This is a genomic window from Frateuria sp. Soil773 (genome assembly GCF_001428405.1).
Lineage (GTDB): Bacteria > Pseudomonadota > Gammaproteobacteria > Xanthomonadales > Rhodanobacteraceae > LMSL01.
Window position 1 is genome coordinate 327,590 of record NZ_LMSL01000041.1, and the last position, 56,179, is coordinate 383,768.

Below are 56,179 nucleotides of genomic sequence, written 5' to 3' on the forward strand. Positions count from 1 at the left end.
CCGGCCTTCGCCGGGATGACGCACCTAGGTGACGATCTAGGTCTTTCGAAATCTCGGCTCTACGTCGAGGCCGGCCCTGCCGACCATCCCACAACGCCGTCATTCCAGCGAAAGCTGGAATCCAGCGCCTTCGCACGTCGCAGCCTGAAGNNTCGGCTTTCGCCGGGATGACGGGGCGAGGGAGAGCCCAAACTCACGCAACCCCAGCCCGAACGATCACAGCCAAGCCCCCAAAAAGAACGCACAGCCCCTCAGGGCTGCGCAGTACTCTCGGCAGGCGGCGGTGGCGGCAGCAGTTGCCCGGTGCCGTCGTCCTCGTCGCCGTAGATCGCCACGTGCGGCACGCCGTCGGCACCGATCCAGCCGCGGAACATGCCGTCGGTGTTGAACGGCATCGCCAGGTTGCCCTTGTCGTCCAGCGCGATGGCGCCGCCGTTGCCGCCCATCGCCGGGATTTCCTGGTTGATCACCTCGGCGGCGGCGCGCTGCAGCGGCACGCGCATCTGGGTAACCCGCATGCAGATCTCGTGCGCGGCCACGGTGCGCATGTAGAACTCGCCCCAGCCGGTGCCCGACACCGCGCAGCCGGAATTGGCGTAGGTGCCGGCGCCGATGATCGGCGAATCGCCGATGCGGCCCCAGCGCTTGTCGGTCATGCCGCCGGTGGACGTGCCCGCGGCCAGGTGGCCCTGCGCATCCAGCGCCACCGCGCCGACCGTGCCGAAGTGCTTGGCCGTCTCGACGTCCGCATGGGGCCGGTTCGCGGCGTCTTCCTTGAGCGCCCGCTGCAACTGCTGCCAGCGCTCCTCGGTGCGGAAATAGGAAGGATCGACCAGGGTGATGCCCTGCTCCTTGGCGAACGCCTCGGCGCCGTCGCCGGCAAGCATCACGTGCGGCGAATGCTCCATCACCGCCTGCGCCAGCAGGATCGGGTTCTTCACCCGGCGCACGCCGGCGACCGAGCCGGCACGCAGGGTGTAGCCGTCCATGATCGCCGCATCCAGCTCGTTCTTGCCCTCGTGGGTGAACACCGCGCCCTTGCCGGCATTGAAGTGCGGGTCGTCCTCCAGCACGGTGATCGCCGCGGCCACCGCCTCGGTGGCCGGCTTGCCGTCCTTGAGCCGGGCGTAGCCGTCCTTCAGCGCCAGGGCCAGCGCGGCGCGGATGTCCTTCTCCTTCGCCGCGCTCATCTCGCGCTTGATAACGCCCGCGCCGGCGTGGATCACCAGCACGGGCGTGGCGGCGTGGCTCATGGCGGCGGCTCCGGACACGGCGAAGACAACCAGCAGGCGGCGCAACATCACGACGATCTCTCCCCGGGCAACGGGGCGAGTATACCCAGGCCGCCGCGGTCACTTGGGCATGAAGCGCACCTTCGAGCCTTCGAGCGTCCATTTCACGCCGGCAAGGCTTGCCACCTGCTGCAATGCCGTGCCGGCCGGCATGCCGTTGAAAGACAGCGTGACGGCGGCATCGCCGAGCGCATCGGGATTGACCAGGGTCCAGCCTGCCTTCGCGGCTATCGACTCCGCCGCGGCGCGCGCCGTGCCGTTCGTGACGCGCTCGCTGACCTTGACAGGCGAGGCTCCGGCGATCGTGCGCGCCGGGCAGCCGGCCTGCGGCGTGACGTCGATCGCATACGAGCCTTCGGCGGCCGCGTGCAGGGCCTGCCCGAGCGCGCCGTGCAGCCGTTCGCGCACGAGCCGCGGAGGCGTGCCGGCGCCGGTCACGGCCAGATCGACGCTTACCTGGCCGTCGGCCGCGGGCTTGGCGGTGGCTTCCACCTTTAGGGCATCCACGATCGCCGTCGCAGCCTTGCCCGGCGCCATGCACAGCGCGAGGGCCGCCGCTTCGGAATGCTTGCCGTGGCTGTCGTTCTTCGTCAGCTCGATCTGCATGTCCAACTGGTATTCCGCGCCCGGAACCGGCGGGGCCGCGCGCTTTCCCTGAGGGGCGCTGGCGGCGTAGACCGAACCGCCCACCACGAGGGCGAGGGCAAGGCCGGCGATGGCTCCGGCATGACGACGGCGACGGTCCGGTGCAGGTGCTTTCAGCATGGCGATACGCTCCGTGAGTGGATGGCGGGGAGACCACGTGCATCCCATCGGCAGCGCCAGTGCCGCCGACGGGGTCTTCAACATCGCTGTGGCATAGCTGCGCCGCCGTGCGCCGTGCTGGCGCAGCACGGCGGCGTCGCAGGCCAGTTCCTGGTCGTGGCGCAACGCGGCCAGCGCCCACCACGCCAGCGGATGGAACCAGAACAGCGCGGCGGCGATGCGCGCGCACAGGCACCACCAGCCATCGCCGCGACGCGCATGCATGGTCTCGTGGGCAAGGATCAGGGCGCGTTCGGCCTCGTCGTAGCGGCGGTCGAAATCGGCCGGCAGCACGATGCGCGGCCGCCACGCGCCGACCAGGGCCGGACCGACGTCCATGCCGGCGGCGCGCAACACCGGCAGGCGCGGCGACGCCCCGCGAACCACCGCAGCGCCCCGCAACCGGGCGCGGTAGCGCGATTGCGCGAGCACGGCCTGCAGCAGGCTCAAGGCGATGCCGGCGAGCCACGCCACGACGATGCCTGCACGCCAGTCGATCGCGCTCGCCTGCACGGCTGACGCAGGCAACGCGCTAGCGACCGAGGCGACGGCGATCACCATTGACGGCAACGCAGCGGCCGGCGCATCCGCATGCGGCAACTGACTCGCCAGCATCGCCAGCGCCGGCAGCAACCACAACCGGAACGCGGCCTCGGCCCCGAACAGCCTGCGGCACGGCCTGCGCAATGCGGCCACGACCAGCACCGCCACGCTGAAGGCCAGCAGCAACAGCCAGCCGCGGCCGATCCAGTCGATGCCGGCCCAGTCAGTGCCGTTCATCGTCCAGCTCCCTGAGCAACTGGCGCAGCTCGGCGATGTCCTTCTTCGACAATTTGCGCTGCTCGGAGAAGTGCGCCACCAGGGGCGCCACGCGGCCGCCGAACAGGCGGTCGAGCAGGCCCTTGCTCTCCTGCTGTACGTACTGACCGCGACTGAGCAACGGCGTGTACAGGTAGCGGCGGCCGTCGCGCTCGGCGTGCACGGCCTTCTTGCGCAGCAGCCGGTTGAGCAGGGATTTCACCGTGCCCTCCTGCCACTGTTGCGCCGGGCCGACCTCGGCCAGGATCTCCTCGGCCGTGCGCGGCGCACCGCGCCACAACACCTCCATCACCACCGCTTCGGCTTCGCTGATCGCCATGCTGCCACCGTTTACGTACGTAATTGAAAATTATGTTCACATGCGTAAACGATGGAGTCAAGCCACGACGGCGACGCCGCTCGGGCGACGCCGCCCGGCCTCAGAACTGGACCTGCGCCCTCAGCTCCACCACGTCCGGATCGACCCGCAGCCCGCGTCGCTCGCTATGCGCGCGCACGTAGTTGGCCTGCAGCTTGAGGTAGCGGTTGAGGTACCAGTTGGCGCCGAGGGTCCAGTCGCGCTGGCGCCCGCCGGATACCGGGCCGTCGTCGAGGTCGAGCTCGCTGTAGCGCAGCGCCAGTTCGAGCGCGCCGTAGCGTCCCTTCGGCTTCACGTCGCCGACGTTGCCCCCGGCATACGCGCGCGATTCGCCGGTGGCGACCCAACTGGCGAAGACGTAGCCGCCGGAGGCGTCGAAGTCGGGCCGGCCCTGGGTCCGGGCGACCCTGGCCTCGAGGTATTCGCCCTGCACCGACCACGGGCCGTCGATCCACACGCCTTCCAGGCCGCGCCGCTCGACACGCCTGGCCGGGGCGAGCGTGCCCGAGTCGATCAGGCGGTCGGCCAGTCCTGCCTCTGGCCGCGCGCGCAGGCGCGTGCCGGGCGGCGTGTGGATGCCGCGGCCGTCGGTGCTGCCGGCGGGCCACTCGCGCGATGCCGATACGCCGAGGTGCAGCACGTTGCCGGCCCGGTTCAGCGGCACCCAGGCAAACCGCGCGGCCAGCATGCGGCCGTCGTTGTCGCCGTTGAGGTCGCCGCCGCGGTAGTAGCCCGCGTTGGCGAGCCAATGCCCGCGCTGGATCGCCCAGTCGATGCCGATGCGCCGGCCGGCGTAGATCGCCTGGACCGGCAGCGCGGTTTCCAGGAAGGTGGTGGAACCGGTACCGGTGTTGCCCTCGAAGCCCACCGGCGTCTTGCCGAAGCCCAGGCGCAGGGCCCCGGCGTCGCGGCCGAACCAGGCCTTGCTCTGCATGCGGAGGTAGACGTCCAGCCACGCCCTGGCCTGGAAGTCGTAGGCGGCGACGGCATCGTAGACGCCCGGTTTTTTCAGGTAGGCGCCGAGTTCCTTGCGGCGGTTGGTCCGGGCGTCCTCCAGCCGGCCGCGGTCGTTCGAGAAGCGGTCGAGGTCGTACTGGTACTTGAGCGACAGGCCCAGGTCGGTGCCGTCGCCGAATACGTGGTGGGTCGGCCAGTTGTCTGCGAAGGCGTAGGGCTTGCCTTCGGTGGCGCCGGCAAGCCGGGCGGCAAGGAGGAGCGCGAGGCTCGCGAGCAGGGTCGGCTTTCTCATGTCGGCTTTCTCATGGAGCGGATTGCTCCGCACGGGTGGCTGGGGATGCGCCGCCGACAGATCGGCCTGGCGGCGGAAAGCTGTAGGTCGATGCCGCGGCGGCGACAAAGCGCCGCGGCCCGGCGGCCGTTTCCGGTCGCCGGCGACGTACTCGATCAAGGCCGGATGCGGCCGCTAGCCGTGGCGGCGACAGCTCCACGACCAGCGCCCGCCGGCGACGGTGTCGCCGGTGCGGTCGTCGAGCGGGAAGATCGCCGCGCTGCGCGGCGCCACCCGGAGCACGGCACCGGGCTGCAACCCGCACCGCGCCAGTTCCTCGGCGGCGATGTCCGCCTCCAGCACCTGCGCCAGCGCATCCACGGCAAGCTCCAGGTGCGCGATGCCGCCGGCCGGATAGACGTGCCGCAGACGCGCCGTCCAGCCCGGCGCGGTCTCCGGCACGTCCAGCGCAAGCTGCTCGGGCCGCACGTAGGCGACCGCGCGCGCAGGCACGCCCTGCCAGGGATCGTCGCCGGGCGTCCAGCCGCCGGCATCCAGCCGGCCCTGCACGCGCCGCAGCGGCAGGTGGTTGGCCTTGCCGATGAACTTGCATACGAACGGCGTGGCCGGCTTCTGGTAGATCGCCTCGGGCGTGCCGATCTGCTCGATCCGGCCCTGGTTCATCACCGCGACGCGGTCGGCCAGTTCCAGCGCCTCCTCCTGGTCGTGAGTGACGAACACCGTGGTCAGCCCCAGCTCCTCGTGCAGCTCGCGCAGCCAGCGGCGCAGGCCCACGCGCACCTGCGCGTCCAGCGCGCCGAAGGGCTCGTCCAGCAGCAGCAGGCCGGGCTCCACCGCCAGCGCGCGGGCCAGCGCCACGCGCTGGCGCTGGCCGCCGGAGAGCTGCGCCGGATAGCGCCGGCCGAGGCCCTGCAACTGCACCCGCTCCAGCAACCGCTGCACGCGCGCGTCGATCTCGGCCGGCGACGGCCGCTGGCGCCGCGGCCGCACGCGCAGCCCGAACGCGACGTTCTCCGCCACGTTGAGGTGGCGGAACAGCGCGTAGTGCTGGAACACCAGGCCGACGCCGCGCTCGCGCGCGCCCATCGCGAGGAAATCCTCGCCGTCACGCGACACGCTGCCGCTGTCGGGATGATCCAGCCCGGCCAGGATGCGCAGCAGGGTGGTCTTGCCGGAGCCGGACGGCCCCAGCAAGGCGAGGAACTCGCCGGGCGCGATGCGCAGGCTGACCTCGTGCAGCGCGGCGAAGCCGGTGAAATGACGGCTGAGGCGGGAAAGTTCGAGCGCCATGCCGCCGTCCTAGTGCCCGCCGCGCGCGCGTCCGGCGATCTCGCCGCCGTAGCGCCATTCCAGCAGCGACTTCACCGCCAGGGTGAGCAACGCCAGCAAGGCCAGCAGCGAGGCCACCGCGAACGCACCGGCGAAATCGTATTCGTTGTAGCGCATCTCCACCTCCAGCGGCATCGTGGTGGTCAATCCGCGGATATGCCCGGACACCACCGACACCGCGCCGAATTCACCCATGGCGCGGGCATTGCACAACAGCACGCCGTACAGCAGCGCCCAGCGGATGTTCGGCAGGGTGACCCGCGCGAACATCTGCCAGCCGCTCGCGCCGAGCACGCGCGCGGCCTGTTCCTCCTCGCTGCCCTGCGCCTGCATCAGCGGGATCAGTTCGCGCGCCACGAACGGCAGCGTCACGAACACCGTCGCCAGCACCAGCCCGGGCACCGCGAAGACCAGGCGCACCCCGTGCGCGTCCAGCCACGGCCCGAACCAGCCCTGCGCCCCGAACAGCAACACGTAGACCAGACCGGCGACCACCGGCGACACCGAGAACGGCAGGTCGATGAACGCGCCCAGCAGCGCCTTGCCGCGGAACTCGAAGCGCGCCATCAGCCACGCCGCGGCCACCCCGAACACCAGGTTGAGCGGCACCGCGATCGCCGCCACCAGCAGGGTCAGCCGGATCGCCGCCAGCGTCTCGGGCTGGCGGATGCTGGCCAGGTAGGCAGTCACGCCGGCGCGCAGCGCCTCGACGAAGACGACCGCCAGCGGCAGCAGCAGGAACAGCGCCATGAAACCCACCGCCGCCAGCACCAGCGCGCCGCGCCGCAGCCGCAGCGGAAGGTCCGGCCGGCGCGCGCTCATCGCGCCGGCTCCGCCCAGCGATGGCTCCAGCGCTGCAGCAGGGTGACCGCCAGCAGCAGCGCGAACGAGGCCAGCAGCATCGCCGTACCGAGCGCGGCGGCACCGGCATAGTCGAACTGTTCGAGCTTTTGCACGATCAGCAGCGGCGCGATCTCGGAATAGGACGGCAGGTTGCCGGCGATGAAGATCACCGAGCCGTACTCGCCCACCGCGCGCGCCAGCGCCAGCGCGAAGCCGGTCAGCAGGGTCGGCAGCAGCAGCGGCAGGATCACCCGCACGAACACCTGCCGGCGCCGCGCGCCCAGGCTCTCGGCGGCCTCCTCCACGTCGCGTTCCAGCGATTCGAGCACCGGCTGCAAGGTACGCACCACGAACGGAAAGCCCACGAACACCATCGCCAGCAGCACGCCCAGCGGCGTGTATGCCACCTTGATCCCGAACGTGCCGAGCCAGCCGCCGAGCCAGCCATTGGGCGCATACAGCGTGGTCAGCGCAATGCCGGCCACGGCGGTCGGCAGCGCGAACGGCAGGTCGATCAGCGCATCGAACAGCCGCCGGCCCGGAAAGCGGTAGCGCACCAGCACCCACGCCACCAGCAGCCCGGCCAGGGCGTTGACCGACGCCGCCAGCAGCGCGCCGCCGAAGCTCAGCTTCAGCGCGGCCAGCGTGCGCGGCGCCGCCAGCAACCGCCACAGCTCGGCGGCGCCGAGGCCGGACGCCTTCCAGGCCAGCGCCGCCAGCGGCAGCAGCACGACCAGCCCCAGGTAGGCCAGCGTGTAGCCCAGACCGAGGCCGAAGCCCGGCAGGATCCGGCGGCGCATGCGGCTCAACTGCCCGGGCCGATCTGGTCGAAGATGGCGCCGTCGGCGAAGAACTTCGCCTGCGCCTGGCGCCAGCCGCCGAACACCTCGTCGATGGTGAAGGTGGCCACCTTGGGGAACTGCGCGGCGGACCGCTGCACCGCCTCGGCCGAGCGCGGCCGGTAGAAGCGCTTCGCCACGATCGCCTGCCCCTCGGGCGAGTAGAGGAACTTCAGGTAGGCCTCGGCGACCGCGCGGGTGCCGTGCTTGTCGGCGTTGCGGTCGACCACCGCCACCGGCGGCTCGGCCAGGATGCTCAGCGACGGCGCCACGATCTCGAAGCTGTCCTTGCCCAGCTCCTGCTGCGCCAGCAGCGCCTCGTTCTCCCACGCCAGCAGCACGTCGCCGACGCCGCGCTGCACGAAGGTGTTGGTGGCCCCGCGCGCGCCGGTATCCAGCACCGGCACGTGCCTGAACAGCTCGTGCACGTAGGCGCGCGCCTTGGCCTCGTCGCCGCCGGGCCGCTTCAGCGCATAGCCCCACGCCGCCAGGAAGTTCCAGCGCGCGCCGCCGGAGGTCTTCGGGTTCGGCGTGATCACCTGCACGCCGGGGCGGATCAGGTCGGGCCAGTCGCGGATGCCCTTCGGGTTGCCCTTGCGCACCAGGAACACGATGGTGGAGGTGTACGGCGAGGCGTGCTGCGGCAGCCTTTGCTGCCAGTCCTTCGGCAGGTAGCCGCGGTCGGCGATCGCGTCGATGTCCCAGGCCAGCGCCAGGGTGACCACGTCGGCCGGCAGCCCGTCCGTCACCGATCGCGCCTGCTTGCCGGAGCCGCCGTGCGACATCTCGATGGTCACGTCGTCGCCGTGCTGCGCCTTCCATTGCGCGGCGAAGGCCTTGTTGACGTCGCGGTACAGCTCGCGCGTGGGGTCGTAGGACACGTTGAGCAGGGTGACGTCTTTCGCGGCCGCGGCCGTGGCCGCCAGCGCGGCGGCGAGTGCGAACAGCACCGGGTACTTTTTCATCGTGGCCTCCGCCAGGGGTTTGCCGGGGAGGGCCAGACTAGGCGGTGGCCGGCGCCCTGCGAACTTGCCAAATCGCATAACGATATGAACCCCGGGATGCCCGCCACAGGCATCTCCGGGGCCGCCTGCACGTCCGGTCCGGGGCCGGGGCGGCCGATCCGTCGTATCCTTGTCCGCTGACTCCCCCTGAGGAAGGCATGCGATGGACAAGGTGTACGCAAGCGCGGGCGCGGCCCTGGACGGACTGCTGTTCGACGACATGACGATCGCCGCGGGCGGCTTCGGCCTGTGCGGCATTCCGGAAAACCTGATCGGCGCCCTGCTGGAAGCGGGCACCAAGGGGCTGACCATCGTCGGCAACAATGCCGGCGTGGACGATTTCGGCATGGGCCCGCTGCTCAAGACCCACCAAGTCAAGCGCGTGTACGCCTCCTACGTGGGCGAGAACAAGGAATTCGAGCGCCAGGTGCTGTCCGGCGAGCTGGAGCTGCACCTGACCCCGCAGGGCACCCTGGCCGAGAAGCTGCGCGCCGGCGGCGCCGGCATCCCCGGCTTCTACACCCGCACCGCGTTCGGCACCAAGCTGGCCGAGGGCAAGGAAACCAAGGTGTTCGACGGCAAGGAATACGTGCTGGAGGAGGCGATCACCGCCGACCTCTCCATCGTGAAGGCGTGGAAGGGCGACCGCCTCGGCAACCTTGTGTTCCGCGAGACCGCGCGCAACTTCAACCCGATGATCGCCACCTGCGGCAAGACGTGCGTGGCCGAGGTGGAGGAACTGGTCGAGGTGGGCGCGCTGGACCCGGACAACATCCACGTGCCGGGCATCTACGTCGACCGCATCATCCAGGGCACGAAGTACGAGAAGCGCATCGAGTTCCGCACCGTCGCCGGCGCCAACACCGGCAAGGAAAGCCCGATCCGCACCGCGATGGCGAAGCGCGCGGCGAAGGAACTGCGCGACGGCTTCTACGTCAACCTGGGCATCGGCATTCCCACCCTGGTCGCCAACTTCATTCCCGACGGCATGGACGTGATCCTGCAGTCGGAGAACGGTCTGCTCGGCATCGGCCCGTTCCCGACCGAGGACCGGATCGACCCGGACCTCATCAACGCCGGCAAGCAGACCATCACCACCCTGCCCGGCTCCAGCTTCTTCTCCAGCGCCGAGTCGTTCGCGATGATCCGCGGCGGCCACATCGATCTGTCGATCCTGGGCGGCCTGGAGGTCTCCGCGCACGGCGACCTCGCCAACTGGATGGTGCCCGGCAAGATGGTCAAGGGCCCCGGCGGCGCGATGGACCTGGTCAGCGGCGTCAAGCGCGTGGTGGTGCTGATGGAGCACTGCGCGAAGGACGGCTCGCCCAAGATCAAGGACCAGTGCGACCTGCCGCTCACCGGCAAGCAGGTGGTGGATCTCATCATCACCGACCTGTGCGTGTTCGAGGTGGAGAAGGGCAAGGGCCTCACCCTGATCGAACTGCACGAGGGCGTGGCGCTGGACGACGTGAAGGCGAAGACCGGCTGCGCGTTCGCGGTCGCCCCGGCATTGCAGGCCGGCTGATCCACCGAGGCGCCCGACGCACCCGCGACTCCGCCCCGGGCCGGCGCAGTCGCGGGTTCCCGCCGCCTACGCCGGCAGCGGCTCCGGGAAGCGGACCTTCGCGACGCGCTCGCCGCCCTCCCCGGCCGGCAGCTCCAGCGGCCATGCGAAGCGCTCGCTGATGCGCTGCGCAATCGCCAGCTCGAAGCCGGGGTGCTGCTCGGCCAGCGCGGTGCTTGCTGCGGCCTGGTTCGCCACGGTCACCATGCCGGGCAGCACGGTGATTACCACGCGCCCTCCCTCGGCCTGCTGGCAGGCGTTGCGGATGAGCTGCCAGCACAGCACCGCGAACACCCGCGGCGGCGCATGCAGGGCGAACCGCGCCGACTCGTCCAGCCACAGCTCCACCGGCCGCCCGTCCAGCACCTGGCGCACCTCGTCGATGAGGCTGTGCAGCAGGTCGTTGACCACGAAATGCTCTTCCGTGCCGGTCCGCTCGCTCTCCCTCGCCAGGATCAGCAGCGCCTCCACCACGGCCTCCATCTCGCGCGCGGCGCGCTTGATCCGCTGCACCGAGCGGTTGCCGAAATCGCTCAGCGCGGTCTCGTCGCCCAGCATGTCGGTGGACATCTTGATCACCGTGAGCGGGCTGCGCAGTTCGTGGCTGGCGTCGCGGGTGAAGTTGCGCTCGCGCAGGTTGTAGTCGGCGATCCGCGTGGCGAAGCCGTGCAGCCCGCGCGCCAGCGCGGCGACGTCGGCGTCGGTGCGCCGCGACAGCCGCTCCGGCTGCAGCGAGTCCAGGTCCGGACGCTGCTCGTTCCAGCGCTTGAGCACCCCCGCCAGCGTGCTCACCGGGCGCCATTCGCGCCGCGCGGCGAGCCAGGCCAGCACGCTGATGATCGCGATCAGCGCCAGCACGGCACCGAGCGGCGCCACGTCGTAGATGCCCATCAGCACGGCGATCGCCACCGCCAGCAACTGCAGGCCGAAGATCAGCGCGAGCCGGCGCTGGAAGGCGCCGGCCCGGAACGTGGTCGTTGATGGCGACTTGGCCCTGGTATCCATGATGCCTCGGGTTGACCGGCAACCTGCCCCTTCAGGCCGGCTGGGTAGCAGTCGCCACCTCCGCATCGAGGTCGGCAAGCCGGTAGCCGGCCGAATGGATGGTATGCAGCAGGGCGCGTTCGAACGGCTTGTCGATCACCCGGCGCAGGTTGTACAGGTGCGAGCGCAAGGTGTCGGAATCGGGCAGCGTGTCGCCCCAGATCTCCCGCTCGATGTCGCGCCGGCTGACCACGCGCGGCGATTCGCGCATCAGGATCGCCAGCAGCTTCAGCCCTATCGGCGACACGGTCAGCTCCTGGCCGCCGCGGGTCAGCCGCAGCGTGGCGGTGTCCAGCGTCATGTCGCCCACGGTAAGCACCTCGGACGAAACCTGGCGGCGGTCGCGGCGGATCAGCGCGCGCAGGCGGGCCTCCAGCTCGCGCACCTCGAACGGCTTGACCAGGTAGTCGTCGGCGCCGGCCTCCAGCCCCACCAGCTTGTCGTCGAGCGTGTCGCGGGCGGTCAGCATCAGCACCGGGGTGGACTTCTTCGCGTCCTTGCGCAGCTTGCGGCACACGTCCAGGCCGTCCATGCCCGGCAGCATCAGGTCCAGCACCACCACGTCGTAGCTGTTGGACACCGCCAGGTGCAGGCCGCTGACGCCGTCGGCGGCGTAGTCCACCGAATAGCCGCGGCGCTCGAGGAACTCGCCCACCATCTCGGCGATCTGGCGGTTGTCCTCCACCAGCAGGATCAGGCCGGCCTGTTCGTCGCGAAGGCTCATGGTGACGCTCCCGAAAGTGATTTCACATACGTGAAAAGGTAACGGCCGCACGGGTGACCGGTTCGTGAAATCGGCCACCCCGGTTCAGACGAGGTTGGGATGCGCCCGGAACGCCCGGGGCGGCAACGCCTGCGGGTGCCCGGCCCGGCCTCAGCGCAGCAGGGGATGCAACGCGGCCCACACCGTGTCGAGCACCGCCGGCTCGCCGGCCGCGTTCGGATGCAGTCCGTCGTCCTGCATCCGCGACGGGTCCAGCGCGACGCCCTGGAGCAGGAACGGCACCAGCGCCGTGCGCTTTTCGCGCGCCAGCTCGGCATAGACCGCACGCAGGCCGTCGCGGTACTGCGGGCCGTAGTTCACCGGCAGCTCGATGCCCAGCAGCAGCACCCTGGCCCCGGCCTTCTGCGCCGCATCGACCATCGCGCCGAGGTTGTCCCGCAGCGCCGGCAGTGGCAGGCCGCGCAGGCCGTCGTTCGCACCCAGTTCCAGCACCACGACGGCGGGCCGGTATTTCGCCAGCAGCCCCGGCAGCCGGTTGCGCCCGCTCAGCGAGGTTTCGCCGCTGATGCTGGCATTGATCGCGCGCCAGCCCGGCTCCATCTCGGCAAGACGTACTTCCAGCAGATGCACCCAACCCTGCCCGGCCGCAATGTTGTGCGCGGCGGACAGCGAATCGCCCAGCACCAGCACCGTCTTCGGCGTGGCCGCATGGGCCGGGCCGGAGCCGCACGGCAGGACCAGCGGCAAGAACAATGCAGCCATGACCAACGCAAGGAAACGACGCATGAGCGATCCATCCCGTCCTCTTCTCGAAGCCCGCGATGTTAGCAAGTCGGTGCGAGGCCCCGAGGGCCGGCTGGACATCCTCGACGGCGTCGGCCTGGCGGTCGGGGCCGGCGAAAGCTTCGCCATCGTCGGTGCCTCCGGTTCGGGCAAGACCACCCTGCTCGGCCTGCTGGCCGGCCTGGACACGCCCAGCGCCGGCAGCATCCGGCTCGACGGCCACGCGCTGGAGCAAATGGACGAGGAAGCGCGCGCCGACGTGCGCCGGCGGCTGGTCGGCTTCGTGTTCCAGTCGTTCCACCTGCTGCCGGCCCTGACCGCCGAGGAGAACGTGATGCTGCCGCTGGAGCTGGAAGGCCGCAGCGACGCCCGCGCAAGGGCGCGCGCGGCGCTGGAGGCGGTCGGGCTGAGCGCGCGGCGGCGGCACTACCCGGCGCAACTGTCTGGCGGCGAGCAGCAGCGGGTGGCGATCGCCCGCGCCTTCGTGCATGGGCCGCGCCTGCTGTTCGCCGACGAGCCCACCGGCAACCTCGACCAGCGCACCGGCCACCACGTCGCCGACCTGCTGTTCGGGCTGAACCACGACCACCGCACCACCCTGGTGCTGGTCACCCACGATCCGCACCTGGCGGCGCGCTGCACGCGGCGGGTCGAGCTGGAACAGGGCCGCGTACTGACGGGCGCCGCGGCATGAGGCTGTTCCTGCTGGCCCTGCGCAGCCTGCGCCGCGAGTGGCGCCTGCCGGAACTGCGCACCCTGGCCGCCTCGCTGGTGCTGGCGGTGGTCGCGCTCGGCGTGGTGGCTACCCTGGCGACGCGGATCGAGCGCGGCATGCTGGCCGGCGCCGCCGAGCTGATCGGCGGCGACCTGGGCGTGTCCTCGCCACAGGCGCTGCCGGCGGCGTTCGCCGCGCAGGCGGCGCGGCACCGGCTGGCGCTCAGCCGCGGCGCGAGCTTCCCCAGCGTCGCCTTCAGCCACGGCCAGAGCCAGTTGCTCGACGTGCAGGCCAGCGACGCGGCCTACCCGCTGCGCGGCACGCTGGAACTGCGCGGCGCGAACGGCAACGCCTACAACGGCCATGCGCCGGCCAGCGGCAGCGTCTACCTCGACCATCGCGCGCTGGTCGCGCTGGGCCTGAAGGTGGGCGACCGCGTGCAACTGGGCGGGCGCGACCTGGCCGTCGCCGCCGAACTGCTGCGCCAGCCCGACGGCGGCGAGCTGTTCGCGCTGGCGCCGCGCGCGATCATGGCCCTGGCCGACGCCGAGCAGGCCGGCCTGCTCGGCGTCGGCAGCCGCGCGCGGCACCGTCTGCTGGCCGCGGGCGCGCCGGACGCGGTGCGCGGCTGGCGCACCTGGCTGGAATCGGCGGCGCTGCCGCAGGGCGCGCAGTTGATTACCCCGGAACAGACCCAGGAACGCATGCGCAGCGCGTTCGACCGCGCCAGCGCGTTCCTGCGCCTCACCGCCCTGCTGTCCGCCCTGCTCGCCGGCGTGGCGATCGCACTCGCCGCGCAGCGCTATGCCCGGCGCAAGGCGAACGAGGTGGCCTTGCTGCGCGCCCTGGGCACCCCGCGCCGGCGCGTGCTCGGCCTGCTGCTGGGCACGCTCGGCGCGCTCGCGCTGCCGGCCGCCGCGCTCGGCCTGCTGCTCGCGCTGGCATTGGCGCAGGGCGCCTGGCTGTTCGCCAGCGGGCTGTTCGCCGGCACGCCGACCACGCTGCCGCTGGGGCCCGCCTTCGCGGCCGCGGCGATGGGCATCGCGGTGCTCGCCGGCTTCGCGCTGCCGCCGCTGGCGCGGCTGGCCGAGGTGCCGCCGGTGGCGGTGTTCCGCGAAAGCATGACGCGGCGGGTGCGCCGCTTCGATGCGCTGTACCTGGTCCCGGCACTGGTCGCGCTGGCCCTGATCGCCAGCCAGAGCGGCTCGGCCAGGCTGGCCGGCATCCTCGCGGCCAGCCTGGCCGGCGTCGCCGCAGTGGCCGCCCTGCTCGCCGCCGCGCTGCTGTGGCTGGCCCGGCGGATCGCGCCCGGGGCGCATCCGGCGCTGCGGCTGGGCCTCGCCGCGCTGGCGCGGCGGCGCGGCACCAGCCTGGTCCAGGCCACCGCGCTGAGCCTGGGCCTGGTGGCGCTGCTGTTGCTGGCGGTCGTCGCGCCGGCCCTGCTCGAAGGCTGGCGCCGCGAACTGCCGGCCGACACGCCGAACTGGTTCGTGCTCAACCTGCAGGACGACCAGCGCGCCGGCTTCGAGCAGACGCTGGCGCGGATCGGCGGCGGCCAGCTCAACATGCTGCCGCTGGCGGTGGGCAAGCTCACCGCGATCAACGGCACACCGATCGACCGGCTCCATTTCGCCGACGAGCGCGCCAAGGACTGGGCCGACCGGCAACTGCGCCTGTCGTGGGCCGATGCGCTGCCGCCGGCCAACCAGGTGGTCGCCGGCCGCTGGGCCGGGCCGCGGCCGGCGCAGGCGGAGGTATCGATCGACACCATGTGGCGCGACATGTTCGCGCTGAAGGTCGGCGACACGATGCGCTTCGACGTCGGCGAAGGCACCCTCGAGGCGAAGGTCGGCAGCATCCGCAAGGTCGACTGGAACTCGTTCCGGGTCAATTTCTTCCTGCTGCTCGATCCGGCCCACGCCGGCGAGCTGCCGCACACCTGGATCGCCAGCTTCTACCTGCCGCGCGGCCACGCCGCGGCGCTGGCGCAGTTGTCGCGCGACTTCGGCAACCTCAGCCTGATCGACGTCGATTCGCTGCTCGACCGCGTACGCGAGATCGTCGACCGGGTCAGCCTGGCGGTGCGCTGGGTGCTCGGCTTCAGCCTGATCGCCGGCGCGCTGGTGCTGGCCGCGTCGCTGGCCGCCAGCGCCGCCGAACGCCGTCACGAGGCCGCCCTGCTGCGCACCCTCGGCGCGCGGCGCAACCAGTTGCGCGCGGCGGCGGCCTGCGAGTTCGCCCTGCTCGGCCTGATCGCCGGCCTCACCGCCGCGCTCGGCGCTGCCGGCACCGGCTGGTGGATGGGCCGCGCGGTGTTCCGCATCGACGGCTTCGTGCCGCCGCTGTGGCCGCTGGCGTTGGCCGCGTTCGGCGCCGCCCTCGTGGTGATGCTGCTGGGGCTGGCCGGCACGCGCAAGGTGACGCGCACTTCGCCGATGCGCCTGCTGCGGGAGGGCTGAGCCAGGCTATTCCGGGCCGCCTCCTGGGGATCCCCCCGACGCGGCCACCCGCTGCTGGCCGCGCCCCTGATGCCGTGCGTGCCGTTGCGGGCGACCCGCCTCGGCAACCCGGTGTGCCCGGCGAAATGCCCGACTGATAAAGTGACGCGCCGCCTGCGCGACCACGGCGAAGGCGGCAACGTCACCGCGCGGCGCGCGCCATCCCCCACTTACCGGCAGGGCACTTCCATGTACACCCTCTACTACTCTCCCGGCACCGCCAGCATGGTGGTTCACCTGGCCCTGCTGGAAACCGGCGCGCCGCACGAGCTGAAGCTGGTCGACATCGACGCGCAGGCGCAGCGCGATCCCGCCTACCTCGCGCTCAACCCGCGCGGTGTGGTGCCGACGCTGGTGGTCGACGGGAAGCCGTACGCGGAATCGGCGGCCCTGCTGATGCTGCTGGCCGAGCGCCATCCCGAGGCGAAGCTGGCGCCGCCGCCGGGCACGCCCGGGCGGGCGGCGTGGCTGCAGTGGATCGTCTACCTGAGCAATACGCTGATGTCGACCTACCGGCTGTGGTTCTACCCGTCGGAACTCGGCGGCGAACGGCACACGCCGGAGGTACGCGCTGCGCTACGGCACAAGATCGAGGCGGTGTGGGAACTGCTGGACGCGCACCTGGCCGCCCACGGCCCCTACCTGCTCGGCGCCGAGTTCTCCGGCGCCGACCTGCTGCTGACCATGCTGATGCGCTGGTCGCGCAACATGCCGCGCCCGGCCACCGAATGGCCTGCGCTGCGGCAACTGGCCGACCTGGTGCGTGCGCGGCCGAGCTGGAAGCGCCTGTACGAGGTCGAGGGCCTGGGCGAGTGGTGAGCCGTGGCGTTCCGGTCAAGCGTCCATGTTCCCCGCCCCCTGCACCAACACCGTCATTCCTGCGAACGCAGGAGGCGCTTTATCAACAGCCGAAGGGCTGGTCATCCAGCGACTTCAAGCCGACGAAACCCAAAGCGCTGGATCCCGGTTCTCGCCGGGATGACGGGGCGACGCCGGCCTTTGCTGCGATGACGTAACAAAAGCCTGTCGGATGATGGACGAAGACCACCCATGCGAGATTTCCCGTGCTGAATGAGCCCACCCACACGCGCCTCCGCTGGCGGGCAAGGCTGCAGGCCGAGTGGCTGCTGGTGCTGTTCGCGCTGCTGGCGATCGCGCTGGCGCTGTTCGATCCGCAGCCGCTGGCGAGCTACCGGCGCTGGCTGCAATTGCCCACGCTGGCCGGCCTGCTCGGGCTGCTGGTCACGATCCAGGGCATCCGCGACAGCGGGCTGGTGCAGCATGCGGCCGGCGCCCTGGTGGCGCGGATGCACTCGCTGCGCGGCCTGGGCCTGTTGCTGGTCGGCATGACCGCGCTGCTGTCGATGGTGCTGACCAACGACGTCAGCCTGTTCCTGGTCGTGCCGCTGACGGTGGCGATCGGCGGCATGTCGAACCTGCCGGTGGCGCGCATGGCGGTGCTGGAGGCGCTGGCGGTGAACGCCGGCTCCACCCTGAGCCCGATCGGCAATCCGCAGAACCTGCTGCTGTGGCAGCACGCGCAGTTGCCGTTCCTGCATTTCGCGGCGGCGATGCTGCCGGTGGCGGCGGTGATGTTCGCGATGGTCGCCGCGCTGACCTGGCTGTGGCTGCCGCGGGACCGCATCGCGCTGAGCGCGGACAGGATCGACGGCCACGCCGTGTCGAACGCGCAGGCGCTGCTGTCGACGCTCGCGCTGGTGGCGATGGTGCTGATGATGGAGCACGGCCACGCGCTGCTCGGCGCGGGCCTGTTGCTGCTGCCGTTCGCATTGCTGGACCGGCGCCTGCTGGCGCGCATCGACTGGCTGCTGCTCGCCACGTTCGCGGCGATCTTCCTCGGCCTCGGCCATCTCGCCGAGTTGCCGTGGGTGAGCCATGCGCTGGGCCGGCTCGATTTCGGCCAGCCGCTGACCCTCTATCTCGCCGGCATCGCCGCCTCGCAACTGATCAGCAACGTGCCGGCCACGGTGCTGCTGCTGGACCGCGCCCCGGACGCCATCGCGCTGGCGGTGGCGGTCAACGTGGGCGGCTTCGGCCTCGCCATCGGTTCGCTGGCGAACCTGATCGCGCTGCGCCTGGCGCGGCAGCCGCACGGCCTGCGGCTGCTGCACCGGGTGTCGATCCCGTTCCTGCTGGCGTGCGCGCCCCTGGCCTACCTGGCGTGGCGCTGGACGGCGGCGTAGGGAAGTTTCGCCCGGCGCCCTCCGCGGGCGCCGGGCGCATCGCGATCAATCGTCGTCGCGCGGCACGCTGACCTTGCCCTTGACGCCGTTGTAGCTGACGTCGCCGCTGCCCTTCGCGCCCAGGTGGAAGTCGCCGCCGACGTCGTTCACGGTGAGGTCGCCGGAACCGATCGTGTCGGCATGCACGCTGCCGCCGACGTCGTTCAGGTCGACGTCGCCCGAGCCGATGCTGCCGACCCGGGCATCGCCCCGGATGCCGCGCGCCTTGAGATCGCCCGAGCCGACCGAGCCCACCTCCAGGCTGCCCAGGTCGTTCGCCTCCACGTCGCCGGAACCCACGCTGGTGCTGAACCTGCCGGCGATGCCCCGCACGTGCAGGTCGCCCGAGCCGACGTGGCTTTCCAGGGCGGCGACGCCCGTCACGTTCGCATCGCCCGATCCCACCTCGACGCTCACCGGCAGGTTCGCCGGCAGGCTCGCGTTGACGTCCAGGTCGGCATGCATGCTGCCGAACAGGCTGAAGCTGAAATGGCGGTTGCCGCCGAGCGTGATCACCAGCCGGTCGCCCTCGCGCTGCTGGGTCACGGTCAGGCTGTCCAGCACCTCCTGGCTGGAGGCGCAGGCGCGGCCGGTCAGCTCCAGGCCGCGCGCGCCGTTGCTGCCGGTCACGTGCAGGTCGTAGCCGTTCACCTCGAACTGCACGCTGCGGACGCCGGCCAGGTCGGCCTTGAGATTGCGCGGCGCCTCGTACCTGCAGTTGTCGCCGGCGTAGGCGGCCAGCGGCGCGAGCAGCACGAGCAGGGCGGTGATTCGACGCATGGGATGCACTCCGAAGCTGAATGGACACACCTATGATGCAGGCAGAAGGCGGAGCGTTGCACGCCGATCCGTCAACCGGGCCGGGGAGGCCGCGTTTCCTCCCCTACATCAACCCGGAGTGCATCCATGCAACGCAAAACCCTGCTCGCTTCCGCTCTGGCCCTGCTGGTCGCCGGCTCGGCCTCCTTCGCCATCGCCCAGGACGCCAAGGCGCCGCCCCCCGCCGCCCCGGCCACCGCCGCGGGCCTGCATGCCAAGGCGATGCGCGCGCACCATGGCGCCGAACGCTGGCACGACATGCGTGGCCGGCGCATGCACGGCGGCTCCGGCGCCATCGCCGACCTGCGCGAACTCGAACGCCTGTACCTGATCTCCGGCCGCAGCAAGGACCTGCCGGCGCTGTACAACGACGTGCTCGGCAAATCGCAGGACCCTGGGCTGCGCAACTACGCCTATCGCCACCTCGCCCGCGCCCAGGCGCGGCCGACCAACGTGGACCAGGCGATCGCCACGCTGCGCAAGAGCCTGGACGAGAACCTGGCGAACGAGGCGAAGCGGCGCGCCGAGTTCGAGAAGATGCGCGCGCAGTGGCAGCAGCGCCGCGCCGGCGCGGCCCCGGCCGCGGCTCCCGCCGGCAACTGATCCGGCACGCCGATGCGCCGGGCGATCGCCCGGCATGGAACGCGCAACGGGGGCGGAGCCGAGGCTCCGCCCTCTTTCACTTGGCGTCTTCGGCCTGCTTGGCGCGCTGCCAGAGCCGCTCCTGCTCGTCCAGGCCGCGCTCGGCCAGCGGTCGTCGCTCGTCCGCCGCCAGCCGCTCCATGTGGCGGAACCGCCGCTCGAACTTTTCGTTGGCGTGACGCAGCGCGCGCGAGAAATCCACGCCGGCGTGGCGCGCCAGGTTCACCATCACGAACAGCACGTCGCCGATCTCGTCCTGCAACCGCGCCGGATCGGCGCCTGCGGCGAACTCCGCGCGCACCTCGTCGACTTCCTCGGCCAGCTTGTCCAGCACCGGGCCGGCATCGGGCCAGTCGAAGCCCACCGTCGCCGCGCGCTGCTGCAGCTTCTGCGCGCGCTTCCATTCGGGCAGGCCGCGCGAGACGCCCGCCAGCGCGCTGTCGTCGCGTGGCCCGCCCTTGGCGGCCCGCTCGGCCGCCTTGATGTCTTCCCACGCCTGCTTCTGCGCGTCTGCGTCGGCGTAGCGCACATCGCCGAACACGTGCGGATGCCGGCGCAGCATCTTGTCGCTGATCGCATGGGCGACATCGGCGAACCCGAAGTGCCCGGCCTCCTGCGCCATCCGCGCATGGAACACCACCTGCAGCAGCAGGTCGCCCAGCTCGTCGCGCAGGTCGGCGAAATCGCCGCGGTCGATCGCGTCGGCGACCTCGTACGCCTCCTCGATGGTGTACGGCGCGATCGAGGCGAAATCCTGCTGCACGTCCCACGGGCAGCCGCGCTCGGGATCGCGCAGGCGCGCCATGATGGCGAGCAGGTCGTCGAGGGTGTGGCGGTCTATGGTCATGCGTCAGGAGTGAGTGGAGAGGAGCAAGGAGTGAGAGAAAGCCTGCAAGCTCGTCGGGCTTTACTCACTTCTCATTTCTCGCTCCTCGCTTCACTGGCCCGCAGCCTGGCCGCCCAGTCGATGCCGGTATCGCCCACGGCGATGAATTCCGGGTTGAGCAGCGATTCGCCGCGGTTGTAGCGGAACGGCCGGCCATGCAGGTCGAGCACCGCGCCGCCGGCCTGCTCCAGCACGCACTGGGCGGCGGCGGTGTCCCATTCGCTGGTGGGGCCGCGGCGCAGGTAGACGTCCGCGTCGCCGCGCGCGATCAGGCAGAACTTCAGCGACGATCCCAGCGGCTGCTGCCGGTAGTCGTCGCCGATCAGCCGTTGCAGCAGCGCCTCGCCGGCGCCGCCGTGCGAGCGGCTGCCGGCGACCATCGGCGGCGATGCCTGCCGGCGCGTATGCAGCCGACGCCAGCCGCCGTCGGCGCGTTCCTGCAGCCAGGCGCCCTCGTCTTGCGCGGCGACGTACAGCTCGCCGGTGACCGGCGCCAGCACGACGCCGGCCACCGTGCGATGGTCATCGATCAGCGCGATGTTGACGGTGAACTCGCCGTTGCGCTTGACGAACTCGCGGGTGCCGTCGAGCGGATCGACCAGCCAGTAGCGCGGCCACTGCCGGCGTTCTTCCCACGACGCCGCGCGCGCTTCCTCGGAAACCACCGGCAGGCGCGGATCGAGCTGCGCCAGGCCGGCCACGATCACCTTCTGCGCGGCAAGGTCGGCGGCGGTGACCGGCGAGCGGTCGTCCTTGTGCTCGACCACGAAATCCTCGCGGTACACCGCGAGGATCGCCTCGCCGGCGTCGCGCGCGATCCGTCCCAGCTGCCGCAGCAGGGCCGATGCCGGCGCCGCGTTCATGCCCGGCGGAACCGGCCGGCCAAGTATTCGCGCGCCATGAACAGCGCCGCGATGGAGCGTCCCTCGGTGACGTCGTCGCGGGCCACCAGGGTATGCAGGTCGGCCATCTTCCAGGGCACCACCTCCAGTTCCTCCGGCTCGTCGCCCGGCAGCCGCTCGGGATAGAGATCCTGCGCCAGCACGATGTGCGCCATGTGGGTCATGTACGAGGGCGACAGCGACAGGTTGTGCAGGATGGTCAGCTTGTTTGCGCCGTAGCCAACCTCTTCCTTCAGCTCGCGGTCCGCGCCCTGCTCGGCGGTTTCGTCCTGGTCCAGCCGGCCCTTCGGCAGGCTCAGCTCGTAGCGGCCGACGCCGGCGCCGTACTCGCGCACCAGCAGCACGGTGTCGTCGTCGAGCATCGGCACGATGATCACCGCGCCCAGGCCGCTGGCCTTCAGCCGCTCGTAGGTGCGCCGCTCGCCGTTGGAAAACTCCAGGTCGAGCTGCTCGGCGCGGAGGAAATGGCTCTGTTCGAGCTCGCGGGTGGCGTGGATGGTCGGAGGCTTGCGCATCCGGCCATTCTAGCGCGCCCGGACCGCCTCCAGCCGCGCCAGCGCCTGCGCGTGGATCGCCGGCGTGCCGGCCAGCACGCTGCGCGTCTCCAGCGTGAGCGGCGCGCCCTCCAGGTCGGTGAACACGCCGCCGGCCTCGCGCACGATCACCGCCAGCGCGGCGATGTCGAGGATGTTCACGTCCGACTCGATCACCAGGTCCAGCGAGCCGCGCGCCAGCAGGTGGTAATGGCAGAAGTCGCCGTAGCCGCGGATCCGGTTGCTGTCGCGGATCATCGCGCCGAGCGCGTCCCAGCGCGCGTCGGCGGTGAGCGACTTGACGTTGCCGGTGGAGATCGACGCCTCGGCCATGTCCGCGACCGGCACGCGCTTCTCCACCGGGCGGCCGTTGAGCCAGGCGCCGCCGCCCTGCCAGGCCCACATCGTCTCGCCGTAGACCGGCGCGCTGGACACGCCCAGCACCAGCTCGCCGCGGTGCATCAGCGCGATCTGGGTGGAGAAGAACGGCGAGCGCCGCACGAAACTCTTGGTGCCGTCGAGCGGATCGACCAGCCACAGCCATTCGCCGCGCTCGCCGTCGATGCCGAATTCCTCGCCGTGGATCGCCACCTCCGGCAGGGCCGCGCGCAGCACCTGGCGGATCGCGATCTCGGCTTCGCGGTCGGCGACCGTCACCGGGGTGGCGTCGCTCTTCAGCTCCACCGCGACGCCGCGTTGCCAGTAGTGACGGATCACCTCACCGGCGGCCGAGGCCGCCTCGCGCGCGGCGCCCAGTGCCTGGGACAGCGACGGCTCGCTCATGGCCGCGCCGTCCCGGCCGGCAGCGCCAGGCCGCCCTGCCGGCGCAGGTACAGGCTGCCGTCGGCAGCCGGCTGCCCCAGCGTGGCCAGCCAGCGGCGCAGCGCGGGATCGCCGCCGCGCGGGCGCAGGGTGGCGTCGAGGCGCCAGCCGAGCGGGCTCGCTTCCAGCCGCCCCTCCAGGGCGAGCGGCCCGTGACCGTCGTCGTGCATCTGCGTGCGGATCAAGCCGTCGTCCCCCTCTGCCTCGAATTGCAGGTTGCCCAGCGCAACCTCGCCATTGTGCGTGCGCAGGCCCGCATCCCGCCACTGCGCCTGCGCCCGCAGTTGCAGCGGCCAGCCCCCCTGCGTCAGCGCCTCGGGCGCCTGCACGGCGAGCACGCCCTGCGGCTGGCCCAGCGACAGGGCCTGCGGCGGCGCCAGTTCGGCCAGGTCCGCGCGCACCCGCACGTCGCGCCATGCCAGGCGGTCGGCGGCAGGCCGCCGCAGTTCGCCGCCGAAATCCAGCGATGGCCCGTCCAGGTCAAGCCGCAGGCGCATGTCGCCCAGCAGGGCGCGGCGCGAGAGCCGCCAGCGCAGGCTGCCGTAGGCGCGCCCGTCGGCACCCAGCACCTGCCCGGCGCGGCCGTCCCACACGCTGCCATGCACCTGCTCCAGGCGGATGCCGTGCAGGCGCGGCCCGATCCACGCCACCGCCCAGCGGGCCGGCAGGAACCACGCCAGCAAGCCCGACGCCAGCAGCACCACGGCCGCTCCAACCGCCCAACGACGCCAACCGCGCAAGTCTTCGCCTCCTCGTGTGCCGGACGCACGGGCTTGAGTGTGCCCGATGCAGCGCCGATCATAGCCGGATGACTTTCCCCGACCGCAGCAATGCCGCGCTCGCCGCGCGCGATCTTCGCCACCTGTGGCACCCCTGTACCCAGATGCACGACCACGGCCGCGCCGGCCAGGGCGACGTGCCGATGCTGCCGATCGTGCGCGGCGAGGGCGCCTGGCTGGTCGATGCCGACGGGCGGCGCTACCTCGACGGCATCAGCTCGTGGTGGACCAACCTGTTCGGCCATGCCAACCCGCGCATCGCCGCCGCGCTGGCCGACCAGGCACGGCGGCTGGAGCACGTGATCTTCGCCGGCTTCACCCACGAGCCGGCGATCGAGCTGGCCGAGACGCTGGTACGCATCGCGCCGGCCGGGCTGGAGCGCGTGTTCCTCGCCGACAACGGCTCGGCGGCGGTCGAGGTGGCGCTGAAGATGAGCTTCCACTACTGGCTCAATCGGGGCCACGGCGAGAAGACCCGCTTCATCGCACTCACCGGCAGCTACCACGGCGAGACGCTGGGCGCGCTGTCGGTGAGCGACGTGGCGCTGTACCGCAAGACCTACGCGCCGCTGCTGCTGACGCCGTTCCTCGCGCCCTCGCCGGACGCGTACGAGGGCGAGCCGGGCGAATCGCCGGCGCAGGTCGCCGCGCGCCGGCTGGGCGACCTGCGCGCGCTGCTGGAACGCCACGCGCACGAGACCTGCGCGGTGATCGTGGAGCCGCTGGTGCAATGCGCCGGCGGCATGCGCATGCATCACCCGGACTACCTCGCCGGCCTGCGCGCGCTGTGCGACGAGTTCGACGTGCACTTCATCGCCGACGAGATCGCGGTGGGCTTCGGCCGCACCGGCACCATGTTCGCCTGCGAGAGCGCGCGCGTCGCGCCGGATTTCATGTGCCTGTCCAAGGGGCTCACCGGCGGCACCCTGCCGCTGTCGGCGGTGCTCACCACCGAGCGGGTCTACGAGGCGTTCTACGCCGAGTACGACGCCGGCAAGGCCTTCCTGCACTCGCACAGCTACACCGGCAACCCGCTGGCCTGCCGGGTGGCGCTGGAGACGCTGGCGATCTTCCGCGACGAGCCCGTGCTGGAACGCAACCGCGCGCTGGCCGCGCACCTGGCGCGGCGGCTCGCTCCGCTGCGCGACCATCCGCACGTGGCCGACGTGCGCCAGACCGGCATGATCGCGGCGGTCGAACTGGTGGCGGACAAGGCGACCCGCCGCCCGTTCCCGTCCGGCGAGCGCCGCGGCCTGCGCGTCTACCTGCACGGCCTCGAACACGGCGCCCTGCTGCGCCCGCTCGGCAACGTGATCTATTTCATGCCGCCCTACGTGGTCACCGCCGACGAACTGGACCAACTGGTCGACACCGCGATCCGCGGCATCGAACTCGCCGTGCGCTAGCAAGGCCCGGCAGGCGGGCGACGCGCTATGCTGAGCCCTTGGCCTTTCCCGTCTCCCGCCCATGCGCACGATCCGTATCCACGTCGACCAGCCCCTGGCCATCGATGCCGAAGCCGTCCTGTCGCCCCAGGCGAGCGAGCACGTGGCGCGCGTGCTGCGGCTGGCCGCCGGCGATCCGGTGACCCTGTTCAACGGCGACGGCCGCGACTACCCGGCGACGATCGGCGCCGTGGGCAAGCGCGAGGTGGTCGTGCGGGTGCGGGCGGCCGAGGTGCTGGCCAACGAATCGCCGCTGCCGCTGACCCTGGCGCAGGGCGTCGCCCGCGGCGAGAAGATGGACCTGATCGTGCAGAAGGCGACCGAGCTGGGCGTGCGCAAGATCGTGCCGCTGCTCACCGAGCGCTCGGAAGTGAAGCTCGACCACGCGCGGTCTGAAAAGCGGCTGGCACACTGGCGTGCAGTAGCGGCGAGCGCCTGCGAGCAGAGCGGCCGCGCGCGGCTGCCCGAAATCCTTCCCGCGCAGCCGCTCCGGCACTGGCTCGACGCGCTGGAGGAAGACGGTGCGCTGCGCCTCGCCCTGTTGCCCGAAGGCGACCGCTCGGCACGCACGCTCGCGCCCGGATCGGCCGGCGCGCTGCTGGTGGTGGGGCCGGAGGGCGGGCTGGGCGAACGCGATGTCGAGGCATTGCAACGGGCCGGCTTCGGCGGGCTGCGCCTGGGGCCGCGCATCCTGCGCACCGAAACCGCCGGGCTGGCCGCCCTCGCCGCGTTGCAGGCGCTGCACGGCGATTTCTGAAAGCTTTTTTTCAGATGCCGCCCATTGGCGCCGGGAGCTCGCGCAAATCCGAGTACCCGTTCACGACCTGCCTGTCGATTCAACCGCCTCGCCGTCATTCCTGCGGGGCGCTTTTCAACAGTCGCAGGGCTGGTCATGCAGGAGGTGCTTTTCAACAGCCGAAGAGCCGGCCATCCATTGACTTGATGCTCCAAAGCCCAAAGGCACTGGATCCCAGCTTGACCGACCCTTCGGCCGTCGAGAGCCGCTGGGACGACGGTTCATGTGGGGATGGCTGGAGATCGTGGGCAGGCTCCAGGGAAGCATGCGAATATGGACGTCCATCCATGATCGAGCAATGGCATCCGCAAGCGGGCAGGCAGACCCGCCCTGAGGATCGCTCTCGATAAAGCCACTAGGAGGCCGCACGCGATGCCGCGCCTGCGCCCTGATGCCGTGCCTGCGCTCCGGCGACAGCCGACCCATGCAAGGCTTCGACGACCGCATGGCGATCGTTCGAGGACCGCAGCTTGGCCGGGCGCCCAAAGAACGGGCGCACGGCGCAGGGTCCCGGAACAGCTCAGCCGGCGAGCGCGAGCAGCTCGGTCAGTTGTTCCTCGATGCCTTCCAGGTCCGGGATCACCGCCACGTCGTCGCGCACCAGCACCTGCGCGCGCACGCCCGGCGGCAGCGGCGTGCCGTCGTGGGTGGGGATGATCAGCTCGGCGTTGAGCGTGGTCAGGCGCGGGAAGCCCTGGGTGACCACGGCGATGAAGGGCAGCTTCGGATTGCCGCCCAGCGCCTTGAGCACCGCCACGCGCATGCTCAGTTCGGCGTCGCCTTCCTCGGCGCCGGCCAGCCGGGTGAACGACAGCAGCGGCACCCGCCAGCCGCGCCAGGCGATGCGGCCCAGCAGCCATTCGGGCGCGTCCTCGACCGGCTCGGCCGTGGGCAGGGTGATCACCTCGGCCACGGTGGCGTTCGGCAGCAGCAGGCGCAGCTGGCCCACCGGCACCAGCACGCAGCGGATTTCACGCGGCAGCGGTTGTTCGCTCATCGCTGGCTTTCCTTCGAGAATTGCTCGACCAGGCGCGCCGCCAGCTCACGCGGCGTGCCGGCGTAATGCGACAGCCGCTCGGCCATCACCCCGCTGACCATGTCGGCGAAATGCTCGCCCGACGAAGCCTCCACCCATACCTGGCCGCCGCGGTCGTGGATCGCCTGGCAGCCGGCGACCGCATCGGTGGACTGGCCGGCGAACACGATCGCCAGCGCGTCGCGGCCGAAAGCGCCGGCCGCCATGGTGAAACTGGCGTCGATCGAAGGTTGCTGGGGCGAGCCGGCGTCGGCCGGCTGCAGTTCGATCTTGCCGTCGCGCAGCAGCCGCACCTGGTGGTCGGACGGCACCACCAGCACCTCGCCGGCGCGCGCGCGCATGCCCTTTTCCGCCAGCCGCACCGGCAAGGCGCAATGCGCCGCCAGGTGCTCCGCCAGCGGCCCGGCCGGACGGCCGGCAAGATGCTGGGTGTGCAGCAGGGTCAGCTCCAGCCCGGCCGGCAGGCCGGACAGGAATTCGCATACCGACGCCGTGCTTTCGGTGGTCGCGCCCAGCATCACGACGCGGCCCAGCACGCTGTGGAATTCGTCCAGCAGCATTTCGTTGGGCTCGTAGTGGCGCGGCGCGATCGCCTCCTCGATGGAAACCAGTTCGAGGGTGAGGCCCGGCGTGATCGGCGAATCGCCCTGGCCCTCTTCCACCGGCGCGAGATAGTCGGCGGCGCTCAGCTTCTCGATGCCGAACTCGCGCGGATGCGCGCGCCCGGCCGGCTCTTGCTCTTGCTCCATCACCGCATCGTCGTCCAGCAGCGACCAGTTGTCCGGCGCGCTGACCGCCGCCGCCGCCGTCGGCACCGCATCGGCCAGCATGGCCGGAGCGACTTCGCCGAACGCCTGTTCGTCGTCGGGCACCAGTGCCAGCCCGTCGAACGCCAGTGGCGGCAGCCCGGCCTCGGCGGCCGGTGCCGGCTCCGCGTCGTCCAGCCAAGGCTCGTCGCTCGCCCCGGCTTCGGCATGCCCGCCGAAGTCGCCGTCGTGCAGGGCCTCGCCGTCGCCCGCGGCGTAGTTGAGACCCGTGCCGAATTCGTTCTCGTCCGTCACCGCGTCGCCGTCGGCGAGCAGGGCTTCCAGCTCGGCCGCCAGGGTCTCCGAGGCGGCCGCGGTCCGCTCGTGGTGGACCGCATCGCCGGACGTCGCCGTCAGGTCGTCGACGACGTCCGCAGGCGCCGACGGCTCGTCGTCCGCCACCGCGGCCTCGGCCACGGCTTCCTCAGCCGTTTCGTGCATCGCTTCGGCGGGCTCCGGCATCGCCGCCGGAGCCGCGGTCTCGACTTCGCGCGCACCGGCCGGGCGCGGCGGATCGGCGTCGCCGACCGCCAGCACCTTCATCGCCAGGTGCCGCGCCCAGCGGGCGCGATCCCAGCCGTCCAGCGAACGGCTGGCCTGGGCATCGTTGAACACCACGCGCGGCCGGTCGCCCTCGATCGCCTCGTACAGGCGGTCGAGCGCGGCGTCGTCGTCATCGTCCAGGTTCACCACCAGCACGTCGGCGCCGGCCTCCAGCAGGCACTGGCGGCTCAGGCTCGCCAGCCCTCCTTCGTGCACGATGCGCGCGCCGCGCTCCGCCAGCGCCGCCCGCAATTGCTCGCCCAGCACGCCGTCGTCGAACAGCAGCGCCACCGCCGTTGCCGTTTCAGCCATTGGCAAGCTCCATGGCGCGCTGCTCGAGCACCTCGCCGATCTGCGCGAGCAGCTCGGCTTCCTGGTACGGCTTGCCGAGGTAGCGCTCGACGCCGATGTCCAGCGCGCGCTGGCGATGCTTCTCGCCGGTGCGCGAGGTGATCATGATGATCGGCACGCCGCGCAGGCGCGGGTCGGCCTTCATGTGGGTGGCCAGCTCGTAGCCGTCCATGCGCGGCATCTCGATGTCGAGCAGCATCAGGTCCGGCACGCGCTCGTGCAGCTTCTCGATCGCGTCGACGCCGTCCTTCGCCGTGCTGACCTCGTACTCGTGGCGTTCCAGCACGCGGCCGGTGACCTTGCGCATGGTGATCGAATCGTCGACCACCATCACCAGCGGCCGCACCCGCGTCTCCTCGACCACCGGCGCCTGCACCGCGCTGAGGCCCTCGAGCAGGCGCTGCTCGCGGCGCGCGATGCCGTGGCGCACCAGCGGCGCCAGGTCGAGAATGATCAGCACCGAGCCGTCGCCCATGATCGTCGCGCCGAGCAGGCCCGGCACCGAGCTGATCTGCGGGCCGACCGACTTGACCACGATCTCGCGCGAACCGAGCACCGCATCGATGCGGATCGCCGCGCGCAGGTCGCCGGCGCGGGTCAGCAGCAGCGGCTGCTGCTCGCCCTCGGCCGGCAGGCCCGGCGGCAGTCCCAGCAGCTCGGTGAGCACGTGGATGCCGTACTGCTCGTTGCCGTAGGTGAACGTGGGCTCGTCCTCGGCCAGGCGGGCCGACAGCTCGTCCGGGCTGATCCGCGCCACGCCCTGCACCGAGGTCATCGGGATCGCGAAGGTCGCCTCGCCGATGCGCACCAGGATCGCCTGGGTCACCGCCAGGGTGAACGGCAGGCGCAGCACGAAGGTGGTGCCCTGGCCCTGCTGCGATTCGATCGCCAGCGAGCCGCCGAGCTGCTTGATCTCGTTCGCCACCACGTCCATGCCCACGCCGCGGCCGGCCAACTGGGTCACCGTGCTGGCGGTGGAGAAGCCCGGCTGGGTGATCAGCGCGAGCAACTGGTCGTCGCTGGGCCGCGCGTCGCCGCGCAGCAGGCCGCGCTCGACCGCGCGCTGGCGGATCGCCTCGCGGTCCAGGCCGCGGCCGTCGTCGCTGACCCGCACCACCACCTCGGTCGCCTCGCGGGCGACCCGGATGCGCACTGCGCCTTCCTCCGGCTTGCCGGCGCGGCGGCGCTCCTCGGGCGACTCGATGCCGTGCGCGATGGCGTTGCGCAGCATGTGCTCGAACGGCGCCTTGATGCGGTCGAGCAGGTTGCGGTCCATTTCGCCGTGCGCGCCTTCCACGAACAGTTGCGCGCTCTTGCCCTGTTCCTGCGCGGCCTGGCGCAGGGTGCGGCGCAGGTTCGGCACCATCGTGTCGAACGGCAGCATGCGCGTGCGCAGCAGGCCCTCCTGCAGCTCCGAGCTGACCCGCGACTGCTGGATCAGCAGCGTCTCGGCCTGGCGGGTCAGTTCGTCCAGCATGCCCTGGATCGACACCAGGTCGGACACCGACTCGGCCAGCGCGCGCGAGTACTGCTGAAGCTGCGAGAAGCGGTCCAGCTCCAGCGGATCGAACGCCGACATGCCGCCTTCGCGGTGCTCGCGCTGGAAGCGCGCGATGATCTGTGCCTCGGTCTCGATCTCCAGCATGCGCAACTGGCTGCGCAGGCGCGCCACGGTCTGTTCCAGCTCGACCAGGTTGAAGCGGTAGCCGGCGACCTGCTGCTCCAGGCGCGAGCGGTAGATCGCCACCTCGCCGGCATGGTTCACCAGGCTGTCGAGCAGTTCGGCGCGGACGCGGATCTGTTCCTGCGGCGCGCGCGCCTCGTCCTGCGTCTCCGGCAGGAGCTCGGGCAGCTCGGCGCCGGGCGCCGCGAGCGCGGCAGGCCGCGCCGGCTCGTCCGGCAGCGGCACGGCGGCTTCGTCGCGCTCGGCCAGCGCCTCCTGGCCCGCCATGGCCAGCAGGCGGTCGATCAGCGCCTGCGGGTAGGCGATGCCGCGGCCCTGCACGACGTGCTGCACCAGCGCGTGGAGCTGGTCGAAACCGGCCTCCAGCGCCGCGATCAACTGGCTGGCATCGTGGCCGACCGGCTTTTCCAGCAAGGTCTCGATCGCGTGCGCCAGGTCGCCCACCGGCACCAGGCCGGCGATGCGCGCGCCGCCCTTGAGGGTGTGCAGGTCGCGCTGCAGGTTCGCCACGTGGCTCGGCTCGGCCGGTTCGGCGCGCCATTGCGCGAGCACGCCGTCGGCGTGGTCGAGGATCTCGCGCGCTTCCTCGGTGAACACTTCGAGCAGGTCGGGATCGATCTGGCCCAGCCAGGTCTGCTGCGTTCCGGCGGCATCGGATTCGTCCGCCGCGGCGCTGGCGGGCGCCACCTCGGCCGCAGGGCCGGCTTCCGCCACCGCCTCGTCCTCGCCCGACGCTTCGGGCACGACGGAGGCGTCGGACGCCTCGTACGTTTCCAGCGACGGCTCGTCGGCGGCCGGTTCTTCGACGATCGACTCGTCGGCGACCGGCTCGGCGACAACCGGCTCGTCGGCCACTGGCTCGTCGGCCACTGGCTCGTCCAGCGCAGGCGCGCTTCCGGCGCGGTCGCCTTCGGCCTGGAGGTCCACGGCATGTCCGTCGTGCGCCCACGCGGACGTATCGGCGTCGGCCTCGACCGGCGGCTCATCGTGCCGCGCCGGGAATTCGTCCCCGGCAGCCAGGATCGCAGGCTCCTGCGGCTCTTCGGCCCGGTCTTCGGCCGGCGCTTCTTCGGCGGGTTCCGCGACCGGCGCCGCGTCCGTCGCTTCTTCCATTCCGCCGACAGGATCTTCGGCGATGGCGAGGCCATCGTCCTGAGTCTCCGGCGCCCCGTCTTTCGTCGCCTCGGCGGCGGATTCCGCCGCCGGCAGGTCAAACGCATCCAGCGCGGCCATCAATTCGGCAGCCAGTTCGTCGTGGCCGTCCTCGTCGGCGGCCGGCGCCTGCGCCGCGGGCGCTTCGCCCAGCACATCGTGCAGGCTGGCATCGAGCGAGGCCGCCATGGCCGCCTCGTCCGGGTCCTCGTGGGAAAGCGGCGCGGCCGCGGCGTCGGCGTCCTGGTCGTCGGCATGCGGCTCGAACACCACGTGCGCCACCTTCGGCTCCGGCTGGCTGTCGCGCAGCTCGGCCAGGCGCGCGATCAGCGCGTCGATCTCCGGCAGTTGCGGGTCGGCGGCGTCGAACTGGGCCATGACGTGGTCGACCACGTCGGCCGACTGGCCGAGCAGGCGCACGCCTTCGGCCGACAGTGGCTCGCCGGCGGCGCGCAGGCGCTTGAGCAGGCTTTCCAGCGGCGACAGCAATTGGGTCAGCAGCGCGATGTCGACCATCGCGATCGCGCCGTGCAGCGTGTGCACCGCGCGCAGCAGGCCGTCGTCCACGGCCAGCTCGCCCTCGCTGCGGTTGATCGCGGCGCGGATCGTCTGCAGGTACTGCGCCACTTCGCTGCGCAGGATTTCCAGCAACACCGGATCGACCGGCGGCATCACCGGCATCCCGATCGCCTCGATGGCGGCCGCCGGTTCGTGCGCGGCCCCCTCGGCCGCGGAAAGATCGGTGTGCGTCGCCGCCGGCACCGCCTCGGCGGCCGCCTCCAGGCGCGGCACGCGCCGGCGCACCACGCGCCGCACGGTCTGCGTCGCGGCGGCGGCGAAATCCTCGACCCGGGCCGGCTGGCCCGCGGACAGGCGTTCGGCCGCCTGCATGATCGCCGCCAGCGGCGCGCCCGGCACGCCCTCGCCCTTCAGGGCGGCGAGCAGATGCGGCAGCGCTTCGATGGCGTGCCGCACCACCGCCTGCACGTCTTCGCCCGGCTGGATGCTCGCATCCAGCACGCGGTTGAGCATGTCCTCGACCTTCCACGCGAACTCGCCCAGCACGCTCGCCCCGACCAGCCGGCCCGAGCCCTTGAGCGTGTGGAACGAGCGGCGCACCGGCACCAGCGCGGAGACCTGCTCCGGATCGGCCAGCCATGCCCGCTCGGCATTGCGCAGGTTGTCGATCTCCTCCTGCATCTCTTCCAGGAAGATCTCGCGGATGTCGTCGTCGATGCCGTCGGCGCCCAACTGGAAGCCGGCCCCAGTGGCCAGCGCGTCGGCCGCCGGCGCCTGCTCCTCGATCTCTTCCTCGATCTCGATCCAGTCGCCGTCGTCGCCGGCCGCCTCGGTTTCCGGCGCCACGCGCGGTTCCGTCTCGACCAGCCGCAGGCCGCCCACGTCGTGCGGCGGTACCGCGGTCGCTTCGCTGGCGCCGATGAAGAGGCTGGAAAGGTCGTCGCCCTCGACCAGGCTGACCGGCTCGGAAAGATCCGGCTGGGCGACCTGCTCGAGGCCCGGCACGACCGGCAGGTCGGCCAGCGCCACGTCTTCGCGGTCGACGATCGGCCGCGCTTCCGGCAGCGGCCAGTAGCCGAGCGAGCCGAGGCTGTGCTCGGCGACGTCGAGGATGTGTTCCAGCCCGCCCCGGTGCTCGCGGGCGGCCTCCAGGTAGTACTCCAGCGCGGCCAGGGCGTCGGCCAGGTGGTCCATCTGCGCGGTGCCGGGCACGCGGCGGTCGGCCAGCAGTTCGTTGCCGACGAAGCGGCCGATGCCTTCGGCCAGTTCGGAAGGCCGCTGCGCCGAGAGCATGCGCATGGCGCCGGCGACCTCGTCCATCAGCGCGGGCACCGCCTTGAGCTGCGCGTGCTGCCAGCCGGATTCGACGAAGGCGACGATCGCCTCCTTGACCTGGCCGGTGTTGGCGATCGCCTCCTGCATCAGGGTGGCGAGGATGTGCCGGGCCTCGCTGCGCGGCAGCGCCGGCGCGGCCTCGGACACGGAGTTCTCCTCCGCGCCCAGGCTTTCGATGTGGTCGTCCAGCGAGGCTTCGACGTAGAGCAGCGCGCCGGCCACGTCGAGCAGGGTTTCCTCTTCCGGCGCGCGCATGCGGTTGGCGATCTCGTCGAGCACGCGGCGCTGCTCGGTGACTACGCGGCGCGGCACGGCCAGCGCCAGCATGCCCAGGGTGTCGCCGACGCGCTCCAGCACCTCGCCTTGGGCGGCGAGCTGGGCCGGGTCGCCGTCGTGCTGGCGCAGGAACAGGTCCAGCGCTTCCTTCACGCGCAGCAGGTCTTCCTTCAGCGCGCGCGCGACCGAGTCGAGCAGGGCGCGGTTGTGCCCCGACATCGAGCCGCGCGCATGCTCCAGCTCGCCGGCGTCCGGCAGCAGGCTGTCTAGGCGGTAGGTCTGCCGCAGCAGCGCCATCTGCGGGCTGGACTGCCGCGCCTGAGCGACGATGAAGAGCAGCTTGCGCGCCAGTTCGTCGGCGTCGCCGCCGCGCAGGCTCGCCTCGCCCTGCTCGATCAACTGGCGGATGTTGCGGTCGACCTTGCCGACCAGTTGGCGCACCTCGCCGGCATGGCTTTTCAGCACGCCCTGTTCGAGCCCTTCAAGCACGCCCGCGGTGATCCACCACAGGCGGCGTCCCGGCACGCTGCTGCAGCGCGCGGCGATCGCCAGCAGGGTCTGGCGCATGCCGCCGAGCTGCTGGGCGGCGTTCTGGCCGCGGAACCATGCCAGCAACTGCTGCTGGAAGCGCAGGCGCAGGTCGGCGATCTCGCCGCGGTGCGCGGCGGCCTCCGCATCGTCGCGGGCGCCCGGCACCTGCGCGGGCAGCGCCGTCTCGAGGTTGGGATTGAACAGCGCCGATTCGGTCAGCGCCTGCTGGTTGCGGCTGGCGCGCAGCTCGTTGAGCAGCGGCAGCAGCACCACCGGCACGTCGCGGTGGCCGCCGGAAAGCCGCTCGAGGTAGTCGGGCAACTGCATGAGGCCGCGCATCAGCGCGGCGTAGGCGTCCTCGCGGTTGTGCACGTGGTCTTCGAGCAGCGAGATGGCGAGCGTCTCCATCTCCTCGGCGACCATCGCGGCGCCGTACAGCTCGACCATGCGCAGGGTGCCCTGCACCAGGTGCAGGCTGTCCGCGCAGGAACGCATGACGTCCCGGTTGCCCGGGTTGTCGACGTAGGACTCCAGCGCCTCGCGAGCGAGCGACAGGGTCTCGTCCAGCTCGGGCTTGACCCACTGCAGCGTGGTGAAATCGATATGGTCTTGAAGTCTCATGCGCCCCTCTCAGCGGTTGCGCCATTGCGCATCGCGCAACCGTCGAGGTTGCCCCCTGTCGAATAAAGCCGTTGTCAACCCGGCAGCTTGAAGTGCGCCACCGAGCGCCGCAGATCGCTCGCCAACTGGGCCAGGTAGCCGATCGAGTCGGCCGTCTGGCTCGCGCCCTGCGAGGTTTGCGAGGTGATTTCCTGGATCGCGTTCATCGACTGCGAGATGTCGGTCGCCGCCGCGGACTGCTGGCGCGCCGCGGTGGAGATGTTCTGAATCAGCGCCGACAGGTCGTGCGACACGCGCTCGATGTCGCCCAGCGCGCTGCCGGCGTCTTCCGCCAGGCGCGCGCCGGCGACCACCTCGGCGGTGGTCTGCTCCATCGAGTTCACCGCCTCGTTGGTATCGGACTGAATCGTCTGCACCAGCGTCTCGATTCGCTTCGTTGCGCTGGCGGAGCGTTCCGCCAGGCGCTGCACTTCGTCCGCCACCACCGCGAAACCGCGGCCCGCCTCGCCGGCCGAGGCCGCCTGGATGGCCGCGTTCAGCGCCAGGATGTTGGTCTGCTCGGCGATGTCGTTGATCAGTTCCACGATCGAGCCGATCTCCTGCGAGGATTCGCCCAGCCGCTTGATGCGCTTGGAGGTTTCCTGGATCTGGTCGCGAATCGAGTCCATGCCGGAGATTGTCTCGCGCACCACCTCGGCGCCGCGCGAAGCGATCTTCACCGAGCGCTCGGCCACGTCGGCCGATTCGGCGGAGTCCTTCGACACGTTGTCCATCGAGCTGGCGATCTGGTTGATCGCCGAGGTCGCGGTGCTGATCCGCTGCGCCTGGTGCTGCGCCGCGTCGGCCAGGTGGCGCGCGGTGGTCTGGGTTTCCTGCGCCGAGGACGACACCTGCTCGGAGGTCTCGTTGATCGTGGTCACCAGGGTGCGCAGCTCGTCGATGGCGTAGTTCACCGAGTCGGCGATCGCGCCGGTGATGTCCTCCGACACGGTGGTCTTCACCGTGAGGTCGCCTTCGGCCAGCGAGCCCATCTCGTCCAGCAGGCGCATGATCGCCTCCTGGTTGCGCTGGTTCAGCTCGGTGGAATCCTGGAAGCGCTTGCGCTGGTCGCGCACCAGGGTGACCACCAGCAGCAGCGCGAAGGCCACCGCGCCGATCGCGCCGAGCACGCCCCACCACACGTTCGGGAACAGCCGGCGGTACGGCAGCTTGCCGATCTGGTCGGACAGCTCGTTGGCGCGCAGCAGCACGTTCTGCGAATCGAGCGATGCCTGGTTGCCGGCACGCTTCACATCGGCGATGTTGCCCGCGGCGGAAACCAGCTTGGCCAGCGGATCGGACAATTCGGCCCAGTTGCCGCCCATGTCGGTGAGGATCTTGCGCGCGTTGGCGTCGCCCATCGCCTTCACGCCGGAGGCGCTGTCGCCCTCGGTGAGGCCCTTGAGCACGGTGCCGTACAACTGGGCGTCGCGCGACAGGCCGTCGGCCGCGGACTGGGCGCTGTCGCCGCCCTGCAGCACCTCCTGCACGCGGCGGATGATGCGGTCGGCCAGCAGCATCTGGCGCGACGAGCCGAGCATCTGCTCGGCGCTGCCGTTGCGCTGCTGCAGGATGTTCACCACCTGCTCCATGCTGGAGTTCAGCAGCGGCATCTGGCGCGAGATGGTCGCGGCGCGCTGCGACGAATCGAGCACCACCGCCTTGTTCGACAGGATCTTGCGGATGTCCGCGTCGAGCTGGCTCCAGGCGTTGTTCAGCGCGGTCACCGCGCGGCCGGCCGGCGTGGCGTCGTTGTCGCCGTAGGCCTGCATGCCGCTCTTGGGATCGCCCTTGATCAGCCGCTGCACCGCCGAGTTGATCGCGTTGTGCGTGCTTTCCAGTTCCTTGAAGGAATCGACGTTGCCGTCGGCGGACTCCAGCGCGTATTTCGCCGTCTGCTGCGACAGCACCTGGATCTGCGTGGTCAGCGCGTTCGCCTGGCGGTCCTCGCCGTTCTTCTGGTTGAGAAGGAAGAAATCCAGTGCCGCGAAGCCGATCGCAATCAGCAGCAGGACAATGAGGCCGGTATAGCCCCTTTCCTTGCCGACGCCCCCTGTAGTGCTCATCGTTACACCTCGTCCGTCATCCGTCTTGCATCAGCCTGCCGCGCAGCATGGCGCCGCTCGGCCCCGGGGTCTGCGCCCCTTTTGGGTCCCGGCCGCACGCGGCGCCGGCCCCCGCCCCTTCGATTCCTGCGTACGTCAGGCCGCGGCCTGGCGAAAATCCGGCGCCCTCACCAGCCGGCCCATGCTGAACACGGCCAGGCGCTGTTCGCCCACCCGCTCGTCGGCGAAACGCACCAGCCGCGGGTCGTCCTCGGCCTCGGCCTCGCGGCGCTGCTCGGCGTCCACCGTGCGCTGGCCGAACACCTCGTCCACCAGCAGGGCCACGTTGCCTCCGCCCTGCCGCACGATCAGCAGGCGGCTGCGCTCGGAATGCGGCGTGCGCTCGCCGAACAGGAACCGCGCCAGGTCGACCACCGGCACCAGGTTGCCGCGCACGTTGGCCACGCCGAGCAGCCACGGCTGGGTGCCGGGCACCGGCGTCAGCGCCGGCACGGCGAGCAGCTCGTTGATCTCGTCGATGCCGCTGACGAACAGCCGCGAACCGGCGCGGTAGCCGATGCCGCGCCACAGTCCCGGCGCCTCCATCCGCTCCTGCGCCTCGGAGGCGTGGGCGAGCGACAGGCGCTCGTAGCGCGCGAGGATTTCGAACGGGGTGAGATTGGCGGTCGCGCTCATGCCGCGCTCGGCAGCAGGTCGTTGATGCAGGCGAGCAGTTCCTTCTCGTTCACCGGCTTGGTGATGAACGCCTTGGCGCCCTGGCGCAGCCCCCAAACGCGGTCGGTCTCCATCGACTTGGTGGTGATCATCACGATAGGCACGCCGGCGGTGGCCGGGTCGCGGGTCAGCGTGCGGGTCGCCTGGAAGCCGTTCATGCCGGGCATGATGACGTCCATGATGACCAGCGCCGGCAGGTCGGCGCGCACGCGCTCGATGCCCTCCTCGGCGGTGCTCACCGCGCTGACCTGATGACCCGCGCGCTCCAGCAGCGTGGTGAACACGCGCACGTCGGTCGGCGAATCGTCGATGATGAGAATGTTGGCCACAGGTCCCCCTTCAGACGCTGCAGTCACTGGTATCAAACCGTGCTGACATGGCGATGGATGGCACCGAGCAGTTCGTCGCGCGTGAACGGCTTGGTCAAGTACTGCTCTGCGCCGACGATGCGGCCGCGAGCCTTGTCGAACAGCCCGTCCTTGGAGCTGAGCATGATCACCGGCGTACCGCGGAACTGCGGATTGTTCTTGATCAGCGCGCAGGTCTGATAGCCGTCGAGACGGGGCATCATGATGTCGACGAAGATGATGGCCGGCTTCTGGTCGGAGATCTTGGCCAGGGCCTCGAAGCCATCCACGGCGGTAAGCACGTCGCAGCCTTCCTTTTTCAGCAAGGTCTCCGCCGTGCGACGGATGGTCTTGGAGTCATCGATGACCATGACTTTCAGACCGGACAAGCCGTTAGCACTCACGTTCAAGTTCACTCACCCCCCTGTGGCCCGCCCCGGCTCAGGTAAAACACCTGGGGCGCCGATACGGGATCGCCTGCCCGGTGTGCATGAAAAGAATCCCGCAAAGTCGTGTAACCGGCGCCCGCTCTTCGGCTTGCGCCCGAGCGTTGCTGTTTACCGCCTGGCCTGCGGGACGTCAAGCCGGATCGTCGGTCCGGCCGTCGCGCGCGGCGACGCCCGCCATGATACGCGGTGCACCGGTCCGCCATTGTGACGGCGCAGGCGGTGCCGGCACCGGCGGCCCGGGCTTGCCGTGCCGGTATCGCTCGGCGAACATCGGCGGCCCCGGTTTCCCTTCCGGTCGCCCGCCGCCGCAGCGACCGCAGCCCGCCCACTGGAGAACGCAATGGCCCTTTCGATCGCCGTGCTGATGGACCCCATCGGCGCCATCAAGATCGCCAAGGACACCAGCTTCGCGATGCTGCTGGAGGCCCAGCGCCGGGGCCATCGCCTGCACTACATGGAACAGGGCGACCTGGCCCTGCGCGACGGCGCCCCCTACGCCCGCCTGGCGCCGCTGGCCGTGCGCGAGGACGCCGCCGGCTGGTTCAGCCTCGGCGAGCGGCAGTGGCGGGACCTGCGCGAAATCGACGTGGTGCTGATGCGCAAGGACCCGCCGGTCGACGCGCAGTTCATCTACGACACCATGGTGCTGGAGGCCGCCCAGCGCGGCGGCGCCCGGGTGGTCAACGACCCGCGCTCGCTGCGCGACTGCAACGAGAAGCTGTTCGCCCTGCAGTTTCCCCAGTGCATCGCGCCGACCCTGGTGGCGCGCGATGCCGGCGAGCTGCGCCGCTTCGTCGCCGAGCACGGCGAGGCCGTGCTCAAGCCGCTGGACGGCATGGGCGGGCGCGGCATCTTCAAGGTCAGGGCCGGCGACGGCAACCTCAACTCCATGCTGGAAACCCTGCTGGCCGGCGGCCCGCACGGCGAGGGACGGCAGTTCGCCATCGCGCAGAAGTTCATCCCGCAGATCAGCGCCGGCGACAAGCGCATCCTGCTGATCGACGGCGAGCCGGTGCCCTACGCGCTGGCGCGCATCCCGCAGGGCGACGAGTTCCGCGGCAACCTGGCCGCCGGCGGGCGCGGCGAGGGCGTGCCGCTGGGCGAGCGCGACCGCTGGATCGCCGCTCAGGTGGCGCCGGAACTGCGCCGGCGCGGCCTGCGCTTCGTCGGCCTGGACGTGATCGGCGACTACCTGACCGAGATCAACATCACATCGCCGACCTGCGTGCGCGAGCTGGACGCCCAGTTCGGGCTTAATATCGCCGGCCAGCTGTTCGATGCGATCGAGAACCCGGGATGATCAGGCCGGCTCCACACGGGCGGCATGATGCCCGGAAGGCCCGCGGGGCCTGTCGCGTGGCGCCGGGAAAGCTGGCCGCCTTCCCACGCCGCGCGGCGCACCCTGCGGGCCTTCCGGGCATCGCCTCCTTTTTCGAATTCAATGCGCTGAGGCCGGCACTGTCTGCCCGCGTGGAACCAACCAGAGCATCCCTAGCGTGAATGCCGCCATCCGCCGTACCGGCAGCCCCGATCCGATCGGGGCGACCCTGCTGTTCTCGCTGCTGCTGCATGGCGTGCTGGTGCTGGGCATCACCTTCCATTTCGTGAAGTCCGCCCCCGGCCTGCCGACCCTGGACGTGACCCTGGTCGACGTCGCCAACCGCGAGGCGCCGGACAAGGCCGACTTCCTAGCCCAGGCGAACAACCAGGGCGGCGGCGAAAGCGAAAAGGCCGCGCGGCCCTCGCAGATGTTCTCCGGCCCCCTGCCCAAGCCCAATCCCGGCACCGCCCCGGCGCCGGTCGAGGCCGCCGTGCCGCAGCCGCAGCAGGCCACCGACGCGCGCATGGTCACCACCAGCGGCCACGCCGATTTCGCGGTCGCCAGCGACACTGCCCGCCGCGCGCAGGACGCCCAGGACCTGCCCACCGCCGACGAACTGCGCCGGCGCCAGGAAATGGCGCAGCTGGCCGCCGAGCTGCGCGACCGCACCGAGGCCTACGCCAAGCGGCCGAAAAAGAAGTTCATCTCGGCCAATACCAAGGAATACGTCTACGCCGCCTACATGCGCGGCTGGGTCGACCGGGTCGAGCGCATCGGCAACCTCAACTACCCCGACGAGGCGCGCCGCCGCGAGCTGCACGGCGAGCTGGAACTGACCGTGACGCTCGGCCGCGACGGCAGCGTCAGGGCGATCGACGTCACCCGCAGCTCCGGCCAGCCGCTGCTGGACAAGGCCGCCGAGCGGATCGTGCGGCTGGCCGCGCCGTTCCCGCCGATCCCCACCGCCGGGCACGTGGACGAACTGCACATCACGCGCACCTGGCAGTTCCTGCCCGGCAACGTCCTGCGCAACCGCTGAACCGGCCCGGCCCGGCAACGGCAGGCTAGCGGCGGCTTCACGGGCGCCGCGGTAAAACGGGCGCACCGCCGGTCCATTGCTACAATGCCCGCATGAGCGCCACCCAGCCGCAGACCCTCGCCGGACATTTCCTGATCGCCATGCCCAGCCTGGCCGAGCCGCCGTTCGCGCGCGGCGTGGCGTTCGTGTGCCAGCACGACGAGGACGGCGCGGTGGGGTTGCTGGTCAACCGGCTCTCCGAATACCGCCTGGGCGACGTGCTCGCGCAGATGAAGCTGAACTGCAGCGACCAGGAAGTGATCGACCAGCCGGTGCTGATCGGCGGCCCGGTGCAGCAGGAGCGCGGCTTCGTGCTGCACCGCGAGCATGGCCGCTGGGAGTCGAGCTACCGCATCAACGGCGAGTGGTCGGTGACCACCTCGCGCGACATCCTGGTCGCCATGGCGGCCGGCGATGGGCCGCGGCAGGCGCTGATGGCGCTGGGCTACGCCGGCTGGAGCGCCGGCCAGCTCGAACAGGAGCTGATGGACAATAGCTGGCTCACCGTCGAGGCCAGCGACCGGGTGATGTTCCATACCCCGCTGGAGGAACGCTGGAGCGCCGCGGCCGGCCTGGTCGGCGTCGATCCCCTGCAGTTGCCCGGTTACGCAGGCCACGCGTGAGCCTGCCGCGCGCCGCCTCCGCCATGCCCGCATGAGCTGCGCCTTCGGCTTCGACTACGGCAGCCGGCTGATCGGCGTCGCCGTGGGCAACGCGATCACCGCCAGCGCGCGCGCGCTGGCCGCGCTGCCGGTGCGCGACGGCCGGCCGGACTGGCCGCAACTGGACGCCCTGCGCTCGCAATGGCTGCCGGACACCCTGGTGGTCGGCCTGCCGCTGACCCTGGAGGGCGCCGAGCAGCCGGCCAGCCGCGGCGCGCGCCGGTTCGCCGCGCAACTGCGCGAACGCTACGCCCTGCCGGTGCTGCTGGTGGACGAGCGGCACAGCTCGCAGGAAGCCGCGCAGCGCTTCGCCGGCGCGCGCGCGCAGGGCCTGCGCAAGCGCCGCGACGCCGCCGCCATCGACGCGGAAGCCGCCGCCGTGATCCTGGAACGCTGGCTGGCCGACCCTTCCGGCGCGCTCCCCGCCGGCCCCGGCTGACCCCGCGCCCGCTGCCCGCCCCCTTTACCGCCTGCCCGAAACCGCCGCCATGACCTCTCGCCTGCGCCACCTGACCACGCTCGAACACCTGCCGCGCGAATGCATCGAGCGCCTGCTCGACCGCGCCATCGCCATGCGCGACGCCTGCGCGCACGGCACGCGCAAGCTCGACCTGCTGCGCGGCCGCACCGTGCTGAACCTGTTCTTCGAGCCCTCCACGCGCACGCGCACCTCGTTCGAGCTGGCCGCGCGCCGCCTCGGCGCGGACGTGGTCAACTTCGACATCGGCTTTTCCTCCACCAGCAAGGGCGAGGAGCTGTACGACACCCTGCACACGCTCGAAGCGATGCACCTGGACGCGATCGTCGTGCGCCACAAGCAGTCCGGCACGCCCGAGGAACTGGTGCGCCACGCGATGAGCGGGGTCTCGGTGATCAACGCCGGCGACGGCAACCGCGCGCACCCGACCCAGGGCCTGCTCGACGCGCTGACCATCCGCCAGCACCGCCCCGACTTCGAGAACCTCGTCGTGACGATCTGCGGCGACATCCGGCATTCGCGCGTGGCGCGCTCGGACGTGCACGCGCTAAGCGCGCTGGGCACCGGCGAGATCCGCCTGTGCGGGCCCGCCCCGCTGATGCCCGACCCGGCCGAATTCCCCAACTGCCGCTTCTACGACGACTTCGACGCGGCGATCGAAGGCGCCAACGTCGCCATCATGCTGCGCCTGCAGAAGGAGCGCATGGCCAGCACCGACCTGCCGGACGAGGCCGCCTACTTCGCCCGCTACGGCCTGGACGTGCGCCGCCTCGCGCGGGCGGCCAAGGGCTGCCTGGTGATGCACCCCGGCCCGATCAACCGCGGCATCGAGATCGCTACCGAGGTAGCCGACGGCGCGCAGTCGCGGATCCTCGAACAGGTCGGCAACGGGGTGTTCGTGCGCATGGCGGTGCTCGGCGAGGTGCTCGCGCGCTGAAACAGCCGGCCCGCGCACATCTCCCGCTCCGGGCCCACGCAAGGCGGCCGCGAAACGGCATAATGGCGGGCGACAACCAACTGGGGACCCATATGCGATCGACGACGCGCACACTCGCGCTGGCCATCGCCGGCGTGCTGCTGGCGGCCTGCGGGCACAAGGACAAGGATGCACCCCTGGCTTTCGTACCGGCCGACACGCCGTACGTGGTGGCCAACCTGGACGTGCTGGACGACGACACCCGCGGCGCCCTGCTGGCCCAGGCCGACGCCCAGTTGCCGGCCCAGCTCGCCCAGATGAACACGGCGGCCGACCAGCTCGCCGCGAAGGATCCCGACAGCGCGCGGCTGCTGCGCGCCTTCGCCGCCGAGCTCAACGGCAAGAGCATCGAGACCTTCGCGCAGAACGCCGGCCTGGACATCAAGGGCTATTCGGCGCTGTACGGCCTGGGCCTCGCGCCGGTGCTGCGCTTCCAGCTCGCCGACGCCAAGGCCTTCGAGGGCTTCGTCGGCCGGCTGGAGACCGCCTACGGCAAGAAGTTCGACGTCGCCACCGTGGACGGCCAGAGCTACCGCAGGCACGTCTCCGCCGAGTCGGGCACCCAGGTCGTCCTGGCCGTGGTCGGCAAGCAGGCGGTCGCCGCCGTCCTGCCCGCCGATGCGGCGCAGCCCCTGCTGCGCCAGGCGCTCGGCCTCGACCGTCCGGCGAAGAACCTGCAGGACGACGGCCGCCTCGAAAAGCTCGCCAAGGCCAAGGGCTACCAGAAGTGGGCGGTCGGCGAGCTCGATCTCGCCCGCGCCCTGCCGCTGGCGGCCAGCGGCAAGGATCCGCTGTTCAATGCGATGTTCAAGGCGCACGCGGAGGCCGAGTCGGCCAAGACCGGCGAACCGGTGGCCAACCAGTTGCAGATACCGCCCAGTTGCCAGGCCGATGCCGAGCGCATCGCCAGCCGCGTGCCCGAGCTGAGCTTCGGCTACACCCGGCTGGAAGCGAAGCACCAGGACATGCGCTGGGACGCCAGCCTGGCCAGCGACATCACCCAGGCCTTCGCCGGCCTCAAGGTCGAGCTGCCCGGCCTGGGCGCCGACGTGCAGGCGCCGTTCGACCTGGCCGTCGGCCTGCCGGTGGCGCAGTTGCGCGCCTTCTGGGCAGCCCAGGCCGACGCGGTCGCGGCCAAGCCGTTCGCCTGCCCCGCGCTCAGCGACCTCAACGACGGCTTCGCCAAGCTCGGCCCGGCGATGCAGAAGGCGGCGATCCCGCCGTTCGGCGACCTGCTCGGCGCGCGCCTGGCGCTGGACAGCTTCGACACCGCTTCGGCCGGCAGCCTGCCCACCTTCAGCGGCCGCCTGGTGCTCGGCACCAGCAATCCCGCCGGCCTGCTGGCGATGGGCCAGATGATGACGCCGGCCCTGGCCCAGTTGAAGCTGGCCGCCGACGGCAAGCCGGTCGCCCTGCCCGCCGGCCTTACCGCCATGTTCAAGCAGCCCGCCTGGCTCGCCATGGGCGCCAAGTCGCTCGCCCTCGGCATCGGCGCCGGCCAGGACGCCAAGCTCGCCGAGACGCTGAAGGAGCCGACCGGCGAGGCCGGCCGCATGCTGCGCATGCACCTCAACGGCGACATGTACCTGAGCTGGGTCGACATCATGCAGCGCAAGGCCGACAGCCTCGCCGCGACCACGGCGGCGCTGACCGGCAGCAACGATGCGGCCAGTGGCGACGAGGCCGCCGCCGCCCTCAAGGCCGCGACCGCGGCGCGCAAGGCGCAGTTCGAGGCCATGCGTGCGCAGGCCGAACGCATCAAGACCCTCGACGCCGAAGTCCGCGTGGACGACAAGGACCTGATCGTCAACAGCCGCACCGAGCTGAAATAAGCGCGGCCTGCCCTGGCGGCACCCCGGAAAGAGGCGCTCCGGCGCCTCTTTTCTTTTGGCCGGCGCCCGGCGATCCACGGCGCCACGCATCGTGCGCAGGCCGGAAAAAATACGGGGACGGCCCTTGCCGCATGCCGATGACGCCTGCATGCGACAGGGATCGTCCCCGAAGATCAGGAATGACCGTCGCTACCCGCTGGCCGGCACCGTTGCGGTGCCGGCCAGCGGCTCGAATGTCCGCGCTCAGTAGTCGTAGCGGACGGTGAAGCGGAAGGAACGCGGGTCGGTGTAGCTCAGCTCGCGCCCGTACAGCGGATTGACCGTGGTGCGGTTGGACGAATAGCGGTAGTTGTACAGGGTCGGCGTCTGGCGATTGAGCACGTTGAACGCATCGACCTGCAGGGTCAGCTTGTTGTCCATCCAGCCCGGGGTGTAGGCCGCGTTGAGGTTGAGCTGGTAGGTCCACGGCGCCGTGCCGTGCGAACCGCGCGGCGAGAACGCGTAATCGGCCGAGGGCGGGATGTAGTTCGCCGAACCCGGCGCCGTGCCGGAGCCGGCCAGGCCGCAGAACCAGTACGTCGAGCTGTTGTACAGGCCCTTGTCCGCGGTCGGGTAGAAGCTGGTGCAGTTGCGGGGACGGCCCGAGGCGGCGATCAGGGTCGCGCCGAAACGCCATTCCTGATTGAGCTGGTAGTAGCCGAACGCCTTCAGCTGGTGCTTGCGGTTGTTCGGCAACAGGCCGTTGGAGCCCACCATGAGCTGCTGCAGGTCCCAGTCCTGGGTGCGCGACACGTCGGTCTGGCCGCCGGTGCCCGTATCCAGGTCGGAGGCGAGCTGGCCTTCCGTGTTGCCGTAGTTGCGCGAGTAGGTGTACTCGACCTTGCCGTACCACTTGTCGGCGAACGGATGCTCCACGAACAGGTCGAGCGCGTAGTACTTGCGCTTCAGGTCAGGCAGGCCCAACTGCTCCTTGGTGAAGTGCACCGTGCGCAGGCTGCCGTCGGGCTGGCGAAGCTCGAAGGTGTTGCCGGTGCCCGGGTTGAAGGTGAGGCACGCGCCGCCGAGCGCCGTCACGCAGGTGTCGTCGATCGCGCTCATCAGCTTGCGGTAGGTCAGCTTGGCGCCCCAGTTGAAGCTGGCGTCGAGCTGCTGCTCCATGCCCAGGATGTACTCGTCCTGGAAGTGCGAGCGGATGCCCTTGGCCGCGACCGTGCGGGGATCGGGCGCGTTGCCGCATTCCAGGTTCGAGGAAATGCCGCCGTTCGGGCACAGGTACTGGCTGCCGGGCTTGACCGCGATCGGCGTGAGGCCGGTCGGTGCGCCCGTGCGCGGATCCACGCCGGTATAGGTGAAGTACTCGTTGGTGATCAGCGAGCCCGACACGCTGCGCACCGCCGCGTTGTTCGGCACCGCCAGGTGGTAGCGGCCGGCGTTGGCGAACACCTTCAGGCTGGAATCGCCGAACACGTCCCAGGCCACGCCCAGGCGCGGGGCCAGCTGGTGGCGCTGCTTGATGTAGGCGTCGCCGTTCTTGTTGTAGTTGGTGAACTGCTCGTTGCGCAGGCCCACCGACAGCAGCCAGCGGTCGTTGATCTGCCAGCGGTCCTCGATGTACTGCGCGGCCTGCTCGGTCTTCACGCCGGCGCGCTGCGTGTTGTAGGCCTTGTAGACGTAGTAGCCCTGGCTGCCGTAGCCGCCGGCGCCCGCCGGCGAGCCGGTCACGTCGTGGCTGGCGTCCACCGCGTCGTTGGGGTTCTTCTGCCAGGCGTAGACCCAGGCGAAATCGCCGGCATACCGCTTGCCGGTGTACGACTCGGCCCTCTGCGCGTCATAGCCCACGCGCAGGTCGTGGTCGCCGAGACGGTACTCCACGTCCAGGCGCCAGCCGTGGGTCTTGTCGTTGGCGCCTTCCAGCAGGTTGGTCGAGGTCAGCGACGTCTGGCAGCTCCTGTAGGCCACGCCCGGCACCTGGGTCTGCGTGGTCGACGAGATGTACGGGCACGACGGGTCGTAGCCGGCCATCTTCTCGATGTGCTGGATCTTCTGCGTGCCGTACAGCGCCGAGACCGTCAGGTCGTCGGTGAGATAGCCGGTGTACTTGCCGACGTAGAGGTCGCCGCCGTTCTTGGTGTAGACGCCGCCGTTCTGGGTCGAGCCGTGGCTCAGGCTGGCGTAGTCGAAGGCGTAGCGGTCGGACTCGTATTCGGTCTTGTCGGAGACGCCGGTGAACTCCAGGATGTGGTTGTCGGTGATGTTCCAGTCCAGCTTGCCGGTCCAGCGCGGGATCTTGTAGCTGTAGTCGCTCCAGCCGATCTTCGCCGCGGTGGCCGACGAGTTGGAGTAGGAGGCCACGCTGGTGCCCTCCTGCTTGTTCATCTCGGCGTCGACGTAGAAGAACAGCTTGTCCTTGATCAGCGGGCCGCTGACGTAGGCGCCGACGGTGGACTTCCACTGCTGGTTCTTGTTGCGGTACTGGTACAGCGTGCCGTCGGTCGGCGTCTTGTTGTCGGCGCCGTAGAAGCCCGTGTTCGGGTAGTAGTTGTTGCGCGGGTTGGCGCGCAGCGCCTGCGGTTCCCAGATGGTGTAGACGCCGGCCTTCCACTCGTTGCCGCCGCGCTTGGTGACGATGTTGATGACGCCGCCGGTGGAGCGGCCGAACTCGGCGCCGTAGCCGCCGGTGAGCACCTGCTGCTGGTCGATCGCATCGAACGGCAGGCTGGTGAAGCCGATCGAGGTGAGCGGGTTGGTCACCGCGTAGCCATTGATGAAGTAGGCGTTCTCGGAGGAAGCCGAACCGCCGAAGCTGGGTGCGTCGTAGCTGGAATTGGCGACCACGCTGGGAGCCAGCAGCGCCGCCGCGGAAACATCGCGCGCGACCGGCAGCTTGGCCAGTTGCTCGGAGGTGAGCACGGTGCGGGTATCCACCGAGGACACGTCGATCGCCGGCAGCGCGGAACCGACCACCGACACGCCCTCCAGGTTCTTCGCCTCGGCCGCGGTCGCCGCCGCGCCGCCGAAGGACACCTCGGTGCCGCTGGCGATGTTGACCGTCACGTTGTCGCGGCTGCCGACCTCGGTGCCGTTGTCCTGCAGCGTCACCTTGTAGCGGCCGGTCGGCAGCGAGGAAAGCCGGTAGCGGCCGCTCGAATCGACCGTCGTGCTGCGGGTCATGCCCGTATCCAGGTTCTGGATCACGACGGTCGCACCGGGCTGGCTCGCCGCCTGGCCGAAGATGCTGCCGGTGATGTTGGACTGCGCCAGCACCCCGGGACTCGCCAAAGCCAACCCCAACGCCAGCGCGAATGTCGAACGGCGCAGGCTGCCCCCACCAAGCATGGTCGAAATATGCATTGAAACTCCCCAGAAAATTGATGAATCCGCGAGCGATGAGAACCGGCCCGGCCAGCCTCGCCCTGACGTTTTTGAAAGCAACAACACCCCGTCCCGGACCGGGGCCCGGGAGACATCCGTTGGATCGGAATGCAGCTTGGGTAGGGCTGCGGCGATCATCAGATCGCAAAAAAACACGACTGTCAACACGGATATTTAACAAAAATATCTTTATTTAAATCATACGCTTGTACATGAATAGCCTGCCGAGGCAGCCTTTTCGTCGCAAGATTCGACGAAATCTTTGGGCTTCATAGGCAGCCGCGCGGCAGGACTCCGCGATGCAACCGGCGCATACACGCCGCGCCCACGGCGCATTCACCCATGGGCTGCTTCCATGCGAGGCGAGGGCTCCATCCGCGAGCCGCCATTCCCCCAGCCAAGGAGACTGCACACATGTCTGCCATCCGTCCCCTGCACAAAGCTCTCGTGACCGCGGCTTTCGCGACCGCGTTCACGGCAGCGCCGTTCGCCCAACTCGCCGCGCAGGACGCCGGCTCGCAGGCACAGACCAGCAACCGGACCGTGCCCGACAAGGCCGCCGACGCCTGGATCACCACCAAGGTGAAGTCCGAGTTCGCCACCACCAAGCACATCCATGCCACCGATATTTCGGTGGACACCACCGACGGCATGGTGAAGCTGTCGGGTACGGTGGCGAGCGCACAGGAGAAGATGAAGGCCGAGAAGGTGGCCAGGGCGGTCAAGGGCGTGAAGAGCGTGGACGCGACCGGCCTCACGGTCAGCGGCGCGGCGAACTCCGACATGCCGCCCTCGGGCAAGTAACGGCACCCGGCAAGACCTCCGGAAACGAAACAGGAGCCGCAAGGCTCCTGTTTCGTTTCCGCGCGTGTTCGTTTCCGCGCTCGGCCGCGACGCTCAGCGCTGCAGCAGACCGCCGCCGAAGTTCTGCGTGTCGCGGGTTTCCTCCAGCTCGACGCCGTCCAGCCCCTGCGACAGCGTGTGCGCGTCGCCGCCCTGGGCCAGCTTGATGCGCAGGCGCACCTCGTTGGAGCTGTCGGCGTGGCGCAGCGCATCCTCGTAGCTGATCTCGCCGGCGTGGTACAGCTCGACCAGGCTCTGGTCGAAGGTACGCATGCCGAGGTTGGTGGACTCCTTCATCACTTCCTTGAGCTTGTGGATCTCGCCCTGGCGGATGTAGTCCTGCACCAGCGGCGTGCCCAGCATCACCTCCACCGCGACCCGGCGCGCCTTGCCGTCCGGCGTGGGAATGAGCTGCTGCGCGACCACGCCCTTGAGGTTCAGCGACAGGTCCATGAACAGTTGCTGGCGGCGATCCTCGGGGAAGAAATGCAGGATGCGGTCGATCGCCTGGTTCGCGTTGTTGGCGTGCAGGGTGCACAGGCACAGGTGGCCGGTTTCCGCGAAGTTGATCGCGTACTCCATCGTCTCGCGCGTGCGCACCTCGCCGATCAGGATCACGTCGGGCGCCTGGCGCAGGGTGTTCTTCAGCGCGTTCTCCCAGCTGTCGGTGTCGATGCCGAGCTCGCGCTGGGTGATGATGCAGCCCTCGTGCTTGTGCACGTACTCGATCGGGTCCTCGATCGTGATGATGTGGCCGGTGGAATTCTGGTTGCGGTAGCCCACCATCGCCGCCAGCGAGGTGGATTTGCCCGAGCCGGTGGCGCCCACGAAGATGATGATGCCGCGCTTGGTCATCGAAAGCTGCTTGAGCACCGGCGGCAGCGTGAGCTCCTCGAAGGTGGGAATCTTCGACTCGATCCGGCGCAGCACCATGCCCACGCAGTTGCGCTGGTAGAAGCACGACACGCGGAAGCGGCCCACGCCCTGGGCGGAGATCGCGAACTGGCACTCGTGGGTCTTCTCGAACTCCTCGCGCTGCGACGGCGTCATCACGTTGAGCACCATGTCGCGCGCCTGCTGCACGCTGAGCGGGCTCTGCGTGATCGGCACGATGCGCCCCTGCACCTTCATCGACGGCGCCACGCCCGCGGTGATGAAAAGGTCCGACGCCTTCTTGTGCACCATCAGCTTGAGGAAGGAGGTGAAATCGAAGTCGCTCATGGGGTTTGCTCCCGGGATTCGAGATTCGGGATTCGGGATTCGTCGAAGCTGCCGATCCGGGCGGGGTCGAACCGCCGGCCATGGGCCGGTTCACCCGCCGTGCGAACGCCGGAATGGCGAATCGCGGCGCGATGGCGGTTTTCGCCAATCCCGAATCCCGAATCCCGAATCCCGACGCTCACTTGAAGATGTCCTTGTTCTTGGCGTACCCGATCGCCTGCTGGCGCGTCACCAGGCCGCGCTTGACCAGGTCCTGAAGGTTCTGGTCGAGGGTCTGCATGCCGTACTGCTGGCCGGTCTGGATCGAGGAGTACATCTGCGCCACCTTGTCCTCGCGGATCAGGTTGCGGATGGCCGGGATGCCGACCATGATCTCGTGCGCCGCGATGCGGCCGCCGCCGACCTTCTTCATCAGCGACTGCGAGATCACCGCGCGCAGCGACTCGGACAGCATCGAGCGCACCATCGGCTTCTCGCCGGCCGGGAACACGTCGATGATGCGGTCCACCGTCTTGGCCGCCGAGCTGGTGTGCAGGGTGCCGAACACCAGGTGGCCGGTTTCCGCCGCGGTCAGCGCCAGGCGGATCGTCTCCAGGTCGCGCAGCTCGCCCACCAGGATGTAGTCCGGGTCCTCGCGCAGCGCCGAGCGCAGCGCCTCGTTGAAGCCATGCGTGTCGCGGTGCACCTCGCGCTGGTTGACCAGGCACTTCTGCGAGGTGTGCACGAACTCGATCGGGTCCTCGATCGTCAGCATGTGGCCGTATTCGTTCTTGTTGATGTGGTCGACCATCGCCGCCAGCGTGGTCGACTTGCCCGAGCCGGTCGGCCCGGTGACCAGGATCAGGCCCTGCGGCTGCTCGATCAGCTCCCTGAAGATGCGCGGGCAGCCCAGGTCCTCCAGCGTCAGCACCTCGGACGGAATGGTGCGGAACACCGCGCCGGCGCCGCGGTTCTGGTTGAACGCGTTGACGCGGAAGCGCGCCAGGCCGGGGATCTCGAACGAGAAGTCGGTCTCGTAGAACTCCTCGTAGTCGCGGCGCTGCTTGTCCGACATGATGTCGTAGATCAGCGAATGGACCTGCTTATGCTCCAGCGCCGGGATGTTGATGCGGCGCACGTCGCCGTCCACGCGGATCATCGGTGGCAGGCCGGCGGACAAGTGCAGGTCCGAGGCCTTGTTCTTCACCGAGAAGGCAAGCAGTTCGGCGATATCCATCTGGCGTTCCCCCTCAACCGATCGTCTGGATGGCATAGGCCACGAAGGCATGGCGGACCGGGTCGTCGCGCGCCGCGTCCCGGCCTGGCGCCGGACGCCGCCGTACAACGGACGAATCCCCTGAATCCCCTTGCAGCGCGCCGATACTACTCGCGCGACGGCCGGCGCGACCAGTGTTTTCCCGCGGCCGATCGCGAAAGTGCGGACGGGGTCTGCAGACCGCGATGCCGCGCCCCGGAAGGACGCCTCAGCGGCCGGCGGCGCAACCGGGGCGGCGCTCCGGTAAGGTATCGCTCCCGAGCTTCCGGAATGGACGTACCGCATGACACGACTTGCCTTCATCGGCGGCGGCAACATGGCTCGCAGCCTGATCGGCGGCCTGCTGAAGACCGGCGTGGCCGCTTCCAGCCTCAGCGTGGCCGAGCCGCTGGCCGAGGCGCGCCAGTCGCTGGCGCGCGAATTCGGCGTGGCCACCTTCGCCGAAAGCCGGCTCGCCGCCGCCGACGCCGACGTGCTGCTGCTGGCGGTGAAGCCGCAGATCATGCCGACCCTGCAGGCCGAGCTGCGCGACACGCTGCAGCGCAATCGCCCGCTGCTGATCTCGATCGCCGCCGGCGTGCGGCTGGACCAGCTCGAACGCTGGTTCGGCGCGCTGCCGATCGTGCGCTGCATGCCGAACACGCCGGCGCTGATCGGCGCCGGCGCCACCGGGCTGTGCGCGAACCAGCGGGTCAGCCCGCCGCAACGCGCGCAGGCGCAGCACATCCTCGACGCCGCCGGGCTGACCCGCTGGATCGACGACGAGGCGCTGATGGACACCGTCACCGCGCTGTCCGGCTCCGGCCCGGCCTATTTCTTCGCGCTGGTCGAGGCGCTGGAGGCGGCCGCCGTGGCGCAGGGCCTGCCGCGCGACACCGCGCGCGCGCTCGCCGCGCAGACCTGCCTGGGCGCCGGCCGCATGCTGGTCGAGAGCGGCGAGGATCCGGGCGTGCTGCGCCAGCGCGTCACCTCGCCCAACGGCACCACCCAGGCCGCGCTGGAAAGCCTCGCCGACGACGGCCTCGCCCGCATCGCCGCCCGCGCCGTCGCCGCCGCCACCCGGCGCGGCGCGGAGCTGGCCGCCCAACTGGACGCGCCCAAGTGAGCTACCTGTTCAATGCCCTCTCCCTGCTGATCGAGCTGGCGTTCGACGCGGTCGCCACGCTGTTCCTGGTGCGCCTGCTGGCCGAAGCCTGCCGCGCGGACTTCCACAATCCGCTGAGCCAGTTCGTCTACCGCTACACCAATCCGGTGCTGGCGCCGATCCGCCGGGTGCTGCCGAACTGGCGGCGCATCAACCTGGCCGCGCTGCTGGTGACGTGGCTGGCGATGCTGCTCAAGCGCCTGCTGCTGGTGGCCCTGCTCGGCGTGGCGCCGCGTCCGCTGGGCCTGCTGTTGCTGTCGCTGGCCGACCTGATCGACTTCGTGCTGGTGTTCTACCTGGTCGTGGTGTTCGGCTGGTCGCTGCTGAGCATGTTCGCGGTCGACCGGCGCCAGCCGGTGCTGCGCCTGGTCGGCGCGATCGTCGAGCCGCTGCTGCGGCCGCTGCGCGGCAAGCTGGTGGCGGGCAATCTCGATTTCTCGCCGATGGTGGTGATGATCGGCCTGCTGCTGGCGCGCCTGCTGCTCGCGGCACCGCTGTTCGACCTGGGCGCGCGGCTGGCGATGGGCGGCTGAGGGGCATCACCCGCACCGGGCTCCGTCTCTCTTCACGACCGGGCTCGCCGGTGGCCGGATGGAGTCCCTTGTGGGCGACTGGATGAAAGTCCCCGTGGGGCGAGGTTTCTACTCGGGCATTTCGGCGACTGGGAGTCCGCCCCACAGAGTGCCCCCCTAGACCGCAAGGAAGGACAAGGCGAACACGCAAAGACAGCGCGCCAGCGCAAAAAAAGCTCAGCGATGCGCCCACGCCGCGATGATCCGGTGCATCTCGGCCAGGCCATCGAACAGCGCCGCCGGCCCGGGCTGCAGGATGATCGGCGACTTGATCTCGTACAGGTCGCCGTTGCGCACCGCCGGGATCGCGTCCCAGCCGGGCCGGACGGCGACCTTTTCCGGGCGGAAGCGCTTGCCGCACCAGGAGCCGAACACGATGTCCGGCGCATGCGGGATCACCTCGGCCGGATCGGCCAGGATGCGGTGCTTCGCCAGCGGCTCGGCCGCGTGCGCGGGATAGATGTCGTCGCCGCCGGCGATGCGCACCAGCTCGGCGACCCAGCGGATGCCGGTGATCAGCGGCTCGTCCCATTCCTCGAAGTACACCTTCGGTCGCCGCGGCAGTTCCGCGGCGGCCGCGCGCACTTCGGCGATGTGCCATTCCGCACGCTGCGCGTAGGCCTCGGCCTTTTCGTGCGCGCCCACCATCGCGCCGAGCCGGCGGATGTAGCCGAGGATGCCGTCCACGCTGCGGTGGTTGCTGATCCACACCTCCACCCCGGCCTTGACCAGCTCGCGGGCGATGTCGGCCTGGATGTCGGAGAAACCGATCGCCAGGTCGGGCTGGAGCTTGAGGATCTCGTCGATCTTCGCGCTGGTGAAGGCTGAGACCTTGGGCTTCTCCTTGCGCGCCCGCGGCGGCCGCACGGTGAAGCCGGAAATGCCGACGATGCGCTCCTGCTCGCCGAGGGCGTAGAGCACCTCGGTCGGCTCCTCGGTCATGCAGACGATGCGCCGCGGATAGAGGTCGGCCACGCGCTCAGTGCCCCAGCACGGTCACCGTGACCTTGCGCTGGTGCGCGTCGGCCCGGTGCTCCCACAGGTAGATGCCCTGCCAGGTGCCCAGTTGCAGCCTGCCGCCGTGCACCGGCACGGTCAGGCTGACCCCGGTGAGGACCGCGCGCACGTGGGCCGGCATGTCGTCCGCGCCCTCCGCGTCGTGGCGGAAGATCGGGTCGCCGTCGGGCACCGCGCGCGCGAACCAGCGCTCCAGGTCGCTGCGCACCGCCGGATCGGCGTTCTCGCCGATCAGCAGCCCGCAACTGGTGTGCGCGGTGAAGACGTGGGCGATGCCGGTCTGCACGTGGCTGGCCGCCACCGCGTCGGCGACCTGCGCGGTGATCTCGCTGAACCCGCGGCCGCGGGTATGCACGGCGAAACCGTGCTGCGCGACGTGTCCCGCGGGCGCCGGCTGGGTCACGGGTACAGCAGCCGGTGCGTCCAGGTCTGGCCGTGGCGGCTCCAGCGCACGCGCTCGTGCAGCCGGTATTCGGCGCCGTACCAGAATTCCACCATGTCCGGCTCCACCACGAAGCCGCCCCAGTGCGGCGGACGCGGCACGTCGCGGCCCTCGAACTCGTGCTCGTAGCGCGCCACGCGCTGCTCGAAGGTGTCGCGGTCGGGCAGCGTCTGCGACTGCAGCGAGGCCCACGCGCCGATCTGGCTGCCGCGCGCGCGGCTGGCGAAATAGGCGTCCGATTCGTCCGCCTGCAGCTTGCGCGCGACGCCCTCCACGCGCACCTGCACGCCGTCGCGCAGTTGCTTCCAGTGGAAGCACAGCGCGACCTGCGGATGCGCCTCGAGCTGGCCGCCCTTGTCGCTCTGGTAGTTGGTGTAGAAGCGGAAGCCGCGCTCGTCGGCCCCCTTCAGCAGCACGATGCGCGAGCTGACCCGGCCCGCCGCGTCGGCGGTGGAAAGGTTCATCGCGGTGGGTTCGCGGTCGCCCCCGGCGGCGGCCTCGTCCAGCAGCCGCAGGAAGGTGTCCAGGATCTCGGGTTTCAGCATGACTCTTGCATCGTGGCCGGAGCGCGCCATCATGGCGCACATGAACGACGATGCTAGCATGCAGAACCAGGCCCTGGCCGGCCACCTGCTCGACCATTACGCCGGGCGCATCGCACGCGCGCGCCGCCCGTACGTGCTGGGTCTGTCCGGCCTGCAGGGCAGCGGCAAGAGCACGCTGGCGCGGGTGATGAAGGCGCTGGCCGAGGCGCGCGGACTGCCCACCGACGTGCTGTCGCTGGACGACTTCTACTACCCGCGCGGGGAGCGCGAGGCGCTGGCGCGCGAGGTGCATCCGCTGCTGCGCACGCGCGGCGTGCCGGGCACCCACGAGATCGAGTTGCTACTGTCGGTGCTGGCCGCGCTGCCGCGCGCGTCGGACAAGCTGCCGGTGGCGTGGCCGCGCTTCGACAAGGGCCGCGACACGCGCATCCCGCCGTCGCGCTGGCCGCGCGCCACCCGGCCGCCGCGCCTGGTGATCCTGGAGGGCTGGGCGCTCGGCCTGCGCCCGCAGTTGCAGTCGGCGCTGGAAACCCCGGTCAACGCGCTGGAGCGCGACGAGGACCCCGACGGCAGTTGGCGCCACTGGGTCAACAAGCAGTTGCGCGGCTACCAGCCTCTGTGGCGCAAGCTCGACGCGCTGGTCGTGCTGCAGGCGCCGAACTGGGACGTGGTGATGCGCTGGCGCAGCGAGCAGGAGGCGAACCTGCTGGCCCGGCACGCCCCGCTGGCGATGGATGCCGACACGATGGTGCGCTTCCTGGCCCACTTCGAGCGGCTCAGCCGGCACGCGCTGGCGACGCTGCCCGCACTGGCCGACAGCGTGGTCGAGTACGACACCGAGCGCCACGTGACCGGGCTGAGCCACGGCTGAGCGGGCCGCGGCGGACGCCGCGGCCGGCGCAGCGCGACGCTATTCGACGACGAAGTTCACGCGCATGTTGACGCGCCACTCGGTCACCTTGCCGTCGTCGCCGGTGACCACCTTCATGTCGTTCACCCACGCGCCCTTGATGTGCTTCACCGACTCGGCGATCTTGCTCAATCCCTTCTGCACGGCGTCCTCGAAGCCCTTGCTGGAAGACGCGGTGATCTCGATGACCTTGGCAACCGACATGGCGTGACCCTCTTCGGTGCCGCACGGACGGCGCGGCGCGCTCCCCTGGTGGGCCGAGTCTCGTCCCGTCCGCCGGGGCAGGCAAGCCGCACCGCGCCATCGCCCG

The 56,179-nt window shown here is 70.6% G+C and carries 50 protein-coding genes; 18 read left to right on the plus strand and 32 right to left on the minus strand.

The annotated features are described in order from the left end of the window. Positions 1-251: 251 nt before the first annotated feature. From ASG87_RS17290 to ASG87_RS17325, 8 genes are all read right to left on the minus strand, one after another. A complete protein-coding gene (locus tag ASG87_RS17290) occupies positions 252-1,253 on the minus strand; it encodes an isoaspartyl peptidase/L-asparaginase (RefSeq protein WP_056009082.1) in 1,002 nt (333 codons plus the stop codon). A 99-nt stretch (positions 1,254-1,352) separates the two neighbouring features. Continuing rightward, positions 1,353-2,825 (minus strand): M56 family metallopeptidase, encoded by a 1,473-nt coding sequence (locus ASG87_RS17295; protein WP_235499682.1) that lies wholly within the window; start codon positions 2,823-2,825, stop codon positions 1,353-1,355. A 37-nt stretch (positions 2,826-2,862) separates the two neighbouring features. Then, positions 2,863-3,234, minus strand: a complete 372-nt coding sequence (locus ASG87_RS17300; RefSeq protein ID WP_056008109.1) for a BlaI/MecI/CopY family transcriptional regulator — start codon at positions 3,232-3,234, stop codon at positions 2,863-2,865. Positions 3,235-3,334: 100 nt separating this feature from the next. Continuing rightward, positions 3,335-4,522 (minus strand): porin, encoded by a 1,188-nt coding sequence (locus ASG87_RS17305; RefSeq protein WP_056008111.1) that lies wholly within the window; start codon positions 4,520-4,522, stop codon positions 3,335-3,337. Between the two features lie 174 nt (positions 4,523-4,696). Next, positions 4,697-5,812, minus strand: coding sequence for a TOBE-like domain-containing protein (locus ASG87_RS17310; protein WP_056008114.1), 1,116 nt, complete (start codon positions 5,810-5,812; stop codon positions 4,697-4,699). A gap of 9 nt (positions 5,813-5,821) precedes the next feature. Next, on the minus strand, positions 5,822-6,673 hold the full coding sequence (gene cysW, locus ASG87_RS17315; RefSeq protein WP_056008117.1) for a sulfate ABC transporter permease subunit CysW: 852 nt from the start codon (positions 6,671-6,673) through the stop codon (positions 5,822-5,824). Further along, positions 6,670-7,494: a sulfate ABC transporter permease subunit CysT gene (gene cysT / locus ASG87_RS17320; protein WP_056008120.1), complete on the minus strand. Its 825-nt coding sequence runs from the start codon at positions 7,492-7,494 to the stop codon at positions 6,670-6,672. The genes cysW and cysT overlap by 4 nt, the downstream gene beginning before the upstream one ends. Positions 7,495-7,499: 5 nt before the next feature. Continuing rightward, positions 7,500-8,498 carry a sulfate ABC transporter substrate-binding protein gene (locus tag ASG87_RS17325; RefSeq protein ID WP_082583055.1) on the minus strand — a complete coding sequence of 333 codons (999 nt, stop codon included), beginning with the start codon at positions 8,496-8,498 and terminating at the stop codon, positions 7,500-7,502. 202 nt (positions 8,499-8,700) lie between these two features. Between ASG87_RS17325 and ASG87_RS21275 the strand changes: the two genes are divergently transcribed. Beyond that, positions 8,701-10,062, plus strand: a complete 1,362-nt coding sequence (locus ASG87_RS21275) for a 3-oxoacid CoA-transferase (protein WP_056008126.1) — start codon at positions 8,701-8,703, stop codon at positions 10,060-10,062. 66 nt (positions 10,063-10,128) lie between these two features. Here the strand turns inward: ASG87_RS21275 and ASG87_RS17335 are convergent, their stop codons facing one another. The 3 genes from ASG87_RS17335 to ASG87_RS17345 all read right to left on the minus strand — a co-directional run bounded on the left by ASG87_RS17335 (position 10,129) and on the right by ASG87_RS17345 (position 12,631). Next, positions 10,129-11,106 (minus strand): HAMP domain-containing sensor histidine kinase, encoded by a 978-nt coding sequence (locus ASG87_RS17335; RefSeq protein ID WP_056008129.1) that lies wholly within the window; start codon positions 11,104-11,106, stop codon positions 10,129-10,131. 31 nt (positions 11,107-11,137) lie between these two features. After that, positions 11,138-11,869, minus strand: a complete 732-nt coding sequence (locus ASG87_RS17340) for a response regulator transcription factor (RefSeq protein ID WP_056008132.1) — start codon at positions 11,867-11,869, stop codon at positions 11,138-11,140. Between the two features lie 150 nt (positions 11,870-12,019). Beyond that, positions 12,020-12,631, minus strand: a complete 612-nt coding sequence (locus tag ASG87_RS17345; RefSeq protein ID WP_235499683.1) for an arylesterase — start codon at positions 12,629-12,631, stop codon at positions 12,020-12,022. Between the two features lie 22 nt (positions 12,632-12,653). Between ASG87_RS17345 and ASG87_RS17350 the strand changes: the two genes are divergently transcribed. The 4 genes from ASG87_RS17350 (at position 12,654) to ASG87_RS17365 (ending at position 18,069) form a co-directional block, all read left to right on the plus strand. Next, complete coding sequence (locus ASG87_RS17350) at positions 12,654-13,346, plus strand: ATP-binding cassette domain-containing protein (protein WP_056008138.1); 693 nt, start codon at positions 12,654-12,656, stop codon at positions 13,344-13,346. Continuing rightward, positions 13,343-15,826, plus strand: coding sequence for an FtsX-like permease family protein (locus ASG87_RS17355; RefSeq protein WP_056008141.1), 2,484 nt, complete (start codon positions 13,343-13,345; stop codon positions 15,824-15,826). Before ASG87_RS17350 ends, ASG87_RS17355 begins: the two co-directional genes overlap by 4 nt. A 228-nt stretch (positions 15,827-16,054) precedes the next feature. Next, positions 16,055-16,684, plus strand: a complete 630-nt coding sequence (locus tag ASG87_RS17360) for a glutathione S-transferase family protein (protein ID WP_056008144.1) — start codon at positions 16,055-16,057, stop codon at positions 16,682-16,684. Between the two features lie 245 nt (positions 16,685-16,929). Further along, a complete protein-coding gene (locus ASG87_RS17365; protein WP_235499684.1) occupies positions 16,930-18,069 on the plus strand; it encodes an SLC13 family permease in 1,140 nt (379 codons plus the stop codon). Positions 18,070-18,114: 45 nt separating this feature from the next. Here ASG87_RS17365 and ASG87_RS17370 read toward each other — a convergent pair whose 3' ends face one another. After that, the gene (locus ASG87_RS17370) at positions 18,115-18,888 is read right to left on the minus strand and encodes a DUF4097 family beta strand repeat-containing protein (protein ID WP_056008146.1); all 774 of its coding nucleotides are present in this window, start codon (positions 18,886-18,888) and stop codon (positions 18,115-18,117) included. 126 nt (positions 18,889-19,014) lie between these two features. Between ASG87_RS17370 and ASG87_RS17375 the strand changes: the two genes are divergently transcribed. Further along, the gene (locus ASG87_RS17375; protein ID WP_056008149.1) at positions 19,015-19,530 is read left to right on the plus strand and encodes a hypothetical protein; all 516 of its coding nucleotides are present in this window, start codon (positions 19,015-19,017) and stop codon (positions 19,528-19,530) included. A gap of 76 nt (positions 19,531-19,606) precedes the next feature. On the opposite strand, the gene mazG is transcribed toward ASG87_RS17375, so the two are convergent. From mazG to ASG87_RS17400, 5 genes are all read right to left on the minus strand, one after another. Continuing rightward, positions 19,607-20,416 carry a nucleoside triphosphate pyrophosphohydrolase gene (gene mazG, locus ASG87_RS17380; protein ID WP_082583056.1) on the minus strand — a complete coding sequence of 270 codons (810 nt, stop codon included), beginning with the start codon at positions 20,414-20,416 and terminating at the stop codon, positions 19,607-19,609. Between the two features lie 71 nt (positions 20,417-20,487). Next, on the minus strand, positions 20,488-21,318 hold the full coding sequence (gene cysQ / locus ASG87_RS17385) for a 3'(2'),5'-bisphosphate nucleotidase CysQ (protein WP_056008152.1): 831 nt from the start codon (positions 21,316-21,318) through the stop codon (positions 20,488-20,490). Further along, positions 21,315-21,872: an ADP compounds hydrolase NudE gene (nudE, locus tag ASG87_RS17390; protein WP_056008155.1), complete on the minus strand. Its 558-nt coding sequence runs from the start codon at positions 21,870-21,872 to the stop codon at positions 21,315-21,317. Before nudE ends, cysQ begins: the two co-directional genes overlap by 4 nt. A gap of 9 nt (positions 21,873-21,881) precedes the next feature. Then, positions 21,882-22,673, minus strand: a complete 792-nt coding sequence (locus ASG87_RS17395) for an inositol monophosphatase family protein (RefSeq protein ID WP_056008158.1) — start codon at positions 22,671-22,673, stop codon at positions 21,882-21,884. Beyond that, complete coding sequence (locus ASG87_RS17400) at positions 22,670-23,416, minus strand: type II secretion system protein N (RefSeq protein WP_235499685.1); 747 nt, start codon at positions 23,414-23,416, stop codon at positions 22,670-22,672. The genes ASG87_RS17395 and ASG87_RS17400 overlap by 4 nt, the downstream gene beginning before the upstream one ends. A gap of 104 nt (positions 23,417-23,520) precedes the next feature. On the opposite strand from ASG87_RS17400, the gene ASG87_RS17405 reads away from it, so the two are divergent. Both ASG87_RS17405 and ASG87_RS17410 read left to right on the plus strand, forming a co-directional pair. Continuing rightward, positions 23,521-24,897, plus strand: a complete 1,377-nt coding sequence (locus ASG87_RS17405; protein WP_056008164.1) for an adenosylmethionine--8-amino-7-oxononanoate transaminase — start codon at positions 23,521-23,523, stop codon at positions 24,895-24,897. 61 nt (positions 24,898-24,958) lie between these two features. Further along, a complete protein-coding gene (locus ASG87_RS17410) occupies positions 24,959-25,693 on the plus strand; it encodes a 16S rRNA (uracil(1498)-N(3))-methyltransferase (protein WP_056008167.1) in 735 nt (244 codons plus the stop codon). Between the two features lie 559 nt (positions 25,694-26,252). Here ASG87_RS17410 and ASG87_RS17415 read toward each other — a convergent pair. The 7 genes from ASG87_RS17415 to pilG all read right to left on the minus strand — a co-directional run bounded on the left by ASG87_RS17415 (position 26,253) and on the right by pilG (position 38,168). Beyond that, positions 26,253-26,729 carry a chemotaxis protein CheW gene (locus ASG87_RS17415; RefSeq protein WP_056008170.1) on the minus strand — a complete coding sequence of 159 codons (477 nt, stop codon included), beginning with the start codon at positions 26,727-26,729 and terminating at the stop codon, positions 26,253-26,255. After that, on the minus strand, positions 26,726-28,429 hold the full coding sequence (locus ASG87_RS17420) for a chemotaxis protein CheB (protein WP_056008173.1): 1,704 nt from the start codon (positions 28,427-28,429) through the stop codon (positions 26,726-26,728). Before ASG87_RS17420 ends, ASG87_RS17415 begins: the two co-directional genes overlap by 4 nt. Next, on the minus strand, positions 28,422-34,586 hold the full coding sequence (locus ASG87_RS17425) for an Hpt domain-containing protein (protein ID WP_056008176.1): 6,165 nt from the start codon (positions 34,584-34,586) through the stop codon (positions 28,422-28,424). Before ASG87_RS17425 ends, ASG87_RS17420 begins: the two co-directional genes overlap by 8 nt. A gap of 74 nt (positions 34,587-34,660) precedes the next feature. After that, entirely contained in the window at positions 34,661-36,691 is a 2,031-nt protein-coding gene (locus tag ASG87_RS17430) for a methyl-accepting chemotaxis protein (protein ID WP_056008178.1), read from the minus strand. Positions 36,692-36,826: 135 nt separating this feature from the next. After that, on the minus strand, positions 36,827-37,366 hold the full coding sequence (locus ASG87_RS17435) for a chemotaxis protein CheW (protein ID WP_056008181.1): 540 nt from the start codon (positions 37,364-37,366) through the stop codon (positions 36,827-36,829). Further along, entirely contained in the window at positions 37,363-37,734 is a 372-nt protein-coding gene (locus ASG87_RS17440) for a response regulator (RefSeq protein ID WP_056008183.1), read from the minus strand. The genes ASG87_RS17435 and ASG87_RS17440 overlap by 4 nt, the downstream gene beginning before the upstream one ends. A 32-nt stretch (positions 37,735-37,766) precedes the next feature. After that, positions 37,767-38,168 carry a twitching motility response regulator PilG gene (gene pilG / locus ASG87_RS17445; protein WP_082583057.1) on the minus strand — a complete coding sequence of 134 codons (402 nt, stop codon included), beginning with the start codon at positions 38,166-38,168 and terminating at the stop codon, positions 37,767-37,769. Positions 38,169-38,541: 373 nt separating this feature from the next. Here pilG and gshB point away from each other — a divergent pair, with 373 nt between their 5' ends. The 6 genes from gshB (at position 38,542) to ASG87_RS17475 (ending at position 44,548) form a co-directional block, all read left to right on the plus strand. Then, positions 38,542-39,501 (plus strand): glutathione synthase, encoded by a 960-nt coding sequence (gene gshB / locus ASG87_RS17450; RefSeq protein WP_056008185.1) that lies wholly within the window; start codon positions 38,542-38,544, stop codon positions 39,499-39,501. 196 nt (positions 39,502-39,697) lie between these two features. Next, positions 39,698-40,561 (plus strand): TonB family protein, encoded by an 864-nt coding sequence (locus ASG87_RS17455; RefSeq protein WP_056008188.1) that lies wholly within the window; start codon positions 39,698-39,700, stop codon positions 40,559-40,561. Positions 40,562-40,653: 92 nt separating this feature from the next. Further along, positions 40,654-41,223, plus strand: a complete 570-nt coding sequence (locus ASG87_RS17460) for a YqgE/AlgH family protein (protein ID WP_056008191.1) — start codon at positions 40,654-40,656, stop codon at positions 41,221-41,223. A 31-nt stretch (positions 41,224-41,254) separates the two neighbouring features. Continuing rightward, positions 41,255-41,701 (plus strand): Holliday junction resolvase RuvX, encoded by a 447-nt coding sequence (ruvX, locus tag ASG87_RS17465; RefSeq protein ID WP_056008194.1) that lies wholly within the window; start codon positions 41,255-41,257, stop codon positions 41,699-41,701. Between the two features lie 49 nt (positions 41,702-41,750). Beyond that, positions 41,751-42,677 carry an aspartate carbamoyltransferase catalytic subunit gene (locus tag ASG87_RS17470; protein WP_056008197.1) on the plus strand — a complete coding sequence of 309 codons (927 nt, stop codon included), beginning with the start codon at positions 41,751-41,753 and terminating at the stop codon, positions 42,675-42,677. A gap of 92 nt (positions 42,678-42,769) precedes the next feature. Further along, on the plus strand, positions 42,770-44,548 hold the full coding sequence (locus ASG87_RS17475; RefSeq protein ID WP_056008200.1) for a hypothetical protein: 1,779 nt from the start codon (positions 42,770-42,772) through the stop codon (positions 44,546-44,548). A gap of 243 nt (positions 44,549-44,791) precedes the next feature. On the opposite strand, the gene ASG87_RS17480 is transcribed toward ASG87_RS17475, so the two are convergent. Further along, positions 44,792-47,899, minus strand: coding sequence for a TonB-dependent receptor (locus ASG87_RS17480; RefSeq protein WP_056008203.1), 3,108 nt, complete (start codon positions 47,897-47,899; stop codon positions 44,792-44,794). A gap of 435 nt (positions 47,900-48,334) precedes the next feature. Here ASG87_RS17480 and ASG87_RS17485 point away from each other — a divergent pair, with 435 nt between their 5' ends. Beyond that, entirely contained in the window at positions 48,335-48,724 is a 390-nt protein-coding gene (locus ASG87_RS17485; RefSeq protein ID WP_056008206.1) for a BON domain-containing protein, read from the plus strand. 93 nt (positions 48,725-48,817) lie between these two features. On the opposite strand, the gene ASG87_RS17490 is transcribed toward ASG87_RS17485, so the two are convergent. From ASG87_RS17490 to ASG87_RS17495, 3 genes are read right to left on the minus strand one after another with little or no spacing between them, the layout of a single operon-like run. After that, positions 48,818-49,984: a PilT/PilU family type 4a pilus ATPase gene (locus tag ASG87_RS17490; protein ID WP_056008208.1), complete on the minus strand. Its 1,167-nt coding sequence runs from the start codon at positions 49,982-49,984 to the stop codon at positions 48,818-48,820. Further along, a complete protein-coding gene (locus ASG87_RS20330) occupies positions 49,981-50,166 on the minus strand; it encodes a hypothetical protein (protein ID WP_157511145.1) in 186 nt (61 codons plus the stop codon). Before ASG87_RS20330 ends, ASG87_RS17490 begins: the two co-directional genes overlap by 4 nt. Then, positions 50,163-51,200 (minus strand): type IV pilus twitching motility protein PilT, encoded by a 1,038-nt coding sequence (locus tag ASG87_RS17495; protein WP_056008211.1) that lies wholly within the window; start codon positions 51,198-51,200, stop codon positions 50,163-50,165. Before ASG87_RS17495 ends, ASG87_RS20330 begins: the two co-directional genes overlap by 4 nt. Before the next feature lie 322 nt (positions 51,201-51,522). On the opposite strand from ASG87_RS17495, the gene proC reads away from it, so the two are divergent. Together proC and ASG87_RS17505 are read left to right on the plus strand one after the other, a co-directional pair. After that, a complete protein-coding gene (gene proC, locus ASG87_RS17500; protein ID WP_056008214.1) occupies positions 51,523-52,344 on the plus strand; it encodes a pyrroline-5-carboxylate reductase in 822 nt (273 codons plus the stop codon). After that, a complete protein-coding gene (locus ASG87_RS17505) occupies positions 52,341-52,916 on the plus strand; it encodes a YggT family protein (protein ID WP_056008216.1) in 576 nt (191 codons plus the stop codon). The genes proC and ASG87_RS17505 overlap by 4 nt, the downstream gene beginning before the upstream one ends. A 216-nt stretch (positions 52,917-53,132) precedes the next feature. Here ASG87_RS17505 and ASG87_RS17510 read toward each other — a convergent pair whose 3' ends face one another. The 3 genes from ASG87_RS17510 to pdxH are packed head-to-tail and all read right to left on the minus strand — an operon-like array spanning position 53,133 to position 54,959. Then, complete coding sequence (locus tag ASG87_RS17510) at positions 53,133-53,897, minus strand: ABC transporter substrate-binding protein (protein ID WP_056009093.1); 765 nt, start codon at positions 53,895-53,897, stop codon at positions 53,133-53,135. A 37-nt stretch (positions 53,898-53,934) separates the two neighbouring features. After that, a complete protein-coding gene (locus ASG87_RS17515) occupies positions 53,935-54,375 on the minus strand; it encodes a secondary thiamine-phosphate synthase enzyme YjbQ (protein WP_056008219.1) in 441 nt (146 codons plus the stop codon). After that, positions 54,372-54,959 (minus strand): pyridoxamine 5'-phosphate oxidase, encoded by a 588-nt coding sequence (gene pdxH, locus ASG87_RS17520; protein WP_056009096.1) that lies wholly within the window; start codon positions 54,957-54,959, stop codon positions 54,372-54,374. The genes ASG87_RS17515 and pdxH overlap by 4 nt, the downstream gene beginning before the upstream one ends. Before the next feature lie 40 nt (positions 54,960-54,999). On the opposite strand from pdxH, the gene ASG87_RS17525 reads away from it, so the two are divergent. Next, positions 55,000-55,830 carry a hypothetical protein gene (locus tag ASG87_RS17525; RefSeq protein WP_056009100.1) on the plus strand — a complete coding sequence of 277 codons (831 nt, stop codon included), beginning with the start codon at positions 55,000-55,002 and terminating at the stop codon, positions 55,828-55,830. 39 nt (positions 55,831-55,869) lie between these two features. On the opposite strand, the gene ASG87_RS17530 is transcribed toward ASG87_RS17525, so the two are convergent. Next, positions 55,870-56,073, minus strand: coding sequence for a dodecin family protein (locus ASG87_RS17530; RefSeq protein WP_056008222.1), 204 nt, complete (start codon positions 56,071-56,073; stop codon positions 55,870-55,872). Positions 56,074-56,179 lie beyond the last annotated feature (106 nt).

Bases quoted from the DNA above. Each gene is read 5' to 3' on its own strand.
- ASG87_RS17290 (WP_056009082.1), bottom strand. From the start codon at position 1,253: ATGAGCCACGCCGCCACGCCCGTGCTGGTGATCCACGCCGGCGCGGGC.
- ASG87_RS17300 (WP_056008109.1), bottom strand. From the start codon at position 3,234: ATGGCGATCAGCGAAGCCGAAGCGGTGGTGATGGAGGTGTTGTGGCGC.
- ASG87_RS17305 (WP_056008111.1), bottom strand. From the start codon at position 4,522: ATGAGAAAGCCGACCCTGCTCGCGAGCCTCGCGCTCCTCCTTGCCGCC.
- ASG87_RS17310 (WP_056008114.1), bottom strand. From the start codon at position 5,812: ATGGCGCTCGAACTTTCCCGCCTCAGCCGTCATTTCACCGGCTTCGCC.
- cysW (WP_056008117.1), bottom strand. From the start codon at position 6,673: ATGAGCGCGCGCCGGCCGGACCTTCCGCTGCGGCTGCGGCGCGGCGCG.
- cysT (WP_056008120.1), bottom strand. From the start codon at position 7,494: ATGCGCCGCCGGATCCTGCCGGGCTTCGGCCTCGGTCTGGGCTACACG.
- ASG87_RS17325 (WP_082583055.1), bottom strand. From the start codon at position 8,498: ATGAAAAAGTACCCGGTGCTGTTCGCACTCGCCGCCGCGCTGGCGGCC.
- ASG87_RS21275 (WP_056008126.1), top strand. From the start codon at position 8,701: ATGGACAAGGTGTACGCAAGCGCGGGCGCGGCCCTGGACGGACTGCTG.
- ASG87_RS17335 (WP_056008129.1), bottom strand. From the start codon at position 11,106: ATGGATACCAGGGCCAAGTCGCCATCAACGACCACGTTCCGGGCCGGC.
- ASG87_RS17340 (WP_056008132.1), bottom strand. From the start codon at position 11,869: ATGAGCCTTCGCGACGAACAGGCCGGCCTGATCCTGCTGGTGGAGGAC.
- ASG87_RS17345 (WP_235499683.1), bottom strand. From the start codon at position 12,631: ATGGCTGCATTGTTCTTGCCGCTGGTCCTGCCGTGCGGCTCCGGCCCG.
- ASG87_RS17350 (WP_056008138.1), top strand. From the start codon at position 12,654: ATGAGCGATCCATCCCGTCCTCTTCTCGAAGCCCGCGATGTTAGCAAG.
- ASG87_RS17355 (WP_056008141.1), top strand. From the start codon at position 13,343: ATGAGGCTGTTCCTGCTGGCCCTGCGCAGCCTGCGCCGCGAGTGGCGC.
- ASG87_RS17360 (WP_056008144.1), top strand. From the start codon at position 16,055: ATGTACACCCTCTACTACTCTCCCGGCACCGCCAGCATGGTGGTTCAC.
- ASG87_RS17370 (WP_056008146.1), bottom strand. From the start codon at position 18,888: ATGCGTCGAATCACCGCCCTGCTCGTGCTGCTCGCGCCGCTGGCCGCC.
- ASG87_RS17375 (WP_056008149.1), top strand. From the start codon at position 19,015: ATGCAACGCAAAACCCTGCTCGCTTCCGCTCTGGCCCTGCTGGTCGCC.
- mazG (WP_082583056.1), bottom strand. From the start codon at position 20,416: ATGACCATAGACCGCCACACCCTCGACGACCTGCTCGCCATCATGGCG.
- cysQ (WP_056008152.1), bottom strand. From the start codon at position 21,318: ATGAACGCGGCGCCGGCATCGGCCCTGCTGCGGCAGCTGGGACGGATC.
- nudE (WP_056008155.1), bottom strand. From the start codon at position 21,872: ATGCGCAAGCCTCCGACCATCCACGCCACCCGCGAGCTCGAACAGAGC.
- ASG87_RS17395 (WP_056008158.1), bottom strand. From the start codon at position 22,673: ATGAGCGAGCCGTCGCTGTCCCAGGCACTGGGCGCCGCGCGCGAGGCG.
- ASG87_RS17405 (WP_056008164.1), top strand. From the start codon at position 23,521: ATGACTTTCCCCGACCGCAGCAATGCCGCGCTCGCCGCGCGCGATCTT.
- ASG87_RS17410 (WP_056008167.1), top strand. From the start codon at position 24,959: ATGCGCACGATCCGTATCCACGTCGACCAGCCCCTGGCCATCGATGCC.
- ASG87_RS17415 (WP_056008170.1), bottom strand. From the start codon at position 26,729: ATGAGCGAACAACCGCTGCCGCGTGAAATCCGCTGCGTGCTGGTGCCG.
- ASG87_RS17420 (WP_056008173.1), bottom strand. From the start codon at position 28,429: ATGGCTGAAACGGCAACGGCGGTGGCGCTGCTGTTCGACGACGGCGTG.
- ASG87_RS17425 (WP_056008176.1), bottom strand. From the start codon at position 34,586: ATGAGACTTCAAGACCATATCGATTTCACCACGCTGCAGTGGGTCAAG.
- ASG87_RS17430 (WP_056008178.1), bottom strand. From the start codon at position 36,691: ATGAGCACTACAGGGGGCGTCGGCAAGGAAAGGGGCTATACCGGCCTC.
- ASG87_RS17435 (WP_056008181.1), bottom strand. From the start codon at position 37,366: ATGAGCGCGACCGCCAATCTCACCCCGTTCGAAATCCTCGCGCGCTAC.
- gshB (WP_056008185.1), top strand. From the start codon at position 38,542: ATGGCCCTTTCGATCGCCGTGCTGATGGACCCCATCGGCGCCATCAAG.
- ASG87_RS17460 (WP_056008191.1), top strand. From the start codon at position 40,654: ATGAGCGCCACCCAGCCGCAGACCCTCGCCGGACATTTCCTGATCGCC.
- ruvX (WP_056008194.1), top strand. From the start codon at position 41,255: ATGAGCTGCGCCTTCGGCTTCGACTACGGCAGCCGGCTGATCGGCGTC.
- ASG87_RS17470 (WP_056008197.1), top strand. From the start codon at position 41,751: ATGACCTCTCGCCTGCGCCACCTGACCACGCTCGAACACCTGCCGCGC.
- ASG87_RS17475 (WP_056008200.1), top strand. From the start codon at position 42,770: ATGCGATCGACGACGCGCACACTCGCGCTGGCCATCGCCGGCGTGCTG.
- ASG87_RS17480 (WP_056008203.1), bottom strand. From the start codon at position 47,899: ATGCATATTTCGACCATGCTTGGTGGGGGCAGCCTGCGCCGTTCGACA.
- ASG87_RS17485 (WP_056008206.1), top strand. From the start codon at position 48,335: ATGTCTGCCATCCGTCCCCTGCACAAAGCTCTCGTGACCGCGGCTTTC.
- ASG87_RS17490 (WP_056008208.1), bottom strand. From the start codon at position 49,984: ATGAGCGACTTCGATTTCACCTCCTTCCTCAAGCTGATGGTGCACAAG.
- ASG87_RS17495 (WP_056008211.1), bottom strand. From the start codon at position 51,200: ATGGATATCGCCGAACTGCTTGCCTTCTCGGTGAAGAACAAGGCCTCG.
- proC (WP_056008214.1), top strand. From the start codon at position 51,523: ATGACACGACTTGCCTTCATCGGCGGCGGCAACATGGCTCGCAGCCTG.
- ASG87_RS17510 (WP_056009093.1), bottom strand. From the start codon at position 53,897: ATGACCGAGGAGCCGACCGAGGTGCTCTACGCCCTCGGCGAGCAGGAG.
- pdxH (WP_056009096.1), bottom strand. From the start codon at position 54,959: ATGCTGAAACCCGAGATCCTGGACACCTTCCTGCGGCTGCTGGACGAG.
- ASG87_RS17525 (WP_056009100.1), top strand. From the start codon at position 55,000: ATGAACGACGATGCTAGCATGCAGAACCAGGCCCTGGCCGGCCACCTG.
- ASG87_RS17530 (WP_056008222.1), bottom strand. From the start codon at position 56,073: ATGTCGGTTGCCAAGGTCATCGAGATCACCGCGTCTTCCAGCAAGGGC.